Here is a 56729-nt window from a genome sequence, read left to right as displayed (position 1 = left end):
GCAGCCATTGAAACGGATCACGATGTCAGCCGCGTCGATCGTCGCAGCCAGCCCCTGCGGGATGGCGCCATTGCCGACAATGACGATCCTGCGTGACACCGCCGCTCCTCAGTTTTCCTGCTCGTAGAACGTCTTGAGCTCCGCCGTCCGCTTGCGTGTGAGATCCGCAAGGCAGCTGGAAACCAGCAAAGGCTCCAGGGAGCCGCCGCGTGCCTCGAAGCCTGCAAGATCGCACTGGCCGTCGCGATAGCCGATCCACGAGCGCTGGGCTCGTTTCAGCGCGTCGACCGCACCGACATACTGGTCGCCCATATCCTTGAAGCCTTCATCGGTCTCCACGGCAGCCGCCAGGGCCTTCTTGTAGACGGCATTCAATTCTTCGTCGGCCGCCTTGTAGTCGCGTCCGGCGCAGATGTTCATGTCCATCTGCGTCTCCGCGTTGTCGCAGTCGACTTCGGGCTCCTGCGCCATGGTGACCGTGGCCGAAACGATGAGCGAGGCGGCGGCGAGGAGAAGTGAATGTCGCAAAGTCATGTCAGAGTTTTCCCATAACGGCCTGCCGGAAGCCGTAAATTTCCCGCTTGCCGGCAAACGGCACGAGCCTCACGCTGCGCGTCTGGCCCGGCTCGAAACGCACGGCGGTTCCGGCGGGGATATCGAGCCTGAGCCCCCGCGTCTGCTCACGCTCGAACGACAGGCCGGGATTGGTTTCGTAGAAATGATAATGACTGCCGACCTGGATCGGGCGGTCGCCCGTGTTGGAAACGTCCAGCACGGTGACAGGCAGTCCGACATTGAGTTCGATATCGCCGTCGGCGGCGATGATTTCGCCCGGGATCATGGATTTCCTCTCGCAGCTTCCGCCGGGCCACAGCCCTCGGCTTTCAGGATACGTTTTGTCGATGCCGGATATTTTGCAAGCATCGCGGCCGGCCGCACCGGACGGTGCATGAACCCGCCGCCGCAGTTCGGGCACGCGCCGTGCAGAACCGTGCTCACGCACTGCGCACAGAAGGTGCATTCGAACGTGCAGATCATCGCCTCGCCGCTTTCGGGCGGCAGGTCGCGGTCGCAGCATTCGCAATTGGGCCTGAGCGCCAGCATGGATCTACCGGATCGGCTCGTGCACGGTCACGAGCTTGGTACCGTCGGGGAAGGTCGCCTCCACCTGAATGTCGTGGATCATCTCGGGGATGCCATCCATCACCTGGTCCCGGGTGAGCACATGTGCGCCCGCCTCCATCAGGTCGGCAACCGCCCGGCCGTCGCGCGCACCCTCCACCACGAAATCGGTGATGAGCGCGATCGCCTCGGGATGATTGAGCTTCACTCCGCGCTCCAGACGCTTGCGCGCCACGATCGCGGCCATGGCGATCAGCAGTTTGTCTTTTTCGCGGGGGGTCAGGTTCATGTGTGGTCCGTTGCTCGTTCCGTCGCGCGAGAATAGGCGGCTGTTTGCGCGCGCGATATACGCAAAACAGGAAGCCGGCGGCGACCACGGATCGGACCGGACCAGCCGATTTCAGAGTGACCAGAGTTTCGGCACGCCCGCGCCCTTGCGCAAGTGCGAAATGATCGGGATGAGCATTTTTCGCAGGGAGAACCCGTCATCCGCCACGACACGCGCGACGAGCTTGTCCTGCCAGTGGCTGACGCCGGCCGCCGCGCCCGCGCCGATCAGCCGGCGCAACGGTTCGACATGCCCTTCGGCGTCGGGGCCGCATAACAGCACGGTTGCGAAGGCGCGTGCACCGCGCAGCGTCGCCAACTCGCCCGTAAGGGCGGCAACATCGCCCTCGATCCGCGTTTCCTCGGCATGGATCAGCTTGCCTGCGCGGCGAACACGCCAGCGGTCGTGGAAGAACCCCGTCTTCACCGTCTCGCCCATCGCCTTGCGGCCGAGGATCACGGCCTCCACGGCGAGGAAGACGGCATCGGCAGCCAGGTCCACCTCCAGCCGGCGGTTCAGCGACGACCGATCGAACAGGATCGTTTCCTGCGGCAGCCAATCGACACGCGCGCCGTCGGCCACGGTGATGCGTGTTTCCAGCCGTGCGGTCGAGGCGCTCGCTTTGTACACACGCTCGCAGGCCTGCGTGGTCACGGTCAGGCGCGTTTCGGCGCCGGCTGCAAGCGACCATTCCACATGATCGCCGCCCGTCAGGCCACCGGCCGTGTTGATAAGGACGGCCTCCATCGCACCATCGAACGTGGCGGGTAGCCGGATCTTGGCGCAGCCTTCCTGATAGAGCACGTCGAGCCGCGTGCTCTGCGCCGACCGCTTCGCCACCAGGCGTCCGACGCCGCGCGCCCGCTGCTGGCGGCCGATGGGCTCATCCCGGACAAGCGCTGCATCCATGCTGCCATTCCTTTCGTCTTCACCCTGCCGATGCGTCTGGCCCAGGCACCTGCGCCAGCCTTCACGAAAAAGCCCGGCGCAAGGCCGGGCTTGAAGTCGACACGGCCGGGCGGCATGCGTGCGCCGCCCGTTCCATGAAACGATTATTCGTTTTCGACGTAGGTGTACTTGCCGTCTTCACCCTTCTTCCAGGTGTACATGACGTAGTCCGGACGGGTGATGTCGCCCTTCTCGTCGAAGGAGAGCTCACCGATGGCCGTGTTGAACGGGCCCTTTGCCTTGATCGCTTCTGCAACGGCCTGCGGGTCGTTGCCGCCGGCAGCCTTGGCGGCTTCGGCGATGACCTGAAGAGCGGCGTAGGAGTAGAGCGTGTAGGCTTCCGGCTCGAAACCGGCAGCGCGGAACTTCTCGACGAGCTCCTTGGCGGCGGGGTTCTTGCGCGGATCGGGCGCGAAGGTCATCAGCGTGCCGTCGACGGCGTCGCCGGCGATCGAAGCCAGTTCGTTCGAAACGATACCGTCGCCCGAGATGAAGGTTGCCTTCAGGCCCTGGTCGGCAGCCTGGCGTTCCATCAGGCCGAACTCGGTGTGCAGGCCGCCCCAGTAGACGACGGAGACGCCGGCTTCCTTCATCTTCGCGATAAGGGCCGAGAAGTCCTTGTCGCCGATGTTGACGCCTTCGTAGATGACTTCCTTGACGCCGGCTTCGTTGGCCGACTTCTTGGTTTCGTCAGCGAGTCCCTGGCCATACGGGGTCTTGTCGTGGAGAACGGCGAGCTTCGCATCCTTGAAGTTGGCGGCGATGAACGCGCCGGCTACGGCGCCCTGCTGGTCGTCACGGCCGCAGGTACGGAACGTGTTCCACAGGCCGCGCTCGGTGTAGGTCGGGTTCGTGGACGCCGGCGAAACCTGCAGGATGCCGTTTTCGGCGTAGATTTCCGACGTCGGGATGGAAACGCCCGAGTTGAAGTGACCGACAACGAACTTCACGCCATCGGCAACGAACTTGTTGGCGACGGAAACGCCCTGCTTCGGGTCGGAAACGTCATCGCCCAGAACGATCTTGATCTGCTCGCCGTTGATGCCGCCGGCCGCATTGATGTCGGCAGCAGCCTGCTCGACGCCCTTCTGGATCTGCGCGCCGAAAGCGGCGTTCGGACCGGTCAGCGGGCCGCCGACGCCGACCAGGATGTCGGCCCAAGCGCTGCCGCTGAAAGCGACCATTGCAGCCAAAGCAACAGCCGACATGAGAGACTTCTTCATTTGGTTACTCCCAGATTTATAGCGGGCTGGTTTCAACCGGGCGCAACACCCGCATTCATTGCGCCGGTATCGTTTGCCCCGTCCGGGCGGACGGGTGTTCCCTTGATTATTTCGACTTCCAGGAAAAGGGCGAGACCTTCTCATAAAGCCAGTAGTAATTGTTGGTCATCTGCCGCGTCCGGTAGTAGCGGTAACCGAGCGTAGCAAACAACAAAAGCACGGCGGTGTCCACGACATAGTACTGCGGCGTGAGCATGGTCCCGTTGAACAGGGCGTGATGGATGAACCGGATGGCGACGCCCAGAAGCAGGATGTAGATGACGAGGGTTCGGTAGGGTTGCCAGCCCTCTGCGACGCTCTTTCCGGTCCGCCACGCGGTCCAGCCGCCCATGATGACGGTGATGAACAGGAACTGCCAGACAGACGGCTCCTCGTAGAGAATTCCCTGCATTGTCCGTCTCCTTGTCCTAGTGCCTGCCGCCTTCGAGATAGGCCGCGCGCACTTCCGGATTGGCCAGAAGCTCCTTGCCCGAGCCGCTCATCGTCACCTTGCCGTTGACCATCACATAGGCTCGGTCCGACAGCTTGAGCGCGGCAAAGGCGTTCTGCTCCACGAGGAACACGGTCAGGCCCTCTTCCTTATTCAGCACCTTGATGGCGTCGAAGATGCCCTTGACGATCAGCGGCGCCAGGCCCAGCGACGGCTCGTCGAGAAGCAGGAGCTTGGGACGCGCCATCAGCGCGCGGCCGATGGACAACATCTGCTGTTCGCCGCCCGAGAGCGTGCCGCCGCGCTGCGACTGGCGCTCCTTGAGGCGCGGGAAGAGCGTAAAGATTTTCTCCACGTCCTCGTCGAAATACTTCAGGTTGTCGAGGCTCGCGCCCATCTGGAGGTTTTCGTAGACGGTCATGCGCGGGAAGATGCGACGTCCTTCCGGCGACTGCGCGATGCGGCGGCGCGCGATGAGATGCGTCGGCAGGCGGGTGATGTCCTCGCCGTCGAAGGTAATGGTGCCGTTGCGCGCCTGGGGGCTGCCGCAGATCGTCATCATCAGGGTCGACTTGCCAGCACCGTTGGCGCCGATGAGGCTGACGATCTCGCCCTTCTGCACCGTGACATCGACGCCGGCCAGGGCGCGGATGTTGCCGTAATAGGTTTCAACGCCCTGGACGCTGAGAAGCGTATCGCTCATCAGTGCGACCCTCCCGCCGTGCCCTCGATCTCCTCGATTTCCTCGATCACCTCTTCGACCTCATCATCTTCCACACCGAGATAGGCCGCGATAACCTTCGGATCGTTCTTCACATGGTCCGGCGTGCCATCGGAGATCTTCTGCCCGTATTCGAGCACGACCACATGGTCGGAGATCTCCATGACCACGGACATGTCGTGCTCGATGAGCAGGATCGACGTGCCGCTGTCCTTGCGGATGGAGCGCAGGAGTTCGTTCAGCGCGAGCGATTCACGCGGGTTGAGGCCCGCCGCCGGCTCGTCGAGGCACAGGACCTCGGGTCCCGTGCACATGGCGCGGGCGATCTCCAGGCGCCGCTGGGCGCCGTAGGGCAGATCGCCGGCCGGGTCGTCGGCACGCGCGATGAGGTCGGCCTTCTCCAGCCAGTGCCGGGCGACCTCGATGGATTCGGCCGCGGCCTTCTTGTATCCGGGCAGGCCCAGAAGGCCGAGGACGGTATAGCCCGACGCCTTCATCAGCGTGTTGTGCTGGGCCACCAGCAGGTTCTCCAGAACGGTGAGGCCCGAGAAGAGCCGGATGTTCTGGAAGGTGCGCGCCACCTTGGCATCGCGGGTGATCTCGAAGTCGTTCAGGCGCTCCAGCAGGAACTCCCGGCCGCCCTTCTGGCGCATGGTGATCATGCCCATGGTCGGCTTGTAGAAGCCGGTCACGCAGTTGAAGACCGTGGTCTTGCCCGCGCCGTTGGGGCCGATCAGCGCGGTGATCTCGCCGCGCTGCGCCTCGAAGGAGAAGTCGTTGATGGCCATGAGGCCGCCGAAGCGCATCGAGAGATGCTCGACCTTGAGAATGGGGTCAGCCGTCATCGTGTTCGTTGTCATGGTTGCGGACACCATCAGCCGTGTCCTTCCTTGGTGAAGCTGCCGGAGACCGCCTTGCGTTCCTTCAGGAAGGCGGTCGGTTCACGGCTGCCGACGAAGCCACGCGGTTTCCAGACCATCACGATGACCATGGCGAGGCCGAAGATCAGCATGCGGTAGAGTTCCGGCGTGAAGTCGGGACCGAAAATGGCCTTGAGGAAGGTCATCTCGCGCAGCAGTTCCGTGCCGCCGACCATCACGACGGCCGCAACCGCGATGCCGACGAGCGAGCCCATGCCACCGAGGACCACGATGGCCAGGATGATCGCCGATTCCAGGAAGACGAAGCTTTCCGGCGACACGAAGCCCTGGCGCACGGCGAAGAAGGAGCCGGCGAAGCCGCCGAACATCGCGCCGATGGAAAACGCCGTCAGCTTGGTCGTGACCGTGTTGATGCCGAGCGAGCGGCAGGCGATCTCGTCCTCACGCAGGGCTTCCCAGGCGCGGCCGATCGGCATGCGGCGCAGGCGGATCGTCACATAGGCGGTGAGCAGCGCCAGCGCCAGGATGAGATAGAACAGGAAGATCTTGTAGTAGGCCGACGACATCGGCAGGCTAAAGGCCTTGGCGAAGTTGTTCGGCGCGCTGACGTCGAACGACCAGATGCCGAAGACGGAGGCCTTGGGAATGCCCGAGACGCCGAACGTGCCGCGCGTCACTTCCGTCCAGTTGATCAGCACGAGGCGGATGATCTCACCGAAGGCGAGCGTGACGATGGCGAGATAGTCGCCCTTCAGGCGCAGCACCGGAAAGCCGAGGATCATGCCCCAGAAGGCGGCCAGGATGCCGGCGAGCGGCAGCAGGATCCAGAAGGACAGCCCGAAATACTGCGACAGCAGTGCATAGGAATAGGCGCCCACCGCATAGAAGGCGACGTAGCCGAGGTCGAGCAGGCCGGCCAAGCCTACCACGATGTTGAGGCCCCAGGCGAGCATCACGTAGATGAGGATCTGGATGCCGAAATTGTCGACCCACTTCAGCGAGCCCTGCACACCGAACAGCATGACCATCAGCGGTGGATAGATCAGGAGCGCGACGATGGCGATCTTGCTGAAGTTGCGCTTGAAGAAGCTTTCGTCCGCCTCGACCGGCGCCTTGGCGGCGGCCTTGCGGGCGTCCATCCAAGGGCGGATATAGGCGACCGTGAGGAAGCGCCCGACGGCGGCGACGGCAACGAAGATGGCAAGCAGGCCCCAGCGCTGGTTCAGCACCAGCTCGTTGCGGATGTTCTGCGTGGTCTCCAGACCGACGAAGAGCACGAACAGGCCAAGCGCCACGATACCGGCAAAAATGCCCTCGCGCAGAGCCCGCGCCGTCAGGTTACCGCCGGCGCTCTCGGGAGAGTGGGAAATGTTGGACATGGATCAAACCTTCTCGACTTCCGGTCGTCCGAGAATGCCGGACGGCTTGAAGATCAGGACGATGGCGAGGATGGAGAACGTCGCGACGTCCTTGTAGTCGATGGTGAAATAGGCCGACCACAGGCTCTCGATGAGACCGATGAGCATGCCGCCGAGAACCGCGCCCGGAAGCGAGCCGATGCCGCCGAGAACCGCGGCCGTGAAGGCCTTGACGCCCGGAATGAAGCCGTCGGTGAAGACGGTCACGCCGTAATACATCAGGTACATGGTGCCGGCCACCGCCGCCAGCGATGCGCCCATGACGAAGGTCACGGAGATCGTGCGGTCGACGTCGATGCCCAGCAGCGCCGCCATCTTGCGGTCCTGTTCGGTTGCACGCTGCGCGCGGCCCAGCGCGGTCTTGTTGACGATGTACCAGAAGGTCGTCAGCAGGATCGCCGTCAGGAGCATGATGATGATCTGCTTGAGCGAGATCGCGATGCCGAAGACATTGTAGACCGACGACACCAGCGGCGGGATCGGCTTGTTGCGCGGGCCCTGCGTGACCTGGATGAAGTTCGACAGCGCAATCGACATGCCGATCGCCGTGATCAGCGGCGCAAGGCGGAACGAACCGCGCAGCGGCCGGTACGCCATCTTCTCGATCGTCCAGTTCCACAGCGACGCCGTCAGCATCGCGGCAACCATCATGACCAGGAGCAGAATGACGACCGGCAGGCCGACGAACACGCTGGTCAGGACGAGAAAGGTGATGAGAGCGGCAAATCCGCCGAGCATGAAGATATCGCCATGGGCGAAGTTGATCATGCCGATGATGCCGTAAACCATGGTGTAGCCAATGGCTATCAGACCATAAATCGAGCCAAGAGTCAGCCCGTTGACGAGCTGCTGGACGAAATACTCCATATATAATCCCCCGGATGCAGTCCGCTTTGGCCACATCTCTTGTTCTTGCGCTCATTTTTTGAGCTTGTGTAGACAAATGAATTCCATACCGCTTTCGATACAAAAGGGAAGCCAAAAAAAATCGGATCGACAATTTCTTTGGGCGAAAGCGGTAAATGACGTTATTAACGCCACGATATCCAAAAAAGCGGCAGGAAAATCAGCCCGCCGGTGCAAAATGAAGCACCGCGGCGGCATGACGGGTGGTTCATGACGAAACACCGTCGCGACGCCGCGGCAGGTCTCATTTTCGCATCGTCGCGCTCGTGGGGTCGAAGAGCGGCTCCCGCTGCAGGCGGGCGGGCAGCATCTCCCCGAGGAGCTCGACCGACCAGTCCCCGGTCACGTCGGCGATGTCCTTCGGCACATATCCCACCGCGACCGACACGCCGGCCGCATGCGCATATCCACCCGATGTCACCCAGCCGCGCACGACGCCGTCGAGATAGATCGGTTCGTCGCCGATGACATCGGCATCCTTCGCCTCGAGGATAAAGGTGCACAGCCGCAATGTGCCGCCGTTCTCGCGCTCTAATCTGGCGGCGGCCTTGCCGATGAAGTCCGCCGCCTTGTCCAGCGCGACGAAGCGATCCAGCCGCGCTTCCAGCGGGCCGTAGAGCGGGCGATATTCCCGCGACCAGCTGCCATAGGATTTTTCGAGCCGCAGCGCGTTGAGCGCGCGCAGCCCGAACAGGCGAATGCCGAATTCCTCACCGGCTTCGAGGATCAGGTCATAGAGGTAGCGCTGGTATTGCGGCTTCATCCAGATCTCGTAGCCGAGATCGCCGGTATAGCTGACGCGGCCGACGATGGCGGGCGCCATGCCCAGATCCATGCGCCGCACCGCCATGAACGGGAAGGCCGCCGTCGACAGGTCCTGGTGGGTCAGCTTGCGCAAGACCTCGCGCGCATTCGGGCCGGCGATCGCGAGGCCGACCAGGCCGAGATTGAGGGCCTCGAGCGTGACGGACCCATCCTTCGGCAGATGCGCTTCGAACCAGCGCATGTGATAGTCCTCGGCGATGCCGGAGCCGATGAGCAGGAAATCCCCCTCGCCGAGCTTGGCCAGCGTGAAATCGCCGATCAGCTTGCCATCCGCCTTCAGCATGGGGGCGAGCGTCATGCGGCCGGTCGCGGGCATGCGGCAGGCGAGCAGTCGGTCGAGGAAGGCTTCCGCCCCTCTGCCCTTCACGGCATATTTGGCAAAACCCGACGTTTCCATCAGGCCGACGCTCTCGCGCACCGCCCTGGCCTCCGCGCCGACCGTCTCGAAATCCGTCGATCGCCGCCAGGAGAAATGGTCCTCGACACCTGCGGGCGCAAACCACAGCGGCTGCTCCAGGCCATAGGACGCGCCGAAGACGGCACCGGCAGCCTTCAGCCTGTCATAGACCGGGGTCGTCAGAAGCGGGCGCCCGGCCGGCAGCTCCTCGTTCGGATAGCGGATGGAAAAACGCCGCGAGTAGTTTTCGCGCACTTTGGCATTGGTATAGCCGAGTGTGGCGAAATCGCCGTAGCGCGCCACGTCCATGGCGAAGACGTCGAAACCGGGATCGCCGTGGATCATCCAGTTGGCGAGCGCCAGTCCCACACCGCCGCCCTGGCTGAAGCCGGCCATGACCGCGCAGGCCGACCAGAAATTCGTCATGCCGCGCACCGGCCCGACAAGCGGATTGCCGTCGGGCGAAAAGGTGAAGGGGCCATTGATGATCTTCTTGATGCCCGCCTTGTTGAAGGCCGGAAAATGACGGAAGCCCACTTCCAGCTCCGGCGTGATGCGCTCGATATCCTCTTCCAGCAACTCGTGCCCGAAATCCCACGGCGTGTTGAGCGGCGACCACGGGCGGCAGGCCTTTTCATACGTGCCCATCAGCATGCCGTTGCGTTCCTGGCGGAGGTAGATTTCCCCGTCGAAATCCACGCAATGCATCAGCTCCTTGCCGCGCGTCCGGTTGAACTCGATCACCTCCGGCATGTCCTCGGTGATGAGATACATGTGCTCCATGGCCAGGACCGGCAGTTCGAGACCGACCATGCGGCCGACCTCGCGCGCCCAGAGGCCACCGCAGTTGACCACGTGTTCGGAGATGATCTCGCCCTTGTTGGTGATGACGCGCCAGCCGCCGTCCTCGCGCTGCGCGAGGTCCTCGACCTTGGTGTGAAGGTAGATTTCCGCACCGTTCTTCTTGGCCGATTTCGCATAGGCATGGGTGGTGCCGTAGGGGTCGAGATGACCTTCCACCGGATCGAACACCGCACCGACGAACTGGTCGGGATCGATGAGCGGCATGAGGTCATGCGCCTCCCTGGGCGTCAGCAGTTCCGCCTCCAGCCCCATATAACGGCCCTTGGCGAGGATCGACTTCATCCAGTCGAAGCGTTCCTTCGTCGCCGCAAGCATCATGCCCGACGTCATGTGCAGGCCGATATCCTGGCCGGAATAGTCCTCAATCTCCTTGTAGAGCTCCACCGTGTATTTCTGGAGCTTGGCGACGTTCGGATCGCCGTTGATCGTGTGCATGCCGCCAGCGGCATGCCAGGTCGAGCCGGAGGTCAGTTCGGACCGTTCCACGAGCACGACATCGGTCCAGCCGAACTTGGTGAGATGATAGAGGACGGAGCAGCCGACGACGCCGCCCCCGATGACCACGACCCTGGCATGGCTCTTCATGAAAATCTCCGGCTTGTGACGGTTGAAGGAACGAGAGGCAGTGCGTGAAGGCAGCCTATTTTGTCCCTCGCCGGCCCGACAAGCCCGGGTTGCGAAACCTCATGTCGCTTTATCGATTTCCAATGTCGGGGAGCGGCGCGCAAGCCTGTCAGCGTGTCGCGAAATCGACCGACAGATCGTGGCTGCGCGCCATGACCTTGATGTTGTCCACCAGCGCCTCGGCGAAACTGCGCATGACGACGAGATCGAAGCTTTGCGCACTGGTGCGGGCCAGATTGACCGAAATGTGATGGCACAGAACGTTCGCCGCCCGGCCGACGGGGAAGCTGTCGGCATGAAGATCGACCGCGACGCCGTTTGCCAGGATGCGCGCGGCATCCGGCCCGGTCAGGGTCAGAGCGACCCGGCCATGGCTCTGGTCGATGACGAAAGCCGCATCGCCGAGCCGCACGCCGAGTTCGGCGGCAAGCGTTTCGGGTGCATGGACCTCCGACAGGACCAGCCACTCGCCGGGACCGGAAAACCGGACCTCGAAGTCGCCGTTCGCGACCAGAATGCCGGCCGCCTCGGGCACCCGGCCCGGCGAGGCCAACACCATGGCCATCGCCGTCGCACGGTGGACGGCCAGGTGGTTGGCCCGCCGCTCGGCAATCGCCCCGATCGTCCCGTCCAGAGCATGAACCGCGTGATAGTCGTAAGCCATGCCTGCCCCCCTATGCCGTGAGCTTGCTGTTATCAGGATCGACGAAGACCGGATGGCAGACCTCCGCCATGGTCTCGACACCGCGCAGCCGGTCCCACACCACGATCTTCTCGCCGTAGCGCTCGCGGCCGGACTTGAGGAAGGCAAGCGCGATGGGCATGCGGAGCGTCGGCGAGAAACAGGCGGAACTCACCCAGCCCTGGTCGTTGATCGTCGAGGGCTTGGCGCCGTCCTTCAGCAGATGCGCACCGGCCCGCATCTCCTGGTCCGCCTCCAGCGCCTTGAGGCCGACGAGCTGCGCCCGGTCCGCCGCCGTCAGGCCGAAGCGATTGGAGAGCCGCTTGCCGATGAAATCCGCCTTGCCGGTCCCCATCATGTGGCCGAGCCCGGCATCGTCCGGCGTCACGCGGCCGTCGAGTTCCGCGTGCGTGACATGGCCCTTCTCGATACGCAGCACGTTGAGCGCTTCCACACCATAGGCGCACATGCCGTGCGGCAGACCTGCGCGCATCAGCGCGTCGGCCACCGCCTCGCCGTAGCCGGCCGGCACCGCAAGCTCATAGGCGAGTTCGCCGGAAAAGGAGATCCGGAAGAGCCGCCCCTTGAGATTGCCCTTGAGACGGACCTCGCGGGCGGCCAGGAACGGAAAGGCCGCATGGGAGATGTCGTCCTCCACGATGGACTGAAGGATGACCCGCGCCTTCGGCCCGGCAATCGACATCTGCGCCCATTGGTCAGAGACGGAGAGGAAACGCACGCGCAACTGCGGCCACAGCACCTGCGCCGCGAACTCCATATGCGAGAGCACGCCCCCCGCCATGGCGGTCGTGGTCGTGATGAGAAAATGCGCTTCGCCCAGCCTGCTGACCGTGCCGTCATCGAAAACCATGCCGTCTTCACGCAGCATCAGCCCATAGCGGGCCTTGCCGACAGGCAGTTTGAGCAGCGGATTGCAATAGAGCCGGTTGAGGAATTCGGCCGCATCGGGCCCGAACACCTCGATCTTGCCGAGCGTCGAGACATCGCAGAGACCGGCATTCTCGCGAACGCTACGCACCTCACGGTCGACGCTCTCCCGCCATGTCTTCTCCTCGCCTTTGGCAAACCACGACGAGCGATACCAGAGGCCCGCCTCGATGAAGGCAGCGCCGTTGCGCGCCGCCCAGCCATGCAGCGGCGAGCGGCGAACGGGCATGGCGTGTTCGCCCACCGACGTGCCGGCGAGCGCGCCGAAGGAGACCGGCGTATAGAACGGGCGGAACGTCGTCGTGCCGACCTCCGCGGGACTTACGCCGCGCATGGCGGCGAGAATGCCGATGGCATTGATGTTGCCAAGCTTGCCCTGGTCCGTCGCCATGCCGCCCGTCGTGTAGCGCTTGGCATGTTCGACATGGCCGAAGCCCTCGCGCACGGCAAGCCCGAGATCGCCGAGATGCACGTCGTTCTGGAAATCCACGAAGGCCTTCGACTTCGCGCCCGGCACATGCCAGAGCGCCGTGAACGACGGATCGGGTTCCTCGCCGACCACCGGCGCCTGGAAGCCGGCAGCCTGCCGTCCGAGCGCTTCGACGATATCAGCCGCCTTGCGCGCACCGTCCTCGAGACAGGCCGACAGGCGGTACTGCCCCGCCGCCGCACCGGCGGGCACGAGACCGGCACCGACATCGGGCGCCAGAAAGGCCTGCAAGGCATCCGACCAGACGGGCTTGCCGCCGCGCTGGCAGGCAAGATGGATGACCGGGCTCCAGCCGCCGGACATCGCGACGGCATCGCAGGCGATCAGGTCCTCGAAACCGCCGCGGTCCGCGACGATGCCGCGAAGGCGCGCGCCACCTCTCGTGTCGATGATGGAACCGCCGCGGATGAGACGAACGCCGGCCGGCGCCGCTTCGGCGGCATCCGTCCGGCTGTCGATGAGCGCGGCGATCCCGATGCCTTGCGCGGCGAGGTCGCGTGCGGTGCGATAGCCCGAGGCACCGTTGGTGAAGATCGCGACGGCCTTGCCGGCGGCCACGCCGAAGCGGTTGGCATAGGTGGCGGCAGCACTGGCCGTCATCACGCCCGGCCGGTCATTGCCGCCGAAGACCAGCGGCCGTTCCTCCGCGCCCGAGGCCAGGATGGCGTGCTTCGCCACGATGCGCCACAGGCGTTCGACGGGCTTCACCGCATCCACCGCCGCACCGTGTTTCTGCACCCGTTCGAGGGCGCCGAACACATTGTCGTCGTACCAGCCGAAAACCGTCGTGCGCGGTAGCAAGGTGACATTCGGGCTGTTCTGCAATTCGTCCAGCACGCGGCGGGCGAAGATATAGGGCGCCTCGCCGTCGAGCCGCGTCGTCTCGGAAAGCAGCGTGCCGCCGAGAGCGAAATCCTGCTCGGCGAGGATGACACGCAGGCCGGATCGCGCCGCGACCAGAGCGGCGGCAAGACCGGCCGGCCCGGAGCCGACCACCAGCAGATCGCAATGCGCCCAGCTCTTCTCGTAGGAATCGGGATCGGGTGAAAGATCGGTTCTGCCAAGCCCGGCGGCGCGCCGGATAAGCGGCTCGTAGACCTTTTCCCAGAAGGCCGCCGGCCACATGAAGGTCTTGTAGTAGAAGCCGGCCGACAGGAAGCGCGCCATCAGGCCGTTGACCGCGCCGATATCGAAGGCGAGGCTCGGCCAGCGGTTCTGGCTGGTGGCGACGAGGCCGTCATAGAGTTCGGCAACCGTCGCCTTGGTGTTGGGATCCCGGCGCACGCCGCTGCCGACCGTGACCAGCGCATTCGGCTCGGAGGGGCCGGCCGTCACGATGCCGCGCGGGCGGTGATACTTGAAGCTGCGGCCGACGAGCAGCCGGTCGTTGGCCAGAAGCGCCGAGGCGAGCGTATCGCCGGCATGGCCGGACAGGCTCTTGCCGTCGAAGGAGAAGGCAAGCGTGTGGCTGCGGTCGATCAGGCCGCCGGCCGGAAGGCGATACGCGGTCATCGGTCAACCTCCGTCGCGGCATCGGTCACGGAAAAGACGGCATGGCTGAGATTGTCGCGCTCCACGACGAGCCAGCGCCGGCATCCGGCGACGTGCTGCCAGTGTTCCCGCACGCGGCCGCGCGGGTTGGTCCGCAAATGCACATAGTCGTGCCATGCTTCGTCGGATGCCATGGACGACGGGCGGAGGGGCGTGGCGTCGCCTCGGATCGCGAATTCTTCCTTGGGGCGCGTGCCGCAGTGCGGGCAGGAAATCAGGCTGGCCATGGCGCGCTCAATGCAGGTTGGGCTGGGTGCCGGCACCCGCCTCGTCGATGGGGAAGCCGCGCTCGAAGCGATCGAGCCGCAACGCGCGCGCCACATGGTGGCTCTCGCCCTTGGCGATCAGGTGCGCGAAGCAGAAGCCCGAGGCCGGCGTCGCCTTGAAGCCGCCGTAACACCAGCCGCAGTTGAGATAGAGGTTGTCGATCGACGTACGGTCGGTGATCGGCGAGCCGTCCATCGACATGTCCATGACGCCGCCCCAGGAGCGCAGCACCCGCACGCGCGAAAGGCCGGGGATCATCGTCACCCCTTCCTCCATCACATGCTCGGCCGTCGCGAGATTGCCGCGCTGCGCATAGGAGGAGTAACCGTCGATTTCCGCGCCGAACACCAGCCCGCCCTTGTCGGACTGCGAAATGTAGAAATGCCCCGCGCCATAGGTGATGACATGGTCGATGCAGGGCTTCAGCCCCTCCGTCACGAAGGCCTGCAGCACATGGCTTTCCAGCGGCAGCTTCAGCCCCGCCATGTCGGCGACGCGCGACGAATTGCCGGCAGCCGCCAGCGCCAGCTTGTTGCAGCCGATGAAGCCCTTCGTCGTCTCGACGCCCGTGACCACCCCGTTTTCCCGACGGATCCCCGTCACCTCGCAGTTCTGGATGAGATCGACGCCGTGCCGGTCGGCACCGCGCGCAAAGCCCCAGGCGACCGCGTCATGCCGCGCCGTGCCGGCGCGCCGCTGAAGGAGGCCACCCATGATGGGAAAGCGCGCATGATCGAAGTTGAGGAAGGGCAGCATCTTCTTCAGCGTGTCGCGGTCGAGAAGCTCGGCCGCCACGCCTTCCATCATCATGGCATTGCCGCGGCGGATGTACTGATCGCGCTGGCCGTCATTGTGATAGAGGTTGATGATGCCGCGCTGCGAGAACATCACATTGTAGTTGAGGTCCTGCTCCAGACCTTCCCACAGTTTCAGCGAGAACTCGTAGAACGGCTCGTTGCCGGGAAGCATGTAGTTGGAGCGAACGATCGTCGTGTTACGCCCGACATTGCCCGAGCCGAGATAGCCCTTCTCGATGACGGCGACGTTGCGCAGGCCGAATTCCTTGGCGAGGTAGTAGGCCGTCGCAAGGCCGTGGCCGCCGCCGCCCACGATGATCACGTCATAATGCGGCTTCGGGTCCGGCTCCCGCCAGGCGGGTTTCCAGCCGAGATTGCCGGCGAAGGCTTGCTTGAAGATCGAGAGGGCGGAGTAGCGCATGCGATGTCCCATATGAGATGCGCCACCTTCGCACATGGCGCGCAAACGGCAAGACGGGAGATCGCCGCACCCTGCCCGCAGCGCCGATCTTTCCACACCCGCAGCCGGCCATGTCTTGGCATTTGCTTTCGGAGCGCGCCGGGATTAAGCCATTCCATCATGCACACGGACCTTGCAGAGCTGAAACAGGTGCTGGAGACCGCGGCGCTCGCCGCCGGCCGCGCCATCATGGTTGTCCACGATGCGGGCGCCCATATCCGGCACAAGCCCGACAGTTCCCCCGTGACGGAAGCGGACGAAGAGGCCGAGCAGGTGATCCTTGCGGCGCTCCGCCGGCATTTCCCCGCCATACCCGTCGTCGCCGAAGAGGCCGTCGCCGCGGGAATCGTGCCGGACATTTCAGGCGGCCGGTTCTTCCTTGTCGATCCGCTCGACGGAACCAAGGAATTCGTGGCGGGCCGCAGCGAATTCACCGTCAACATCGCTCTCATCGAAAACGGCGCGCCGATTGCCGGCATCGTCTTCGCGCCAGCGCTTTCCTCCGGCTTCGTGGCGGTGGATAACCGGGCGGAACGCTTCACGGTGACGGACGGCCGGACGATCGCCGAACGACAGGCCATCGGCTGTCGCAAGCATGGCGCGGCAATCACCGCCGTCGCCAGCCGATCGCATGACACGCCGCAGACCGCCCGCTTTCTCGACGATCACGGCATCGATGCCTGCACGGCCATCGGCTCTTCGCTGAAGTTCTGCCTGGTAGCGGAGGGCGTGGCGGACGTCTATCCGCGCTTCAGCCGCACCATGGAATGGGATACGGCGGCGGGCGACGCCGTGCTGCGCGCCGCCGGCGGCGGCACGCGCACGCTGGACGGCGAGCCGCTTGTCTATGGCAAGCGCAACCAGAAGCACGACAGCGACTTCGCCAATCCGGACTTCATCGCCGCGCGAGCCGACTGGAACACGGCCCCGTCACCCGAAACGAAATGACCTCGCTTTCGGCGAGGTCATTTGCAGGTTGCGTCAGGCGGCGGCGACGGGTTCGGGCTCCGGTCCCGGCGTCGCCTCGTCCTTGTCTTCCGGCTTGATGCGGAACCAGGCGATATAAAGCGCCGGCAGGAAGAGCAGCGTCAGCACCGTACCGACGATGATGCCGCCCATCATGGCGTAAGCCATCGGCCCCCAGAACACCTCCCGCGAGATCGGAATGAGCGCAAGACTGGCGGCCGCCGCCGTCAGCATGATCGGACGCATACGGTGTTCCGTCGCCTCCCGCACCGCGTCCCAGGCATGTTTGCCCTCCAGCCGCAGATGCTCGATCTGCACCACGAGGATCACCGAGTTGCGGATGAGGATGCCGATCAGCGCCAGCACGCCGAGGATGGCGACGAAGCCGAGAGGCGCCCCGCTGCCGAGCAGCGCGATGACCACGCCGATAAGCGCCAGCGGCGCCACCGCGAAGACCAGGAACAGCCGCGAGAAGCTCTGCAACTGCAGCATCAGGATCGTCGCCATGGCAAAGAGCATCAGCGGGACGACGGCAACGATGGGCGCCTGGCTGTTGGCGCTTTCTTCAACGGCGCCGCCGACGGCGATGTCATAGCCGGAGGGCAGCTCGGCGCGGAAGGCATCGACCTGCTTTTCCATCTGGGAGACGATGGTGGCAGGCTGCACGCCGCCGGTCACGCTGGCCTTGACCGTGATGGTGGGCTGGCGAGAGCGGCGCCACACCACCGGCTGCTCCATCTCGTAGCGGAAGTTGGCGACGGCGGCGAGCGGCACCGAGGTTCCGTTGGCCGTCGGCAGCTGCAACTGGCGCAGCGTTTCGATCGACTGGCGCTCGCCGGCCTTCGCCCGGCCGATGACGTCGATCAGGTAGGTGTCGTCACGGATCTGCGTGACAGTGGTGCCGCCGACGACGCCGTTGAGCGCAGACGCGATATCCTGTGAGGTCACGCCGAGCTGGCGGGCCTTGTCCTGGAGGACATCGACCTTCACGACGCGGGCGGGCTCGTTCCAGTCATAGACGATATCGCCCAGCCGGTCGTTACGGCCGAGAATCTCGCCGAAGGCCAGCGCCTGCTTGCGCACTTCCTGGATGTCGGGACCGCTGACACGGTACTGGACCGGACGGCCGACCGGCGGGCCGATGTCGAGCAGCTTCACGAGCGCATCCGTGCCGACAAAGGTCGTGCGCAGATAGGCATCGAGATCCGCCTTGACCCTGTCGCGCGCTTCGAGGTCCTTGGTGACGATGACCGTCTGGCCGAAGGCCGGCGACGGGGGCTGCACGTCGAAGGACAGCAGAAAGCGCACCGCGCCCTCGCCCACATAGGAAGACCAGCGCTCGATATCGGGATTGCCCTTGAGCTTTTCCTCTTCGAGCTTGGCGATCTGTGCGTTCGTTTCGGCAATCGAGGCGTTCTGCGGCAGCGCCCAGTCGATGACGAGTTCCGGGCGGTCGGACGACGGGAAGAACTGTTGCTGCACGAAGCCCATGCCGAAGACGGAGACGGCGAAGACCGCGATGGTCGCGACGATCGTGGTCCATTTCCAGCGCATGCAGACATCGAGGATACGGGCGAAGATGCGTCCGAACCAGCCCTTCTGGTCGTGGTGCTGCTTCATGCTCTTGGGCAGGATCGTCACGCCGAGCAGCGGCGTGAACACGACCGCCACGACCCATGACACGACAAGCGAGATCGCGATGACGACGAACAGCGAGAAGGTGAATTCGCCGGCAGCACTGTTGTTGAGGCCGATCGGGATGAAGCCCGCCACGGTCACCAGCGTGCCTGTTAGCATCGGGAAGGCGGTGGATGTATAGACATAGGTCGCCGCCTTGCGCAGCGTATCCCCCGCCTCCAGCCGGGCCACCATCATTTCCACCGCGATCATGGCATCGTCGACGAGAAGCCCGAGCGCGATGATGAGTGCGCCGAGCGAAACGCGCTGGAGCGATATGCCGTCATAATACATGAAGACGAAGGTGATGCCGAGCGTCAGCGGTATGGAGAGCGCCACGACGAGCCCCGCCCGCAGGCCGAGGCTCACGAAACTGACGATGAGCACGATGGCCACCGCCTCGAACAGCGCACGCGTGAAGCCCGACACCGCTTCCTCGACGACCTTCGGCTGGTCGGAGACGAGATGCACGTCGACGCCGATGGGCAGTTCCTCAGACAGCGTTTCGATCTTTTTCTCGACCGCCGCGCCGAATTCCAGCAGGTTCGAGCCCTGCTTCATGCCGATCGCCAGACCGATCGCCGGCTGGCCGTTGAACCGGAACAATGCCGACGGCGGGTCTTCGTAACCCCGCGTGATGGTGGCGATGTCGCTCAGCCGGAAGAAGCGGTTGTTGACACGCAGATTGACCTCGCGCAGGCTTTCCTCCGAGCTGAACTGCCCGCCGACGCGCACGCTGACACGTTCCCCGCCGCCCTGCACCACGCCGGATGGTGCGATTGCGTTCTGCGCCTGCAGCGTCGAGACGACCTGCTGGGTGGAAATGCCGAGCGCGGCAAGCTGGCGCGTGGAGAATTCGAGATAGATGACCTCGTCCTGCGCGCCGATCAGATCGACCTTGCCGATATTCGGCACCGTCAGCACGCGCCTGCGGGCATCCTCGACATAATCGCGCAGCTGGCGCTGGGTCAGGCCGTCGGCGGTAAAGGCATAGATATTGCCGAACACATCGCCGAAGCGGTCGTTGAAGGCGGGGCCGACGACACCGGAGGGAAATTCCCCCCTGATATCGTTGATCATGTTGCGGACGGTCTGCCACGTCGGCGCCACGTCGCGGGCGCGCGTCGTCGGCTTCAGGTTGACGAAGACCAGCGTCTGTCCGGGCGTCGTCACGCTGCGTGTGAAATCGAGCGACTCCAGCTCCTCGAGCTTGCGCTCGATGCGCTCCGTCACCTGCCGTGTCGTCTCCTCGACGGAGGCGCCGGGCCAGGCGGCGCTGACCGTCATGGTCTTGATGACGAAGGACGGATCCTCCTCACGCCCGAGATTCTGGTAGGTGAAGAAGCCGAGCAGCGCGAAGACGATCATGAAATACCAGACAAGCGACGCATGATCGAGCGCCCAGTCCGAAAGGTTGAACTTCTTCATAGGCTTGCCTCGTCTTCGATCTTCACTTTCTGGCCGTCCTCCAGGCTGTTCACCCCGGCGGTGACCACGCGGTCGCCCTCTTTGAGCCCGCTTGAGACGGAGAGATACCGGCCGGCGGCAGCCCCCGTCTCGACGGCGGCGAGATGCACTTCACCCTTCTGCGTATCGACGATCCAGACATGCGGCTTGCCGTCCTTCACGAGGATGGCCGTCTCCGGCACCATGATCGTCGTGAGGTCCGGACCCTCCAGTTCGGCCGTAATCGTCGTGCCGAGCCGCACCGTGTCCGGCGGGTTTTCCAGGGCGATCTTCACACGCCGCGTGCGGGTGACCGCGTCGGCGGACGGCGCGACCTCGCGCACGGCACCCATGACGGTGATGGCAGGATTGATCTGGAGCGAGACGCGGAACCGGCTGCCAACCGCAATGGCGACCGCGGTCTCGGGGATATCCACCACCGCATCGCGCTCGTCCGGGCGGGCAATGGTCACGATGGCCTCGCCCGGCGACACGGTCTGCCCGACTTCCGCCCCCGTGGCGACGACGACGCCATCGAACTCGGCCTGGATTCTCGTATAGGAAAGCTGCTCCTCGGCCTTCTTGAGTGCCGTGCGCGCCCGGGTCAGACCGGCTTCCGCCGCGGCGCGCGATTGCTCGGCGCTCTCGACGGCCGCCCTTGCGGCAGCGTTGGACTGAAGCAGCGTCCGTTGCCGCTCATCGGCCGCCACCACGCTCGCAAGCGTCGCCTCGGCGCTGGACAGCTCGGCCCGTGCGGAGCGAACCGCCAGTTCATAAGCCGTCGCATCGAGCACGGCGAGTTCGTCGCCCTTCGCCACGAGATCGCCGACGTGGACGCTGCGCGAAACCAGACGCCCGGCGACACGGGAACCGAGTGCGGACTGCACCTTCGCCTGCACCGTGCCGGCAAAGCGGGTGCCCGGTAGCGCGACCGGCTTTACCACGGAATACAGCACGGGCCGCGGCGGCGCGGCGGCCTCTTCTTCCTTCTTGCAGCCGGCAAGCGCCGTCGCGGCGATGAGAGCCGCGCTCAGGACAAGGAACCGTCTCATTGGGCTTTCTCCTCGGTCACGGTGATCGTCTGGCCGGGCCGCAGCAGTTTCGTTCCGTCGGTGACGTAGGTCTCGCCTTCCTCGACACCGCCGGAAACCAGTGCCGAGCCCGTTTCGAAGGAGAAGATTTCGACGGGGCGCAGTTTTACGGTGTTGTCCGCCTTGTCGACGATCCAGAGGGCCGGCTTGCCACCGGATTCGGCGAGTGCCTGCCACGGGACGACGACGACACGGCGCGGCGCAAGCGTACCCACACCGAGGACAGAAGCGCCCAGCGTCATCTCCGGCGGCGTGCGGTCCATCGCGACCTTCACGCGCACCGTGCCGGTCTGCGTATCGATGGTCGGCGAGACTTCCCGGACATTGCCCGTGGTCTGCACCTTGTCGTCGCTGAGCAGCGTCACCTGCACGGAATGCTTGGACGGCTGTTCGAAGAACAGGGATTCGTAGACGTTGAACACCGCATCGCGCGGCCCGTTATCGGCGACGGAAAACATGGTCTGCGCCGCCTGCACCACCTGGCCCGCTTCGGCCAGGCGTGCCGTCACGATGCCATCGGCCGGCGCGCGAAGTTCCGTATAGGAGAGCACATCCTTCGCCGTATCACGCTGGGCGATGGCGGTTTCGCGCGCGCCCTCGGCGGTGCGCAGCGCCGCCTCGGCATCGTCGAAATCGCGCTGTGTGCTGATGCCGTCATCGAGCAACGATTTCTGGCGGTCGAAATTGGCGCGGGCGAGCTTGAGCTGCGCTTCCGCCGCCTGCACGCCGGCTTCGGCCGCCTCGACATCCGCCTTCTGTTCCTCGGGATCGATCCGCGCAAGGACCTGGCCGGCGCGAACGGCATCGCCGACATCCACGAACCAGCCCGTAATACGGCCGCCGACGCGGAAGGAGAGATCGCTTTCCACCCGCGCGGTGACCTCCCCCGTGATGGAGACCGTCTGCTCCCGCTCCTCGAAATGAATAGGCGCAACATGAACCGGATGCGCCAGACCATCCGCGCGGGCAGGCAGGCAGACCAAGGACAGCGCCAGCACAGTCAACATCATCATGCCGGATCGGGTCATCGTCATCTCCAACTGCGGAACACCCACTTAATGTGGGTCCTCATTATATCGAGAAGAACAATCTGGCAAGCGACGGCACAACTGGACGACGCGTTCCATGTTGATGAATTCTGACGCAGTCTTGAGGAAAGTCCAACCACGAAACGCTGAGGCTGGAAATTTGGAAGACGGGCGTTTCGTACCCATCCCCAAAGGGCCATGCGGCCATCGCTTAAAACAATAAAGCCGCCGGCAATCCCGGAACCTTGCTGGTTCCTTCAGGCTGCGCGGCGGCTTGATCGGAGCACCGTTTTTCGGACGCTTCTATCTCGGTCCCCTCTGGACCTGAAACCAAGGAAGCAGGAAGCGTGCCAGCTTCGTTATAACCAATAAAATATAAATAATTCAATGTTGTAAATGAGACCCTAAAATAGAACCTCTATGCCTTCGCACCAAAACAGACCAAAATTCATGCAGCGCACAAAACTTAAGCACGCTTTTCGATGCAGTTGCGAAAGGCGGCTCTCCGTGGCCGCCCTCCTGACGTCTGACGGCAAATCTCAGAATTCTTCCCAATCCTGCGCGGCGGCCTGCCCGCCGCGCATCGCCGCGACGAGCTTGTTGCCGAGCGCACGGGCGCCGGATGCGACGGGACGGTGTTCGCCCGCCGATGCGATCGTCGGGCGCGCAGCAATGTCGCCGCCCGTGCCCAGACGGAACTGCGCGACCAGTTCGTTGAGTGCGGCGGCCTCGCTTGCCAGCGCGTGGCTTGCGGCGGTCTGCTCTTCCACCATGGCCGCGTTCTTCTGCGTCCCCTGGTCGATGGAGTTGACGGCGGCGTTGATCTCGTGAAGGCCCGTCGACTGCTCGCGTGCCGAACGCACGATGGCCGCAACGTTCTCGTCGATCTCCTGCACCTGGTTGACGATCTGCGCCAGCGCCGAGCCGGTCTCGCCGACAAGCGCCACGCCGAGATTGACCTGCTCGCCGGACTTGGTGATCAGCGCCTTGATCTCCTTGGCCGCATTGGCCGAGCGCTGGGCAAGTTCGCGGACCTCCTGCGCGACGACCGCAAAACCCTTGCCGGCCTCACCGGCGCGCGCGGCTTCCACACCGGCATTGAGCGCCAGCAGGTTGGTCTGGAAGGCGATCTCGTCGATCACGCCGATGATGTTGGAAATCTCCCGCGACGAGGTCTCGATGCCGCTCATCGCGCCCACGGCCCGGCGAACCACGTCGCCGGACTTTTCCGCGCCGATGCGGGTGCGCTCGACCAGTTGCCCGGCATCCTCCGCACGCTTTGTCGCATCCTTGAGCGACGTGGTGATCTGCTCGAGCGCCGCCGCGGTCTCCTCGACGGAGGCGGCCTGCTGTTCGGTGCGCTGGGCAAGATCGTTGGAGGCCGTGCGGATTTCCGCGGATCCGGCCTGGATCGCATTAGCGTTGCCGCCCACCGACCGCAGCACGGCCTGCAGCTTTTCGACGGAGGCGTTGAAATCGTGGCGCACCTGATCGAGCGAACCGGCAAAGCTCTTCTCGATCCGACAGGTCATGTCACCGTCCGCCAGCTTCTGCAGGCCGTCGGCAAGGGCCTCGACGGCCACGCGGGTCTGACGCTCGCGCTCGGCGGCCTCTTCGGCGCGCTGCCGGCGCTCCTCTTCGGAAAGGGCGCGGCTCTGTTCCGCCTCCCCTTCCAGGCGAACCTTGGCGAGCGCGGCATCGCGCAGCACGGCAAGCGAGCGCGCCATTTCACCGATCTCGTCCTGACGCGTCGATTCGGAAAGGTCCGCGTCCATGCGACCCGCGGCGATCGCGCTCGTCGCGTTGATCACCTTGGCGAGGCGCTTGCGGAAGCGTGCGGCGAGAGCCCAGCCGATCGCCGCCATGAAGCCCGCCGCGATGGCGATCACGACGATGGACGTGGTAGCAAGCGACGAGACGCTTGCGAAAAGCACCGATTTGGGAACGGCGACCACGGCAAACCATGTCGTATCCGGCGTCAGCGGAATTGGCACGGCCACCGCCTCGAGCGCCACGCCGGCAGGATCCGCGATCTCCTTCACCGCCCTTGGATTGGCGATCAGGTCCTGCCACGCGGCGGTGTCGAGCCCCGAATCGGCCAGCGACTTCCCGAGGAGAGCGGTATCCGGATGGCTGACGATGCCGCCGTTCTGGCTGAGCAGGGCAACGTAACCGGCACCCAGCGGCTTCAGCTGCATGACGTCGCCGGCCAGTGCATCCAGCGCGATATCCACGCCGGTCTCGCCGAGGAACTTGCCGTCGAACAGCAGCGGCACCATGAAGGACGTCATCAGCACGTTCTTGCCGCCGACGGCATAGCTGTAGGGCTCGGTCAGGAAGTCCTTACCCGTGGCCTTCGGCACCTGGTAATAATCCCCGGGACCGGGCTTGTCGTAATCGACCAGCGCTTCCAGGCCGACCTTGCCTTCGCTGCGCGCGAAATAGGGAACGTAGCGGCCCGTGGCGTCATGGCCGGGCTTGCCCTTGTAGGCATCGTCCTTGCCATCGAAGGCATTCGGCTCCCAGCCGGTGCTGACGCCGAGGGCGAAGGCATTGTCGGCCATCAGCCGCTCGAAGATCAGGTTCATCGTCTCGCGGCTCGGCGCGCCCGTCTCCTTCATCGCATAGAGGGTGGAGCGCATGTTCCAGCTCAACGCCTTGACCTGCGCGAAATAGGTCTCGACCTTGCCGGCACTGGCCTCGGCGGCATTGACCATTTCGGAAATCGACCGTTCCTCAACCGCCCGATAGGAAAGCCAGACCAGGACACTTGCGGTGGCCACCGTCGTGGCGACACCGGCTGCCACGATGGCGAGCATGTTTCTGGCAGTCGCAGTTTTGGGCAGCATACATCGTCTCCTGAATTGGGCGCATCGGCGATCGGTGGGAAGGCTCGGACATGCCGCCGCGAGCGGCCCGGAGAGACGAAATTCATTTCGCAACGATAAACGTAAGCATGTGCTGGTTTACGAAACGATAAAATTTAACGGAACGATTTGCGTCGCACCAAAAACATGCCCCTTGCACGGGAACGCAACGACCGGATTTCCCCTTAACCAACGATACGGCAGAAATGGCCGTTCAATAAAAGTGAACAATCCGTTCGTCCCGCCCGGGCTTTCGGGAAATGCGGCGACAAACGATATTCGGACCAACGACAGGCCTCGCCCCGAGGCCGCCCGATGTGCCGGAGTTCCGGAGAGGAGTTCAACATGACCATGCAACTGACAGGCATCCATCACCTGACCGCCATCACCGCGAATGCGCGCGAAAACCTGCGCTTCTATACGAAGGTTCTGGGCTTGCGCCTCGTCAAGAAGACGGTCAACCAGGACGATACCAGCGCCTACCACCTATTCTACGCCGACGGCCTTGCCTCGCCGGGCTCCGACCTCACCTTCTTCGACTGGCCGGTCGGCCATGAGCGGCGCGGGACGCACAGCGTCTCCCGCACAGGCCTGCGCGTCGCCAGCCTGACGTCGCTCGAATGGTGGAAGGCACGCCTTGCCGAACACAAGGTCAAGGCCGGCGACATCCGCGACGTCGCGGGCCGCGCCTCGCTCGACTTCGAGGATGGCGAAGGCCAGCGCTTCCGCCTGACCGTGGACGATGCCGGCGCGCCGTCCAATCCCTGGGACAGGAGCCCGGTCCCGGCAGAACACCAGATCAAGGGTCTTGGCCCGATCACGCTCAGCGTGCCTGACATCCGCAACACGCAGGCCGTGCTCGTGCAGGTGATGAACATGCGGGAAACCTCGACCTATCCCAACCCGGATGGCGAGGGCGATGTTCATGTCTTCTCGATGGGTGACGGCGGCCCGGCAGCCGAACTCCACGTGGCCGTCGAACCGAACCTGCCGGCAGCCCACCAGGGTGCGGGCGCCGTGCATCACGTCGCGTTCCGCGCGCCTGATGTCGAGGCCTTGCATGCCTGGACGGAGCGGCTGCGCGGCTTCCGCCTGCCTTCCAGCGGCGAGGTCGAGCGCTTCTACTTCCGCTCGCTCTACTTCCGCGAGCCGAACGGCATCCTGTTCGAGATCGCGACGGACGGCCCCGGCTTCGCCGTGGACGAACCGCTCGAGACACTGGGCGAAAGCCTCTCGCTGCCGCCCTTCCTCGAACCGCGCCGCGCGCAGATCGAGGCCCGGCTGAAGCCGCTTGCCTGACTTGACCGAGACCCCGGCGCGACGAACAATCCGCCGGGGTTTTTTTATCCATGAACGGAGACACGAGATGACAAAACTGGTCGCTATTTCCGGTAGCCTGCGCAAGGGATCCTTCAACACCGCGCTGCTGCGCGCTGCCCTCGGCATGGCGCCGGAGGGTGTCACCATCACGGCGGGCTCCATCCATGGCATCCCGCTTTACGACGGCGATGCGGAAGCCGCCGATGGCATTCCCGAAGCCGTCGTTCGCCTTAAAGACCAGATCGCCGAGGCCGACGGCGTGCTGCTGTTCACCCCCGAATACAACAACGGCATTCCCGGCGTCTTCAAGAACGCCATCGACTGGCTGAGCCGCCCCTCCTCCGACATCCCGCGCGTGTTCGGCGGCAAACCCTTCGCCATCACCGGCGCCTCCCCCGGCAATTTCGGCACGCTCCTGTCGCAGGAAGCGTGGCTGCCCGTGATGCGCACGCTCGGCACGGTGCCGTGGTTCGGCGCGAAGCTCATGGTCTCGCGCGCCGGCACCGTCATCCAGGATGGCGCCATCGCCGACGAAGCGACAGAGAAGAAGCTGCGTGATTTCGTGGCGGGTTTTGCCGCCTTCGTGCGCGATTACAAAAGCTGACGTCTCCATTCCACCGAATCGAAAAGGGGCGTGTCCTGCGACACGCCCCTTTCCGTTTCTACGTCCGGTATCAGCCGATGACGCGTTCCTTGTAGGCCTTCGCCAGTTCGAGATCGGCGGCGCCGATATCATGGCCGGCGCCAAGCAAGGTGTTTTCCACCGTTGCGCCTGCGGCCTTCAAATGCGCCTCCAGGTCCCCCGCATAGCGGCCGTAGGGATCCGACTGGCCGGTAATCATCAGGACGTTGGCGCCCGATAGATCGGCCTTCGGCACGGTTTCCAGCACATTCATGCCACGCAGCAGCACCGCGTTGCGGATGAGGCCCGGATGCAGGAGCATCACGGCGCCGATCATGTTGGCACCATTCGAATAGCCTACGAACAGCGTCTTGTCCGGGTTCAGCCCATAGGCGGCATTCGCCCCCTCCATGAAGGCCGCGAAGGCTTCCGCCTCCTGAACGATGTCCTTCTGGTCGAAGGTGACGGCGGTCAGGCGGCGGAAGAACCGCGGATAGCCCTCATCGGCGCTGCGGCCGCGGGGGCTCAGCAGCACGGCGCCCGGTGCGAGCCGCGCACCGAAGGGCAGAAGGCTCGTTTCGTTGCCGCCCGTGCCGTGCAGCAGCACGACGGCGGTGCCATCGGGATTTTCCGGATTGTGTACCCGATGGGCGAAGGGAAGGTCTCTTTCACGCATTCTTTCTTCTCCCGGCAGTGAAAATTGCGGAAGCCGAGCCCGGACATCCTCCGGGTCGGCGCGGAAATGCCTCGGCACGAACAGTCGTGTGCCGAGTGTCTCAAGCGGTTCATCCACCGTCATGCCCGGACCATCGGTCGCGTATTCGAGGAGCGAACCGCCCGGCTCGCGGACATAGAGCGAATAGAAGTAGGTGCGGTCGTGCATGTTGGTGTCGCCCGCATCTTCGTTCGCCAGCCGGCCGGCCACGGCTTCCACCGCGGCGCGATCGGGTGCGCGCAGCGCGATATGGTCGATGGTCCCCGTGCCTGGCGCCGACGTCCAGAAACCGCTCGCATCGCGGATATCCAGGATATCGCCGGCGTCACCGGCCAGCCGCAGGATGCCGTTCGCGTCGGCGACCTTGCGGAAACCGAAATGGCGCTGAATGAAGTCGGCCGTCGCCGCCGGCGCCTCCGACAGGATGGTTGCACCCCTGACACGCTGGATCGCGTCCGCCGCTGCGATGTCTTTCAAGACATGCGGGGCCGGCCCCTCGACATCCGCCTCGCCGACAAGCTTGACGATGATGCCGTCGGGATCCTTCAGGCGCAGCACGGCTTCGCCGAATTCCTGCACGGGACCGGTCATCGCCACATTGTAGCGAAGCGCGCGCGTCAGCCAGAAGCCGATGGCCTCCGGCTTGATCGAAAACGCGATCTCCGAAGGCTGGCCGAGCCCGACCCGGCCGGGAGAACCGTCCTCCCACGCCAGGAACGTGATCAGCGAGCCGGGGCTTGCGGCCGCGTCGCCATAGAAGAGATGAAGCTGGTCGGCGTCCTCGTAACCGGCCGTCCGCTTGACGAGCCTGAGGCCGAGAAACCCCGCATAAAAATCGACGTTCTCCTGGATTTTCCGGGTGATCGCCGTGATGTGATGGATGCCGCTGGTCATGGGGCACCTCCTTTCACGGTGAGAAAATCAGGATTTGCCGGGTCGCGCCAGCCGAGTGACGGTGAATGCATTGTTCACAAAAAGAGACCGGCCTCGCGATAAACGAGGCCGGTCGTCAACCGACACAAGACAGTGCCGGTCCATCCGATATGGATCGCTCAGGCAGCCGCGATTCGTTCCGGCGGCAGTGCCCGGGTGGCGGCAGATGGATTGCTGAGGAGGCGGCGGATCGCCGCTCGCACTTCTTCTGCCGAGGAAAAACGCTGGGAATCCAGATCCCAGACGGAATACTTGACGGCAACGAACTTCAGCCGATCCTCATCCGGAACGACGACGCCGACGGCTTCACCACCGATTTCGATAACCTGCTTTTGCATAACAACTCCTGCCGTACCGGAGGCACAGCCAATTCTCTTTGCGATGAATTCGAAGAGGGTACTCGGATCACATTCGGCAGAACGCCGTATGCACTTTCCCTGTAATCGTTTCACGACAGGAGCTCGCCACGCGCACGGAGGCGATGCATTCGATATCGTACATGACACACTCCCTTTGGTTGGCGCCGACACCCAAACCGGATGTCAGAGGCGGACCGGATCAAAACAGCATGCGGCCCTCATGCGATGCTGCGATAGTTAATCGTCGGTGTGGCTCCTGTCAAGGAAATTCGCAGCATTTTGAAAAAAAATACCATCGAATCCACGAGACAACGCGAAACACAAAATAATGTTCGCGCTCGCAGCATTATGCAGAAAAATATGTCACAAAGACGAAAATTGGCGGGCATATCGATGACGCAACCCAGCGGCGTCACGCGGCTTGTCAACTTTCGCGAGGCGCGTATAAAATCCTCCTTAGTCGTTGCAGGGCGGACACACAGCCCTTGCGAAGCGGGGGAAAAACGCTGTGGGACCATTCTTTTTTTGAAAGGAGGCTCGATCTTCGAGCCAATTATAAATAAAGGATGAATCAGCAATCCGTTCCGTTAAGATAAGCCGAGATGGCCGGCAGGGTAGTGTGGCAATGAATTTCACCAGAGCGTTTTTTCCGCTGAGCATGATTCTCTTGTCCGGCTGTGTCGTCGGTCCGGATTACCAGAAGCCGGATGCCGTGCTGCCGGCCAAATTCTCCGAGAGCAAGGCAGCCAGCGCCGAAAACGTCACGCTGAACCCCTGGTGGGAATCCTTCCGTGACCGGCGCCTGAACGACCTCGTGCACCAGGGCCTCGCCGAGAACCTTTCGGTCCGCCAGGCGCTCGAGCGAATCACGGCCGCCGAAGCGAACGTCGTCATCGCGGGCGCCGGCGCCCTGCCGAGCCTCGGCGCGTCGGCCGAAGGCAACGTAGGCGGTCAGGACGGCAGCTATCTGCGCCGCACCACCGGCAACGACCATTCGGAAACGAAGTCCATCAGCGGGGGCCTGAGCGCATCCTGGCTGCTCGACTTCTTCGGCCAGTATCGCCGCTCGAAGGAAGCCGCGACCGCCTCGCTCGATGCGGCCTATGACGACGTGAACGTCGCGCGCCTCGCCTATCTCTCCGATCTCGTGTCGAGCTATGTGAACGCGCGCTATTATCAGGAGGCGCTGGCGCTCAACCGCAAGAACCTTGAGTCGCGCCGCGAGACGCTCAAGCTGACCAACGAAATCAAGGAAGCGGGTGCGGCTTCCAGCCTCGACGTGCTGCAGACCGAAGGCCTCGTCAACCAGACGCTCGCCGAGTTGCCCGGCCTCGAAACCGGCTTCCATCAGTCCGCCAACCATATCGCGACCCTTCTCGGCGTTCCCGCCAGCACGATCACGGCCAGCCTGATCAAGGGCTCCGCCCAGCCGATGCCGCGTTATTCGACCCGCGTCGGCATTCCGGCCGACCTGATCCGCAACCGCCCGGACATTCGTGCCGCCGAACGCCGCCTGCAGGCCGCGACGGCCGAAATCGGCGTGGCCGAAGCGCAGCTTTACCCGAGCATCGAGCTCGGCGGCTCGATCGGCGCGTCCCGCAACTTCAACCTCGTGACCGGCAGCGTTTCGAACTGGTCGTTCGGCCCCTCGCTGAGCCTGCCGATCCTGAACGGCGGCGCGCTCAAGGCGCAGGTGAAGGCCGCGCGCTCGAATGCGGAACAGCAGTACCTGACCTGGAAGTCCACGGTGCTGAACGCGGTCGAAGAAGTCGAGAACGCCCAGACCGCGCTCATTCGCGACGGCCAGACGGTCGCCGCCCTGCGCAAGGTGGTCAATTCCTACGAGCAGACGCTGAACCTCGCCCGCGAAAGCTATCGCGGCGGCGCCAGCACCATCCTCGATGTGCTCGATGCCGAACGCAACGTGGCCTCGGCCCGTCTGTCGCTTGCATCCGCAATCCGCCAGCTGGCCCGCGACTACGTCGCCCTCAACGTGGCGATCGGCGGCGGCGCGGAGATCGGCGCAGCACCAGCAACGGTCGCAAGCAAGTAGGCGATCAGGGCTCGAAGAAATTCGCGAGCATCGCGGCGGTTCTGCCGTAATGCTCGCGAAGCGCTTCCGCGGCACCGTCCGTATCCCGCGCAAGCGCGCGCTCCAGCAACTCGCGATGCTCTCCCAGCACATCCCGCGCCGCGCCCGACACGCTGACGGACATGCGGCGGTAGCGGTCGGCCTGTAACGACAGTTTCCCGCAGATTTCCAGCAAGGTCGGCGAACCGCAGGCCGAGATCAGCGCGGCGTGGAACGCACCATGCCGCGCCTCCCAGTCCTCGCGCATGACCGAGGGCATGCCCTCCCGACCCTGCGGAATGCGCGCCAGAAGATGGTGCGCGGCCACGACACGCGCTTCCCAGTCCGCATCGCCCTTCATCACCGCAAGCCGCAACGCCTCGCCCTCGCACAATTGCCTGGTCGCCGTGATGTCGCGCAGCTCGGCAAGCGACAGACGCGCGACGCTGTAGCCGCGATGATCGTCCAGCACGGTGAAGCCTTCCGCCGTCAACCGCGCCAGGGCCTCGCGGACCGGCGTCACGCTCATGCCGCACAAGGCCTGGAGCGACGAGAACCGCAGGCGTTCGCCGGGACCGAAATGCCCGGTGCGGATCGCCTGCCGAATGGCATCATAGGCATCGCCGGCGCGCGTACCCGCCCCGTCCCGATTCTGCGTCATCGACACCTCCTGTGCAAAATCCGAAGGATTTTCGAAAATCGTTGACTTGATGTACGGCAGCGGGGATGGTGTCCGCAATCGAAATCGGCAGGGCCGGCAATCAAGGGAGATCGTCATGAAACTGGTGCGCTTTGGCGCGGCGGGCGCGGAAAAGCCCGGCATCATCGATGCGGACGGCAAGATCCGCGACCTTTCGGGCGTCGTTCCCGATCTCGCCGGCGCGGTCCTCGGCCGCGAAAGCCTTGCGCGTCTGCGTGCAATCGATCCTGCAAGCCTTCCGCTCGCGCCGGAAGGAAGCCGCTTCGGACCCTGCGTGGGCCGCGTCGGCAATTTCGTCGCCGTCGGCCTCAACTATGCCGACCACGCCGCCGAAAGCGGCATGGCCGTGCCAAGCGAACCCGTGCTTTTCAACAAGGCCCCCTCCTGCATCGTCGGCCCCGACGACACGGTCCTCATTCCGCGCGGCTCGGAAAAGACCGATTGGGAGGTCGAGCTTGCCGTCGTCATCGGAGAGCGCGCCTCCTACGTGTCGGAAGCGGACGCGCTGAACTATGTGGCAGGCTACTGCATCTGCAACGATGTTTCGGAACGCGCCTTCCAGACCGAGCGCGGCGGCCAGTGGACCAAGGGGAAGGGCTGCCCGACCTTCGGGCCGATCGGCCCATGGCTGGTGACGACCGACGAGGTGGACACGAGCGATCTTGCCATGGCGCTGAGCGTCAACGGCGAACGGGTGCAGGACGGTTCTTCAAGCACCATGGTCTTCAAGGTGCCGTTCCTCGTCCATTACATTTCGCAGTTCATGATCCTGGAGCCCGGCGACATCATCACGACGGGCACCCCTCCGGGCGTCGGCATGGGCATGAAGCCGCCGCGTTATCTCAAGCCCGGCGATACGATGGAAGTTGCCATTGCGGGCCTCGGCGTGCAGCGCCAGAACGTCGCCGCCAGCTAATGTCGTCGAGATGATTCGGAAGGGGCCTGCGGGCCCCTTTTTCGTGCCGGCGGTCAGTGCACCGTTGCGGGCGAGATTTCGTCCTCGAGGATCCGGAAGGCCTCGCTGAGCGCGGCCACCAGAATATCCGTCAATTCATCGGCCTCGTTTTCGAGGAGGAAGAGCGCGACCGCCGTATTGTCCGGATCGCTGTAGTGTTCGAGGTCGTTCGACATATCATTTGTCCCCATTCCAGCCGGCACCATCCCGGTTAACGGAAAGTATAGGAACGCAGGCTTGCGCATGGCTTGTGCCGGAAAGGCACAGGAGAGGCAAGGCAAAAAGCCCTCAGCCGCACCAGGATTGGTGCTGTCCGTTCCATGGCCTTGCCAGCCCCTCGCTGACAAGCCGGTGGCCGACCGACTGGCCGCCGCGCAGCACGAGATGCGGTGCAGCCCCGGTTTTTCCCGCGCCCGCGCCGCGGGCGGCGACGAGCGTCACGTTGCCCTCGTTGAGGATTTCCCGCAGGCGCAGCTTGGCGTCCCCGCCTCGCAAACGCTCGGCCTCGCAGCGTGCCTTGTCGATGGCCGGCACATCGATATCGGCAAGCCGCACCTTGCGGCCGGCATAGAGGATGGTGCTGCCGTCCAGCACGCAGTAATCGGTCTGCGTGGTGCAGATGAACCATTTGCCGGAGAATGCCGGAAGCGCCTCCGGCATCGGCACGGCTTCCGCTTTTTTCTCTCCGACGGCCAGCTTGGGGCGCGGCAAGGCAGCTTCGCGGTGCTCGACCTTGCGGCTATCCTTGTCCTTGCGCTCGATGGAAGCGGTGCGAACCGCCGAAGACCCCTTCTCGGGGCCCGGAGGCATGTTGTCCATGTAGAGCATGCCGCCGACGATTGCCGCGCCGAGCACATACCACGGCGCCATGCCGCCCTTGCGCGCGCCTGCACTTCGCCGCGTACTTGTCCGCTTCTTTCTTTTCGTCGTCTTTGCCATGGCCTTCTCCTGGCCGAGACAGTGCGACGATCTCTTGAAGATATGGTTACCGGAAAATGCAAAGGCACAGCATAGGACGGAAAGCATGCGAGAGGCGCAGAGGGCGCTGAAAAGCGGGCGCCTCGCCATACACGCCACTTCAACGCGCGCGGGAATCCCCGATTTTCCGGGGCTTCCCGGCCCCGGGCTTCACCGCAAATTAGTAATAACAAGGGAACGCGCTTGCACCCCCATGCCCTGCCGTGCCAGTGCTTTCGCAGACGTTGCAATGTCAGAGGTGTGCCTAATGGAGACGGACGGGCTCGGAGGAGAGCGGCAGGATCGGGTCGACCAGACCACGATCATTGGCGGTCTGCCGATCACGCTTCTCGATCTGGAGGAATCCGCGCGCCTGTTCGTCGAGGTCGCGCTTTCGGCGCGCGCCGGCAACAAGCGTCCCTACTATTCCACCTCTGCGAACGGTCAGGTCATCGCGCTCGCGCGCAGCGATGCGCCATTCAAGGCCCTGCTGCTTGGCGCCGACCAGATCCATGCAGACGGGATGCCGATGGTGCTGCTCTCGCGCTTCTTTTCCCGCAAGGCGCTGAAGGAACGCGTGGCGACCACGGACCTCGTGCACAGCGTCGCCGCGCAGGCCGAACAGGCCGGGCTCAGCTTCTATTTCCTCGGCGGCACGCCCGACGTCAACCGCACGGCCGTCGCGCGCCTTCAGGAGGCCTATCCGAAACTGCGCTTCGCGGGTGCCCGTGACGGCTACTTCACCGCCGACAAGGAACCGGCCATCGTCGCCGAGATCGCCGCGCTGAAGCCCGATATCCTGTGGATCGGGCTTGGCGTGCCGCTGGAGCAGCAGTTCGTCGCCCGCAACATCGACAAGCTCACCGGCGTCGGCGTCATCAAGACCTCGGGCGGCCTGTTCGACTTCATCTCCGGCAAGAACAGCCGCGCACCGGCCTGGATGCAGAATGTCGGTCTCGAATGGCTCTACCGCACCATTCTGGAACCGCGCCGGCTCTTGTCGCGATACCTGAAGACGAACCCCATCGCGCTGTGGCAGATCATGTTCAACTCGCGGTGAGGCAGATCGCGGGTGAGGCACACGCATCCCCGCGTGCCCGAATTTTGCAACCGAATACAAATGCAGCGTGTGTATTTACAGCATGGTAACCCGGCGATGCGAATGCTCGATGAGCCACGGTTACGGAGCAAGGCCTTGACGTCCGTCTCGATTGTCATCCCGGTTCGCAACGGCGAGCGCTACATCGAAGAAGCGCTCGAGAGCGTGCTGCGGCAGGGCCCGCTCGTCCGCGAGATCCTCGTCATCAACGACCGCTCCACCGACGGCACCGCTGCGAAGGTGGCGGCGATGAGGGATCCCCGAATCCGGCTGCTCGACCATTCTTCAGGGCGGCAAGGCGTTTCGGCCGTGCGCAATGACGGGCTTTTGCAGGCGACCGGCGAATGGACCATGTTCCTCGACGCCGACGACCGCCTGCGCGACGGCGCGATTGCCGCCCTGCACAAGGGTGCGGGCGACGCGGGCACGGTGGCCGTCTATGGCGACTACGAGCGCATCAGCGAAACCGGTGCCAAGATCGGCCGCCGCAACCTGATCCGGGCGCGGCGCAAGAGCGACGGGCATGTCTTGGAGACGCTGCTTGGCCGCAACTTCATCGTCAATGGCGGCATCATGCTGGTGCGAACGGAAGCGTTCCGGTCGATCGGCGGTTTTGACGAGACCCTGCGCTATGCAGAGGACTGGCACGGCTGGTGCCGGCTGGCCGCGCTCGGGACCTTCGTCTACCTGCCCGGCTGCTATGTGCTCGATTACCGGGTGCACACCGCAAGCGTCATGATGAAGAAGCTTCTGACCTATGCCGATTGCAGCCCCGCGATCGATGCGGTCTTTACGGACCCGGCCATCGTTGCGGCCGTCGCACCCGATCGCTTGACGGAGTTGCGCCGCAAGGCAGAGGCCCACATGAACGCCTATGTCGTGGCACAGGCGTTTCGCGCGCACCGCTATCGCGATGCCTTCCTTTCGCTTGCCGACACGATGCTGAACCGCCCGCGACAGAGCCCGCGCGCAATGTTGCTGTCGGCGGCCGCGCTGGCGGGAATCTGAGGCGCCGGGCCTTCTTTTTACGTGAAGACCACCGCCAGTGCTTGCAACGGTCGGTCGACTCGCGCGAGTTTCGCATCTCGCTTTCCGCCGGGCCCGATGCGGCCTTGCCCAAGAACGATTGGATCGACCGTGACGCCGACAGCCCAGCAGCCTTCCGCCATCCTGCGCGCCCTCGGCGCGCCCGCATTCTGGCTCTGGCTGACCGTCGCGCTGCTGGCCGCACTGCTCTGCATCCGGCTCGTGCTGCCCATCGGCCCGATGTACTGGGACACGTTCCTGTATATCGATGCGGCGCAACGCATTGCCGTCGGCCAGATGCCGAGCGTCGATTTTGCCGCGCCGGTCGGGCCCCTCGGCTACTACCTGTTCGCATGGGGGCTGAAGCTTTTTCCGGCGGCGCAGCCGCTCCTCTTGGCACAGTGGTCGCTCCTCGTCGTCATCGCCCCCCTGATGGCGGTGGTCGTAGCGGAGGTGTCGAAGACCAGTCGCGGCCTTGCCTTCGCGCTCCTCATCCCCGCACTGGCCTTTGCCGCCTTCCCCGCCAATGCGCAGTTCTACCATCCCCTGCCCGGCGTGGACGGCTTCGGCATCTATAACCGGCAGGGCGTCATCCTGCTTTACGTGCTGACCTGCGGGCTGCTCTTCCTGCCTGACGGGCGCCGGCTCGCCCTGTTCTGCGCTGTTGCCGGCCTCGCCCTGTTCACCATCAAGATCACCGGCTTTCTCGTCGGCGGCATGCTCGGTGTCGTCGCCATGCTGTCCGGCAGGCTTTCCGTGCGGACCGCCCTTGTTGCGGCCGTTGCCTTTGCAGTGCCGCTCGCAGCGCTTGAGCTCGCCACCGGAATGGTTTCCGCCTATATCCGCGATATCCTGCAACTCGCCGCGCTCAACGAAGGCACCTTCCTGCCGCGCTTCCGCACGGTGGTTTCGGCTAAATTCGATGTCATCGTGCCGGCGGCTGCCCTTGCCGTGCTTCTCGCCTGGCTCGATCTGCGTCATCGTGACCGCTCCGTACGCCTCCTCGACAGCAGCACGGTATGGTTCTGCGCTGCGATGGCCGGCGGCGTGATCTACGAGACGCAGAACACCGGTAGCCAGGAGTTCATCTTCATCTGGCCGGTCCTGCTGATGATCTATCGCCGCGTCGCACCGCTGCAAAAGCGGACACGCGTCATCTTCGTCGCGCTCGCCGCCTTCTGCACCATCCCGACGGCATCGGCCATCGGCGCCAAGACGCTCAGGGCCGTCGCGGTGATGCCGCTTTACGAGCAGCCCGACCTGTCACGCCTGCGCAATGTCGGCCAGGTCTCGGCCCGCCATGACATCCTGGCGCGCGCCGAGATGCTCGATGACCACTTTGCCAGCTTCGAACCGGCCTACGAGGACCTTGCCAGGCACGAGCAGATGCCCGGCTGGCAATACTACGCCGAACCGGACAACCAGCTGCAATGGCTGCTCTCGGCAAACAGGATGCTGGCGGCGCTGGAAACGTTCGAGACATCGAACAACATCCGGCTCGACAGCGTCATGACGCTCGACTTCACCGACCCCTTCCCCTGGATCCTGAACCGCACGCCGACCCGCCATGTCCAGATCGGCCGCGACCCGTCGAGAACCGTCGGCGAGATGACACCGCAGACCCGGCAGGCCATTGAGGCGACGGCGGGCGTGCTGAAGCCGAATTGCCCCTATACCTGGGCGCGACGGGATCTGCAGGCCACCTATGCCCAGGCGCTCCAGGGCCGCAAGGTCATCGCGCTCACGCCCTGCTGGGATCTGCTGCTGCGGCCCGACCTGCAGGCGCAATAAAAAAGGCCGGGTTTCCCCGGCCTTCTCTTCCCCTCAATATTGCCGATTATTTCATCTGCGCCGTCACGAAATCGCGGACGATCTTGACGATGCCGCGCGACAGGACCTCGTCCAGCGCGGTGATGAAATCGTCCACATGGCTGCGCTCGCAGATGAGCGGCGGCTCCAGCCGGATGACGTTGCGGTTGTACTCCGTGAAGGCCACCAGCACGCCGTGATCGCGCAGCAGGTGGCTGCCGATGAAGCCAGGCAGCGAGCCCTTGAGCTTTTCGTCCAGCACGGAAAGCAGCGGACGCAGGACCATCGGCATGGCCTGGGAGAAATCGTGGAACTCCAGGCCCACCATCATGCCCTTGCCGCGCACCTCCTTGAGGAGCGTCGGATAACGCGCCTGCAAGGCCCGCAGCCGCTCGAGCAGATAGTCGCCGACCTCTGCCGAGTTGTCGATCAGGCCCTCGTCGTAAAGCACATTCAGCGCTTCGATGGACGTGATGCAGGCCTCGCCGATGCCGCCGAAGGTGGCCATGGCATGGATCATCGCCGTCTTCGGCGTGCCATAGGCCTTCATATAGACTTCGCGGCGGGCGATCATCGCGCCCACGGCCGCCTTGCCGCCGCCGAGCGACTTGGCGAGCGCCGTGACGTCGGGCACGACGCCGTAGTGTTCGAAGGCGTAGAACTTGCCCGTGCGGCCGAAACCGCACTGGACCTCGTCGGCCACCCACAGTACGCCGTACTGGTCGCAGAGCTGGCGCAGCTTCTTCCAGAAGGCCTCGTCTGCCTGGATGATGCCGCCGCCGCCCTGCACGGTTTCCAGCACGATCACGCCGATCTGCGGATCGGAGCGGAAGGCGTTCTCGATGGCTTCGATATCGCCGAAGGGCACGCGCACATTGTTTTCGACGAGCTTGAATTCGCCGCGGTAAAGCTGGCCGTCCGTGATGGACAAAACACCCTTGGTCTTGCCGTGGAAGGAGTTCGTCGCATAGACGATCTTCGGCCTGGCGGGGCCGGCGGCGCGCTCGGCCACCTTGATGGCGGCCTCCATGGCCTCCGAACCGGACGAGCCGAGGAACACCATGTCGAGATCGCCCGGCGAGCAGGCGGCAAGGTTATGGGCGAGTGCGGTCGCATATTGCGACATGAAGGCGATCGCGATCTCGTGGCGCTTCTCGTTCTGGAAGGCCTGGCGCGCGGCGACGATGCGCGGATGGTTGTGGCCGAAGGCCAGCGATCCGAAACCGCCGAAGAAGTCGAGGATCTTCCGGCCATTCTGATCGTAGTAGTACATGCCGTCGGCACGCTCGACCTTGATCTTGTGGAAACCGAGCAGCTTCATGAAATGCAGCTGGCCGGGGTTGAGATGGCTGGTGAAGATCTCCGTCATCTTCGCAAGCTCGAGCGCCTTGGCATCCTCGACGGAAAGAAGGGCGGGCTTCGGCGTGACCGGCGTGGAGACCTCGGTGTGGGCGAGGCGGACTTGACTGTTCATGGTGCTCTCCTCAGGCCGCTTTGGACTGGCCGACATGGGCTTCGACGCTGCCGCCGATTTTCTTGCGATATTCCGTATAGGCGGCGATCAGCATGTCCTCGTCGCGATACTGCGGCACCCAGCCGAGCTCGCGCTCGCCCTTGGACACATCGAGAACGCACATTTCGTCGGCGATGAGGTACTGCTCGGGATCCATCAGCGGCATGTTGACGAGATCCAGCATGTTGAGGACCTGCTTGACCGCCCAGGCCGGCGTCGGCAGCAGGATCGATTTCGAGCCGGCATGCTTGACCAGGTCGCCGAGCAGCTTGCGCACCGGCGGCGGGTTCAGCGAGCCGAGATTGTAGACCTCGTTCGGCACGCCGGCCTTGAAGGCCGCATGCGCGGCCGACGCGCAGTCGAACACCGAGATGAACTGGTAGGGATTCTTGCCCGAGCCGATCATCGGCACCGGAAGATTGTTGTCGATCAGCTTGAACAGCTTGGACAGGATGCCGAGGCGCCCGGGGCCGATGATGAGACGCGGACGGAAGAGCGAGATGTTCATGCCACGCTGGCGCCACGCGGCCGCCAGTTCCTCCGTCTTGAGCTTGGAGAGCCCGTATTCGCCCAGCGGCGCGCAGGGGTGATCCTCCGTCTGCGGCCAGGTATAGGTGTGGCCGTAGACCATATCGGTGGTGAAGTGCACGAGCGATTTTGCGCCCGCCGCATCCATCGCCTTGATGATGTTCTCGGTGCCGTAATAGTTGACCGGGAAGAAGAAATCGTGGCGCTTGGCGCGCACCTGGATGGGCGACAGCATCTTGGCGGACAGGTTGTAGACCATGTCGTCGGCGCCGATGCCGAGCCTGGCGATGGACGCCGGGTCCGTGACGTCGGTCTCCACGAAACGCACGTCGCGATAATGGGCGAGATCGCTCTTCACGATGTCGGCGACGACGACCTCATGGCCGTCGGCCACGAGGCGAGGTGCGAGGTAGCGCCCGACAAAACCGTCACCGCCGAAAATAATATGTTTCATGGTCCTATCCCTGTCTTATCTGATGGAGTTCTTGTTTGTGGATCGATGTCAGGTCTTGTTGAGCTTGTAGCTCGCCGCCGCGGTTTCGGCTTCGGCCGGCTTGCTGCCGCTCTGCGCAATCAGGATCGTGCCGACGCAGATGAAGGCGATGCCCGCGATCTTCAGCGTGCCCAGTTCCTCCTTGAACAGCAGCCATGCGCAAAGCGCGACGGCGACATAGGCAAGGCTGAGGAACGGATAGGCGAAGGAAAGGTCGACCTTCGACAGCACGTAGAGATGCGAGGCCATGGAGATCACGAACATCGCCAGCCCGGCGAAGACCCACGGATTGAACACGATCTGGAAAATCTTCTGGATCAGCGATTCCGAGGAGAAGCTGAGCGGGCCGAGCGTGATCATGCCGTATTTCAGGAGCAGCTGCGCGGCCGCATTGGTCATGACCGTGAACAGGATGAACGGAATGTACTTCATGGTGTCCTCATATGTCCTTGCAGCCGGCGGTATCATCGCGGCCCTTCAGCGTCAGCGCGGTGCGCCGCCAGAAATCCGAGCAGAAAGCGGGGTCGCGCATGTTTTCCAGCGCTTCCCATTCCGGGAAACCGGCCTGGAAGGTCTGGGCACGCATCCGCCCGTCCTTGTAGGGATTGACCCGTCCGCCGGCCGCGACCGTCATCCGGTCGAGGGTTTCGAGCAGGGCATGGGTCGCGGCACCGCGATTGGGAAAATCCATCGTCAGGGTGTAGCCGGGTCGCGGGAACGACATCAGGCCCGGCGACGGCACAGCCCCGAACCGCTTCAGCACGGTCAGGAACGAGGCATGACCGGCTGTACGGCTGGCTTCCAGCATCGCCGGAATGACCGCACGTGCCGCATCGAAGGGAATGACGCTCTGGTGCTGGTAGAGACCGGCCGGTCCATAGAGCCGGTTCCAGTCGCCGATCCCGTCGAGCGGGTAGAAGAATGCGCCGTAACCGCTGAGATGCGGCGCTTGCTTGCGCTTCTTGGCATGGAAATAGGCGCCGTTGAACAGCCGAAGGCTCAAGCCGTTGAGCATGGAAAACGGCAGGTCGAAGGGCACGCTCAGGCGCGCTACCCCATCGTCCGTCTTGAAGTTGCCGTTTCTCGCGTGATTGCCGGTGATCAGCACGCCACGGCCGGCCGAAGCACCGGCGGCAAGCTGATCCACCCAGGCGACCGCATATTCATTTTCGGCGTCGGCGGCCTCGGCCAGATCGAAATAGCCGTCGAGATTGGCGAAGGCGGTGATCCGTTCCTCGATGTCGAGCGAGCCGACGGGCATGAGGCGGAGCTTCGCGCTCAGCACCAGACCGGTCAGGCCCATTCCGCCGATGGTGGCGGCGAAGAGACCGGAATTCTCCGAAGACGAGCAATGATGCACGACACCATCGGAGCGCAGAAGCTCCAGGCTCTCGACATGGCAGCCGAAGGTGCCGCGGACATGGTGGTTCTTGCCATGCACGTCGTTGGCGATCGCGCCGCCCAGCGTCACGAAACGCGTGCCCGGTGTCACCGGCAGGAAATAGCCGAAGGGAGCCGCATGCGCGATGATTTCGGCAAGGCTCACGCCCGCCTCCGCCTTGATGAGGCCCGTCGCGGGATCGAAATCGATGATCGCGTGGCGCGCGCGCATCGCCACCAGCGCCCCCGCATCGTTGTGGCAGCTGTCACCATAGGAGCGGCCGTTGCCATAAGCGAGCAGGCTCGGAAGCGTGCCCGTCGGGCGACGTAAGGCGTTCAGCGCGAAATCGAGCGCGAGGCCCTGTCTTTCGTGCCGGTCCACGCGACCGAAACTGTCGAACGCTCCCCGCATCACATGAAACTCGCGACAAGGAGCAGGGAGGCGCCCAGCACGATAAAGGCCTGGCTGCGCCAGTCGGTGGCGATGAACACGACGGGATCGTCATGCATCTCGCGGCGATGCGCGAGGATCCACACACGCACATTGATGTAGAGGACGATGGGCACGATCGGCCAGATGAGCCACGGCTGCGCATAAAGCTCGGCGATTTCCCGCGACTGGATATAGAGCGACAGAACGAGCGCCGCCGCGAAGGCGGATGCCACGCCACTCTGGCCGACAACTTGGATATCCTCCGGGCGATAGCCGCGGCCGGCGATCCTGTCCCGCTCGTCGACCGTCGCGCCCTGCAATTCGACATAACGTTTGACGAGGGCGAGCGAGAGGAAGAAGAACAGTGCGAAAGCCACGAGCCAGAACGACAGCGGCAGCTCGGTCGCGGCCTTTCCGCCCAGCAGGCGAAGGCTGTAGAGGCCGGCGAGGCACAGAACGTCGATCAGAAGCATCCGCTTCACCGCCAGCGAATAGGCGGTCGTGGCGATGAGATAGATCACGATGACGAAAGCGAATCCCACCGGCAGCAGCAGGCACAGCGACGCCGCGGCAAGCAGCAGGCAGGCCGACATGGTCAGCCCGAACGGGATGGACAGCGCGCCGGAGGCAAACGGCCGGTTGCGCTTGGTGGGATGACGCCGGTCGAGCGGCAGGTCGATGATATCGTTCAGGATATAGATCGCCGAGGCCGAGAACGAAAACGCCAGGAAGGCGATGGAGGAGGCGATGATCGTTTCCGAATAGGCGATCGTATGGGCCAGCACGGCCGGGGCGAAGACGAGCAAGTTCTTCAGCCACTGATGCACCCGCAGCATCTTCACATAGGTCTTCAGGCTCGCCTTGTGGGAATCGAAGCGCTGGGTGCCGTGGCGTCGCTGATAGCGGTCGGCGGCAGGATCCGGCGCGACGATGATGGCGCTGCGCGCGACGTCGAACACCGGGATATCCGCACGATCGTTGCCGGCGAAGTCGAAGCCCTTTTCGCCATAGGCGGCGCAGAGCGCAGACGCCTTGCGTTTGGCGGACAGGTTGTTTCCCGCACTTGTCGAATAAACCGCGCTGAAAATCTTCAACTCATCCGCGACGGCCCGGGCGATCGGCTCGGCCGATGCGGTCGCCAGCACGATCTGCCGCCCTGCCGCATGCTCGCGGCGCAGGAAGGCGAGAAAGTCCCTGCGATAGGGCAGATGGCTGGCATCCACGGTAACGCGCCGTGCGATCTCCCATTTCAGCCGCGCCTTGCCGGAGCACAGCCAGACGGGAAGCAGGAAAAGATAAAGCGGGTTCTTCTTGAGGAGGAGGAAGACGGTTTCCCACAGCATATCCGTCGAGACGAGCGTCCCGTCCAGGTCGACCGCCAGCGGTAAATCCATTCTATGTTGTACAGGCGCGTTCATCGTCTCAATCAGCTCCCGGCCCCTCGCCCGCGCCCATGATGCGGGCCGCAGGACGGTTTGCCTCCGTGGAATTCGCCGAAACCCTAGATGGAAAGATCGGAAACTCCCGTTAATGGGATAGACCGCCACGACGTTAGAGGCCGGCAAACTGGGATTACAGTTAAGAAACCTTCAGTTTCAGTGCATCGGAACGCGACACTCCAGCGCGCAACGTCCCCCGGATTTGCGCGCACCAGAGTTCCCTTCGAAGTGGCATTTTAATCGGCTGTTAAGGTTGATTTGTTCTAAACGATCGTGGATTCGCTGCGAGCTCGACGATGTACACTGACCATCACCCGGACCGGGGACACAGGAAGCGGCTGCGTGCATCGCCGCCGGCTGTCGCCGCTCACACGTCAAAGCCGCGGGTGAGCGCACGCGACTATCTGAAACGCCGCGACACGAACGATTACAGCCTTGCCCAGCCTGGCTATTCCGCTGAACGCGATGTACCGGAGGAGGAAACGGCAGGCACGTCCGGCTGGCTGGACCTCTTCACCGTCTCCAATCTTTTCGGGTGGCTGCTTGCCTACAAGCTGATCATCCTCGCGGCCGTCATTGTCGGCGGCCTCGCGGCCGTCGCCTTCCTCAAGTTCACGCCGCCACGCTATACGACCTATGCCGAACTGCTGGTCGAGCCGACGGATCTGAACGTCGTGGCGGACGACATCTTTTCGCAGAGCGCACAGCGCGACTCGCAGCTGCTGGCGGTCGAAAGCAAGCTGCGCCTCATCACATCAGGCAATGTCCTCGAACGCGTCGTCACGAGCCTCGACCTCGCGAAGGACCCGGAATTCGGCGGAACCCGCGCATCTGACGCGGACCGGAACGCCCTTGCCGCGCTTGAAAAGCGCATCGATGCCCGGCGCGACACACGTTCCTTCCTCGTCAGCCTCAGTGTGTGGAGCGGTAATCCCGACAAGTCCGTCGAGATCGCCAACAAGTTGATCGAATCCTTCCAGGATGAACTCGGCAATGCCCAGGTGGAAGGCGCCGGTCGGGCCGCCAAGGCGCTTGTGGCCCGCATCGACGACCTGAAGGTCGAGGTGGAAAAGGCCGAAGCCAAGGTGGAGACCTTCAAGCGCGAAAACGGCCTGCGGTCGAGCGCCGGCGAACTGGCAAGCTCGACAAGCGCGACCCGCGTCAACAGCCAGGTCATCGATGCGCGCGCACGGCTCATTCTCGCACAGGCGCGCCACAAGGACCTGACCTCGAACGATCCCGAAAGCCGCCTCAACGCCGCAAGCGCGCAATCGGAAACGATGACCGCCCTGCTCACGCAGCAATCGCTGATCCAGCAGCAGATCCGCTCGCAGTCGGCGGTTCTCGGTCCCCGCCATCCGAGCCTTCTGGCGCTGAAACCGCGCGCCGACGCGATCCAGTCGCAGATCCAGGCCGAAATCCAGCGCGTCGTCCAGGCGAGCAAGGCCGAGCTTGAACAGGCACAGGGCGCCTACGACCGGCTGAATGCCGAGCTCGGCACCGCCCAGTCCGTCGTCTTCAAGGAATCCGAAGCGCAGCTCCAGCTGCGCCAGCTGGAGCGCGAGGCACAGGCAAAGGCGTCTGTTTACGAAAGCTACATGAACCGCGCGAGCGAAGCCGCGCAACGCCAGCGCATCGATGCGACCAATGTGCGTGTCGTGACCCAGCCGATGCCGCCGATCCACCGCAGCTATCCGCCGCGGGGCGTCATTATCCTCGCTGCCGGCTTGATGGCCGGGTTCATCGCCGGCGCAGGCCTTGCCATCCTCTTCGGCCTGTGGCGAAGCCTTTCGCCACGCCGGGCAGGGTAATGCCGGGGAGGACCGGCATGGCAACGACCGCCGTCATCAAGCCCTTCGAGCACGAGACCTCCGCAAGCCGCCGCTCGGTCAGGCCCATCCTCTTCATCGTGATGGCGTATTTCTGGATCACGCTTTCGCCGCTGCCCGACATGTCCGAACTGACATCGGACGCCGGATGGGGCGCGAACTCCAGTGCGCTCAATCAGGTCATCGTGCTGCTCATGGCCGGCGGTGTCCTCGCCAGCCTCGCGGCCACGAAGGCGTGGAAGCTCATCTTCCAGCAGCGCCTTCTCCTGGCGCTCATTCTCGTGTGGTTCACGGCCACGGCCCTGCTCGGCAACGACCCTTCCGCCGGCTTCCGGCGCATGATGTTCGTGGTCATCGTCTGTTTCTGCGCGAACGCCTTCCTGCTCGTGCCGCGCAGCCAGGCGGACTTCACCTTCACCCTCGCCTGCATCGTCAGCATCGTCGTCGGCCTCTCCTATATGGGCGTGATCGCGCTGCCGGTGCGCGCTATCCACCAGGCGACGGACGGGCTCGAAGCTTCGCTCGCCGGCAGTTGGCGCGGCATCTACAGCCACAAGAACATCACCGCCGCCGCCATGGCGATGGCCGTCTTCATCGGGCTCTACATCGCGTCCACCGGGTCGAAACGCCTGGGCTGGGCGCTGGCGGTCGGCGCGCTGCTTTTCGTCCTGTTTTCCGGCGGCAAGACCTCGACGATCATGGTGCCCTTCACCCTGGTCGTCGCCTGGGCCTTCGAGCGGTTCAGAAAGATCCGGGGGCTGATGGTGTGGGGCATCCTCATCGTCGCCAACACCATCCTCCTCGGCTCGGCATTGTCGCCCTCGGTTGCGGACACGCTGACGAGCCTCGGCGTCGATGCAACCTTCACGGACCGGAGTTCCATCTGGCGGCTCTCCATCGACGCCATCGAACAGCGGCCGCTGCTGGGCTACGGCTTCCAGTCCTTCTGGCAGACCCAGGCGCTGTTCGACAGCGACGCCGCCCTCGAAACCTGGGCCGTGACGGCGGCAAACGCCCACAATGCCTATGTGGAAGCGATGGTGAATGCCGGCGTTCCCGGCCTGATCCTGACATTGGTCTGGATGGTGTATTCGCCGCTGCGCAACGCCGCCGCAGCGCTGGAAAGCGAAAACGATATCCGCCTCACACGGCTCTTCCTGCGGATCTGGCTTTTCGGCCTTTTCCTGTCGTGCCTGGAAAGCGCTTTCTACGTGAACACCGGGCCGGTGTGGTTCACCATCCTGCTCAGCGTCTTCGGTCTGGGCCTGCAGGCCCGCTCGAAGCTTTCGAAGGGCGATGGTCCGGCCGTTGCCGGCAAACGCGCACGACGCGGATGAACCTCAGGCCTTCGCCTCATACGGCCGCGGCGTTAGCCCCAGAAGCGGCGCCATGCGGCCAACCGACATCAGCAGCGGATGCGTCGCCGGAACGATCTCGCCCGTCCGCAACAGGATCCCCAGCGAGCGCACGACGCCGAGACTGAGGCTGACGAGGTTCTTCGCAAAGACCTTCACGCCGGCAAAGGCGCCCATATGCAGCCGGTCAATCACGAAATTGATGCTGCCTATACGGATCGACCGCTTCATGAGCCACTTCGGATTGGACCGGTCGGACGGAACCGTCTCGTGGATGATCGCCTCGGCGCACCACCACGTCTTGTATCCGGCGAGCCGGCAGCGGGTGAAGAACTCCATGTCGCCGCCGCCCAGAAAATTGAAACGCAGGTCGAAGAACGGTGCTCCGAAGCGTTCGAAGACGTGCCGCGCGATCAGGCAGTTTCCCGATCCGTGGATCATATTGACCTGACGGGTCGCGCCCTCGATGGAACCAAAGATCGCATGGTTGCGGATGGACGCAGGCACATCCGCATCGAATGTCCGCGTGACGGGCCCGCCGACGATATCGGCAGCGGTGCGTCGCGCCGTCTCCACCATATGTTGCAGCCAGCCGGCTTCGGCGATCTCGTCGTCATCGATCATCAGAAACCAGCGCGCCGACGGATAGGTGTCGAGCGCGGAGGAAAAGGCGCGGTTGATCGCATGACAATTGCCCTGCGACGGCTCGATCTCCAATGTGGAGGGTATATCGGTCGTATTGAGCATCGCCTTCGCCACGGCGTGGCCGGCGGGATTGGCCGCGTCGTTGTCAACGACCACGATGGCGAAGGGAAAGTCGGTTTTCTGCGAGAGCACGGATTCGAGCGTCTGGCGCAGCCAGTCCGGGCGGCGGAAGGTCGGGATGCAGACCACGGCGTCCACGTTGCTGTCGAGAGGGGTGCTGTTCATTACATTTTCCGCGAAATCGAGCCGCGCGCGACCGGTGCAGGGATCGCGACGATGGTTCCGACTTTAGATTTGCCGTCTGAAGAACGCGTTAAGGACTACTCTTAACGTTGCAATTACCCGTCGGCCCTATGATCGCGGGAACAAGCCAGCCCCGCTGGCGCAGCCTTGCGCGCATGAAGCGCCGCGGGTCGAACGGAAAGTGTGGCTTGAATGCGCAGACGAGATTTCGTCACGGCGGCCGGCGCCGCCGGTCTTGCACTGTGGACCCGCGGGCTCTTCGAGGGCGCCGCCGCCGCATCGCATTCGGCCATTCCCTTCGGGGCCGCCGTCAGCGACGGGCCGCTCCAGACGGACGCCGCCTACCAGAAGGCCCTCATCGAGCACTGCCAGCTCCTCGTGGGCGAAGGCGGGTTGAAATGGGCGGATCTGCGCCCCTCCCCCTCGCAATATGTCTATGACCAGCCCGACCGCCTCATCGCCTTTGCAGAAGCCAACGGCATGAAGATGCGCGGCCATACGCTTGCCTGGTATGCCGCCATGCCGGACTGGGCGCTGCAACTGAAGGGCGAGACCGAGACGAGCCGGGAGCTGATGACGCATATCGAAACCGTCGTCGGGCGCTACAAGGGACGCATCCCGAGCTGGGACGTCGTCAACGAGGCGCTTTCCGATGATGGACCGCGTGTGGGCCTGCGCGACTCCGTCTGGTCGGCCAATCTCGGCGAATATTACATCGACCTCGCGTTCCACACCGCCCGCGCCGCCGACCCGGCTGCCCAGCTCGTTATCAACGACTACGGGCTCGAGGCAGCGACGGCGAAATCCAGCGCGCGCCGCCGGGCGATGCTCGATCTGTTGCACCGCTTGCGCGACCGTGATGTGCCCGTTCAGGCGCTCGGCTTCCAGGCCCACCTTCCCGGCAACGAAGAGATCGACAAGGACGAGGTTTCGCGTTTCGTGTCGGACGTCAAGGATATGGGTCTCGACGTCCTGGTGACGGAACTCGATGTGATCGACGACCAGCTTCCCGCCGACATCAAGGAGAGAGACGCGATCGCCGCCAAGCGCGTCGGCGCCCTCCTGGGCGCAATCCTTGACGTCACGCGGCCGACCGCCGTCGTCACATGGGGCATAACGGACCGCTATACCTGGGTTCCCATCTGGTACAAGCGCGCGGACGGACAGGTCAACCGACCACTGCCACTGGACGAGGACTACAGGGAAAAGCCGATGATGCGGACGATCAAACAGGCCATCGCGGGGGCCTGAGGCATGTTGCGGCAGGCTTCCACATATCTTGCGGCGCATATGGTGTCGGCGATCCTCGGCTTCTTGTCCATCGTCGTCTTCACGCATCTCTTGACGCCCGATCAATACGGCCTCTACGTCGTCGTCATGGGGCTTGCCGGCGTGATCTCGGCAATCGCCTTCTCCTGGATCCGGCTTTCCGTCGTCCGCTTCAATCACGGCGGACCGGAAACGGATATGCGCGGCACCGCCCTCGTCTGCTATCTCGGCCTGCTGCTGCTCGCCCCAGTTACGGCCGGCATCGCATCCGTCCTCGCGAATGTGCCGTTCTGGCAGGGCGCGTTCGCCGTCCTCGTCGCTTTCCTCCTCGCCTTCTTCGAATTCGGCCAGGATATCTTCCGGGTCAGGCAGGAGGCGGGCTCCTATGCGCGCGCCGTCATCCTGCGTTCGGTCGCTTCCTTCGCCCTTTCCATGGTTTTCGTGCTTGCGGGTTACGGAGGGGAAGGCTTCCTGATCGGCATCTGTCTGGGCTATGCGCTGGCGGCACTGGTTTCCGCGCCCAGCGTCTGGCGGGCGCCCCGCCGCGGCTTCGACCAGGCGATCCTGCGCAATCTCGTGCAGTTCGGCGTGCCGATGACCATTTCGGGCGGCGCCTTTGCGCTGCACGCCCTGCTGGACCGCCTCATCATCCTCGCCTATCTCGGCGAGGCCGGTGCCGGAACCTACGGCGCCGTCGCCGATCTCGTGCGGCAGATCATTCTCTTCCCGTCCATCGCCATCGGCTCGGCCATCATTCCCGTCGCGGCGAGGCTGTTGGCGAACGACGAGCCTGTGGCCGCCCGCCATCATCTGGAGCGCAGCGCCGAGTTGCTGCTGGCCGTCGTGCTGCCGGCGGTCGTAGGATTGGCGCTTGTCGCGCGCCCGCTCTCGCAGCTGATGCTGGGCGCAGAATTTCGCGAGGCGGGCGAAACGGTCATGCCGATCCTCGCCTTCTCCTGGCTGTTCCAGGCGATCACCCAGCAATATGTGCATGCAAGCTTCCATCTCGGCCGGAAGCCGTCGATGATGCTCTATCAGGGGCTGGCGATGCTCGCGGTCAATCTGGGCGCGATGTTCCTGCTCGTACCGTCCTATGGCCTCGTCGGCGCGGCCTGGGCGCTCGTCTTCACCGAATTCTGCGGCATGGTCCTCGGTTACGTGCTGTCGTTCCGGGCCCAGCCGCTATCCTTCCGGCTGACGGATATCGGCAAGGTGACCCTCGCCACGGCGATCATGGCCGGATCGACATTCGCCGTGCTGGCCATGAGCCCCTTCGGACCGGCCCTGTCGCTGCTGCTCGCCGTCAGCGTCGGCATCGCCGCCTACGGCCTTTCGGCCATCCTGCTCGACGTGCTCTCGCTGCGCGCGACGGCCTGGACGATGTTGGTCCGACTGCGCGCCAGGCTGGCCTGATTCCCGAACGACGTCAGCCCGCTTTCCACCGCGCGAAATAATCGATCAGGTCCTGATCGATCTCGTGCACGGCGGGATCGAAGGCGTCGCGATCGAGGCGATCGTACTTCCAGTTGCTGGTGATCTCGCGGAAGTGCCGATAGCAGAAATCCGTACTTACCCGCATTGCCGGCAGCCAGCTTAGAATGCGATGCACGCCCCACTGGGCCTTTTCCGGGCAGCGCCGCGGCACGGCCGTCCACTTCGGAGGACAAGCAACGCTATCATAGGCAAGCAGGCCCAGCCGGCGTGCCATTCGGCGGCGTAAAACGGTATCGTACTGCGCATGCCGCCGGAGCGTACCATCCAGGACCTTCGTCCTGTCTGTCCCGACGATCCAGCGGCCGCGATAACGCACGACGCCGAACGGATCCTTTTCGGCGGCAGCGAACACGCTCCTGCCCGACGTCGACAACAGCAGTTCATCGACATCGCCGGTCTGCACCGAACGCGCCTCTGCAAGCAGGCGCCAACGGGCATGCTCCAATGCACCCAGTTCACAGAAATCCGAATCCCAGAACCGGCGGGCATCGAGCCCCTGCGGTCCGAACTTGAAGGGCCACGACAACACCTCGACGGCTTCAAGCCCCCCGAGCCTGCGAAGCTCCTCCTTCACGGCCTGGGTCACGTCAGTATCCGAAAGGTTGTCATAGAGCAGCAACGCATCTGCACCATGGAACCGTTGGTTGAAGCTTACCCAGTCGCGGATCCAAACCGGATCGTTGTTCTTGGTTTTCGTCAGCAGCACGCGACGCCCGGCAAAGCGTTCGGACAGATTGGCCCCGACGACCACCTCGGCGCGGTGCCCCCCGAGGGTCAGCGAGAGGGCCGTGCAATCGGTCGGCGCCTCCACGATGATCTGCATATGGCGGTCGAGCTTGCGGTAACGAAACGCACAGACGCCGTTGCCGGGCAGCGCACGGATGCTGTCAGGCCGCAGCAGCGGCTCGAGATTGAAAAGCGGCGGCCCGAGCAGCACGACCTTGCCATCCAGCCGGCGAAACGCATCGTAGATCAGGACATCGCTATCGAACTTGCGATCGAAATCATCCGTCCTGAATTCCGCCGGCCGCTGCGGCTCCCGCTGGAACGGCGAAAAATCCGAAAGCCGGACGATCGACAGAAGAGATGAGGACGGCGTTTCAGTCATAATGCATTTCGCACGTTGCAAGCCACCTGCGCGGTGACGCGCAACGGGCGGGAATAAACTGGCAGCATCCTATACGGGAGAGCTTCCCCGTTCGTTAAACAACGGACGGTGTCGACGTATGCCGTCCTTCGAACGCGCATTCTCGATATGATTTCCCGGGAAAATTCGATGGTAGCGGAGGAGGGATTCGAACCCCCGACACAAGGATTATGATTCCTCTGCTCTAACCTACTGAGCTACTCCGCCGCCCGAAGGGACGATCGACAACGATGTGCGTTCGCGTCCGGTGCGCGGCTTATAAGGCGCTGTTCCCGCGGGTGTCAAGCGACCTTCGCAGGAAAAATCGCTTTGTCCGCAAGGGCCTTGGCAAGGGCTTGGCGCTAGGCGGCGACCGGGGTCGACAGGATGCGCTTCAACGCCTCTTCGGCCGCGGGCTCCCGCTCGGAGCGCTGGATGAAACCGCCGCCATAGATGCGGGCATCCTCGCCTTCGCCGGAGTAAAGTGCACAGGCCTGCCCCGGAGCGACACCGGCCTCGCCTTCTTCAAGCTCGACATAGATGCCGCCTTCGTTCGCCTGAAGGCGCGCCGGGCGCGGCGGACGGGTGGAACGGACCTTGGCGTAGCAATCGAAGCCGGCGGCGGCGACGGCATCGAGATCGCCGTCTCCGAGCCAGTTGATGTCACGCAGATAAAGGCGGCGCGTTTCGAGCGCTTCCTTCGGGCCGACGATCACGCGCCGCGAGCGCGCATCGAGATAGACCACATAAAGCGGTTCCCCCGTCGCCACGCCGATGCCGCGGCGCTGGCCGATCGTGTAGTGCAGGATACCGTCATGCTGTCCCAGATGGCGGCCATCGATATGCACGATGTCACCGGCCAGTGCGGCGTTGGGCTTCAGCTTGTTGACGATATCGGAATACTTGCCCTGCGGAACGAAACAGATGTCCTGGCTATCCGCCTTCTTGGCGACGACAAGGCCCATGTCTTCGGCCAGCGCGCGGGTTTCAGCCTTGGAAAGATGGCCGAGCGGAAAGCGCAGGTAGTCGATCTGTTCCTGGGTGGTGGCGAAAAGGAAATAGCTCTGGTCGCGTTCCGCATCGACGGGGCGATAGAGCGCGCGGCGCTCCGGCGCGCCCGGCACCGGGTTGGGTCGCGAGCGGATATAATGCCCCGTCGCCAGTGCGTCCGCGCCGAGATCCTTGGCGGTCGCCAGAAGATCGGCGAACTTGACGGTCTGGTTGCAGGCGACGCAGGGGATCGGCGTTTCGCCGGCGACGTAGCTTTCGGCGAAGGGATTGATCACCGTTTCGCGGAAACGCTTCTCGTAGTCGAGCACGTAATGGGGAATGCCCAGCGTTTCGCACACACGGCGCGCATCATCGATGTCCTGGCCGGCACAGCAGGAGCCGGCGCGGTGCACGGCCGCACCATGGTCATAGAGCTGCAGCGTGATGCCGAGAACGTCGTAGCCCTCGCGTTTCAGAATGCCGGCCACGACGGAACTATCGACGCCGCCGGACATGGCGACGACGACGCGGGTATCTTCCGGCTTGCGATCGAAATCGAGACTGTTCACGCGAGGTCCGTTCCGGTGCGCGGGACCCTTGTCACCGGACACCTTGTCCTGGGGCCGAAATCGGCCGTTGCGGCGCCCCGTCAAACCGGAGCGCCTTTCGGGCGACATATAGAAACTTGCCGCTCCAAGGGCAAGAGAAGGCCTGAAACCGCCTCGTTCGGACCACCAGCGCGTCCGACGCCCTCAGATGAGGCGCAGGCGCATGGCGATGGCGATGGCCTGCATGCGATTGACCGCTTTCAGCTTGCGGGTCACGCTCTTGAAGTAGCTGCTGACCGTATAGACGGAAATGCCGAGGATGACGGCGATCTCGTCGCTGCTCTTGCCGGCGGCAGCCCAGCGCAGGCACTCGACCTCGCGGCTGGAGAGCTTTTCGCGTCCGGCGGTGGCCGCCGTGAAGGTCTTCTCGAGACATTCGAAAAGCTGCAACGCGGCGAAATGCAGCTCCGCGAGCTCCGGGCGCGACAACGGTTTGCGGATGCCGGAAAACATCATGAGATAGGGGTCCGACGTCGTGGAGTGCAAAAGGAACGCCGTCGAGGTGGAAAGCCCATGGCTTTCGGCAAGCGCGACCGCCTCGCCGGCCTGGGTGTTCTCCCAGTCGGCGGGCGCGAGAAGCGAGCTGTCGCCCTGCACCGGCAGCTTGGTCGCACCCGTGTCGAGCGCAAGCCGGCTGATGTGGAAGAGGTTCATCGCATCGTACTTGCGCACGAGATCGGCCGGCCAGTTGCTGACCATCAAGCGCTCGGCAAAACGCTGCTGGGCATTCGCCGGAAAGCGCGTCACGAGAAAGTGCGTGAAGGAGAAATGATTGGCGCACTGACGCATGAGGTGAAGCACCTCGTATTCGGTCTGCACGGTCTCGATGTTTGCCGCGACCAGAAATTCGGGCAACCAGCCCTGCCGCACGAGCATGTTGTCTTGGTCTTTCATTTTCCGTTTCCAACGCCGGCGCTTGCGCACCGGGCTCGGGTGTATTCTCGTCCGGAAAATTTCAGGGGCACCCGGCGTTCAAATGGCGGCGAAAAACGCCGCTTAAAGCCATCTCCCGAGGGGAAACAGCTTGCGGATGGTATGCGATTGGGTGCTTCCTGGAGGCTTCCGGTGCCATCGATCCGATAGCCGCCTCCGAATTTTGGCGCGTATTAGCAGTATTTGAATAAAATAGAAATGAAATATTTGCATGGCTCCCATGCGGGCCATGCGGCGGGCAATCCGCCCGACGTTGCGGAAAGTAAAGCGTTTCCAAGCGGAGCTTTGCCTGCGAAGCCGCTCAAAAGATTAGAAAATTGTTAGCATGCGCTTAGGCAAATCTTAAATGTGGCGGGCTACAGTTCGCTCATATGGTCTTGCGTTTATGTAGAGAGTACAATGACCGATCTGATACGACCCCGCGTTAAATACGTCATCGGCCCCGATGGCAGCCCACTGACGATCGCCGATCTGCCGCCGGCCAATACACGGCGCTGGGTGATTCGCCGGAAGGCCGAAGTCGTCGCCGCCGTGCGTGGCGGGCTGCTCAGCCTCGAGGAAGCCTGTGAACGCTACACGCTGACGGTCGAAGAATTCCTGTCCTGGCAATCCTCCATCAACGACCATGGCCTCGCCGGCCTGCGCACCACGCGCATCCAGCAGTACCGCCACTAGGCAAGTCCACCATTCGTCAAGACCGACAGCGGCCGCTCAATGCGGCCGCAATGTCGTTTGCAGAAGGCCCGTCATGATGGCCGAGGCTGCATAGAACCACAGGCCCGGCTGCGTGAACGCCGAGGCCATGCCGCTCGTCTTCGCCGCGACGATGACCAGCGCCACCAGCATGACATCCATCATCGACCATTTTCCGAGCACCGGCAGCAATCGCGCAAGCCAGGTCTTCTGGCTGCCGGCCGACGCGGGCGCTGTCGCCTCCAGCGTGATGGCGAACAGTTTCACCACCGGAAAGACGATGGAAAACAGCGCGATCAGCACCGCCAGGCCGCCACTCCCCTGCCCCCAGAGCGAAACGACGATATCGATCAGCGACGGTGTTTCGCTGAAAAAGTAGAGCTTCTTGAAATGCACAAGCGGCAGGACGAGGCCGAGCGCCAGCGACATCGCTGAGAGAACCAGGAGAACGGGCACGACGAGAATCATGGGCGGTTTCACGTTTCGAATTGCCTTCGATACCACCCGCCGCATCCGGATGCAGCACGAACTGTTCACCGCAGCGGAGCTTGCCGTCTGTCCCGGAAGAGGAAAATATGGCGTCAACGCAAAGGAGCGAGGACATCATCATGGACATCCGGCACGAAGACACCGGCTCGAAGGGCCGCTACTACACCGTCGTCGAGGGGCACGAAGCGGAAATGACCTATTCCCGCGCATCGGCGCAGCTCGTCATCATCGATCACACGGGTGTTCCCGATGCGCTGCGCGGCAAGGGCGTCGGGCAGGCGCTCGCGGCTCATGCCGTTGAAGAAGCGCGCAAAGGCGGCTGGAAGATCATGCCGCTCTGCCCGTTCTTCCGGGCTCAGGCGCTTCGCCACAAGGAGTGGGCGGACGTCGTCAACGCCTGAAAACACCAAGAACCCTCGTGAGCGGTCTTGCGGCCACTCGCGAGGGGTCTTCAGAGGTCTTGTCCTCAGGCGCGCAGACGCACCGCGTTGTCGCGCTCTTCCAGCGCCGCCGCCTTGGCGAACTCCGCTTCCGCCTCTTCCAGCGAAAGTTCGGCCGCGTCCTGCTGTACCTTCAGTTCCCGAATGGAGACCTGCAGGTTGTCGGACCGCTGCCGTGCTGCCTTGGCAAACGTGGGATAGGCGAAGTGGGTGGGATCTGTGATCCCGGACTTCTTCTCTTCGATGGCGATCTGGGTTTCCAGTTCCTTCGACATCCGTTCGAATTCGGACATCATCAACTGAAGCTGGGCCAGCTGCCGTCTCTTGTCTTTGACCTGAAATTCCTTCAGGCGAACTAGGCTCTCACGCGACTTCATACGCAATACTCCCGTGGATAGCGAGACCCCGGCATTGAAGTGAACGATCGCCGAAAAACACATCCGACCGCTCACCGGCACTCCAAATCGGCACACGGACCATGGTGAATCACCACGCGCCGCGCACCGTCATTTTCGCCCGCAGACCGGCCAGAGTGCCGGACCTTAAAAAAAATTCAGCGAGATTAATGAAATCCTACCGCTGGTAACCTTTCGTTTACGGGCATCGTTAATCATAGGGACCATGGTTTAAGGCCCGGTAAATGCGGTTCGCAAAAAACGACATGTTCCGCATTGACGAGTCTAAAGAGTCGGTTAGCTGTGTTTCTTCACTTTGTATGTTAAGAGTCACAATTCTGATTCATATGAAAAATCAGGGGACTGCCCGAAATAATTAACAGATCGATACACCTTGCCAAAGTGAATCAGGATTTGTTAACCATTTCGTGGCAGCCTCCAAATCAGGCAACGACTGGATCCGTATCGCGTAGGGGGCCAGGATACCTTGAGCGGCGGAAAAGGGGACAGATATGCGGGTTCTACTCATCGAGGACGATAGCGCGACAGCGCAGAGCATCGAACTGATGCTGAAGTCCGAAAGCTTTAATGTCTACACCACCGACCTCGGCGAGGAAGGCGTGGATCTGGGCAAGCTGTATGATTACGACATCATCCTGCTCGACCTGAACCTGCCCGACATGTCGGGTTACGAAGTTCTTCGCACGTTGCGCCTGTCCAAGGTCAAGACGCCGATCCTCATCCTCTCCGGCATGGCCGGCATCGAGGATAAGGTGCGCGGCCTGGGCTTC

52 protein-coding genes and 1 tRNA gene (2 of these 53 only partly in view) are annotated in these 56729 nt (G+C 63.7%); 15 read left to right on the top strand and 38 right to left on the bottom strand.

The features are described 5' to 3' along the window. The 17 genes from GR158_RS15145 to GR158_RS15065 form a co-directional block, all read right to left on the bottom strand. A protein-coding gene (locus GR158_RS15145) for a glycosyltransferase family 29 protein (protein ID WP_160871633.1) crosses the window boundary here: on the bottom strand, positions 1-99 show its start. 537 nt of this gene lie to the left of the window's left edge; the window shows 99 of its 636 coding nt (coding positions 1-99); it begins with the start codon at positions 97-99; the stop codon falls past the left edge of the window. 9 nt (positions 100-108) lie between these two features. Continuing rightward, positions 109-534 carry a lysozyme inhibitor LprI family protein gene (locus GR158_RS15140; protein WP_160871632.1) on the bottom strand — a complete coding sequence of 142 codons (426 nt, stop codon included), beginning with the start codon at positions 532-534 and terminating at the stop codon, positions 109-111. 1 nt (position 535) lies between these two features. Next, complete coding sequence (locus tag GR158_RS15135) at positions 536-841, bottom strand: urease subunit beta (RefSeq protein WP_134650635.1); 306 nt, start codon at positions 839-841, stop codon at positions 536-538. Then, a complete protein-coding gene (locus tag GR158_RS15130; RefSeq protein ID WP_134650634.1) occupies positions 838-1104 on the bottom strand; it encodes a DUF1272 domain-containing protein in 267 nt (88 codons plus the stop codon). The genes GR158_RS15135 and GR158_RS15130 overlap by 4 nt, the downstream gene beginning before the upstream one ends. A 4-nt stretch (positions 1105-1108) precedes the next feature. Continuing rightward, complete coding sequence (locus GR158_RS15125) at positions 1109-1411, bottom strand: urease subunit gamma (protein WP_134650633.1); 303 nt, start codon at positions 1409-1411, stop codon at positions 1109-1111. A gap of 111 nt (positions 1412-1522) precedes the next feature. Then, positions 1523-2359: an urease accessory protein UreD gene (locus tag GR158_RS15120; protein ID WP_160871631.1), complete on the bottom strand. Its 837-nt coding sequence runs from the start codon at positions 2357-2359 to the stop codon at positions 1523-1525. Positions 2360-2502: 143 nt separating this feature from the next. Further along, positions 2503-3621, bottom strand: a complete 1119-nt coding sequence (locus GR158_RS15115) for a branched-chain amino acid ABC transporter substrate-binding protein (RefSeq protein WP_134650631.1) — start codon at positions 3619-3621, stop codon at positions 2503-2505. A 106-nt stretch (positions 3622-3727) separates the two neighbouring features. After that, on the bottom strand, positions 3728-4072 hold the full coding sequence (locus GR158_RS15110; protein WP_160871630.1) for a DUF6867 family protein: 345 nt from the start codon (positions 4070-4072) through the stop codon (positions 3728-3730). Between the two features lie 16 nt (positions 4073-4088). Then, complete coding sequence (locus tag GR158_RS15105) at positions 4089-4814, bottom strand: ABC transporter ATP-binding protein (RefSeq protein WP_370340505.1); 726 nt, start codon at positions 4812-4814, stop codon at positions 4089-4091. Further along, the gene (locus tag GR158_RS15100) at positions 4814-5707 is read right to left on the bottom strand and encodes an ABC transporter ATP-binding protein (RefSeq protein WP_246665662.1); all 894 of its coding nucleotides are present in this window, start codon (positions 5705-5707) and stop codon (positions 4814-4816) included. The genes GR158_RS15105 and GR158_RS15100 overlap by 1 nt, the downstream gene beginning before the upstream one ends. Continuing rightward, a complete protein-coding gene (gene livM, locus GR158_RS15095) occupies positions 5707-7092 on the bottom strand; it encodes a high-affinity branched-chain amino acid ABC transporter permease LivM (protein ID WP_160871629.1) in 1386 nt (461 codons plus the stop codon). The genes GR158_RS15100 and livM overlap by 1 nt, the downstream gene beginning before the upstream one ends. A gap of 3 nt (positions 7093-7095) precedes the next feature. After that, entirely contained in the window at positions 7096-7998 is a 903-nt protein-coding gene (locus tag GR158_RS15090) for a branched-chain amino acid ABC transporter permease (protein ID WP_160871628.1), read from the bottom strand. Between the two features lie 283 nt (positions 7999-8281). After that, a complete protein-coding gene (locus GR158_RS15085) occupies positions 8282-10708 on the bottom strand; it encodes an FAD-dependent oxidoreductase (RefSeq protein WP_160871627.1) in 2427 nt (808 codons plus the stop codon). A 148-nt stretch (positions 10709-10856) separates the two neighbouring features. Continuing rightward, the gene (locus tag GR158_RS15080; protein ID WP_160871626.1) at positions 10857-11411 is read right to left on the bottom strand and encodes a sarcosine oxidase subunit gamma; all 555 of its coding nucleotides are present in this window, start codon (positions 11409-11411) and stop codon (positions 10857-10859) included. A gap of 10 nt (positions 11412-11421) precedes the next feature. After that, positions 11422-14379 (bottom strand): sarcosine oxidase subunit alpha family protein, encoded by a 2958-nt coding sequence (locus tag GR158_RS15075; RefSeq protein WP_160871625.1) that lies wholly within the window; start codon positions 14377-14379, stop codon positions 11422-11424. Next, positions 14376-14645: a sarcosine oxidase subunit delta gene (locus GR158_RS15070; protein WP_134650623.1), complete on the bottom strand. Its 270-nt coding sequence runs from the start codon at positions 14643-14645 to the stop codon at positions 14376-14378. The genes GR158_RS15075 and GR158_RS15070 overlap by 4 nt, the downstream gene beginning before the upstream one ends. A 7-nt stretch (positions 14646-14652) precedes the next feature. Then, positions 14653-15903 carry a sarcosine oxidase subunit beta family protein gene (locus tag GR158_RS15065; RefSeq protein ID WP_160871624.1) on the bottom strand — a complete coding sequence of 417 codons (1251 nt, stop codon included), beginning with the start codon at positions 15901-15903 and terminating at the stop codon, positions 14653-14655. A gap of 159 nt (positions 15904-16062) precedes the next feature. Between GR158_RS15065 and cysQ the strand changes: the two genes are divergently transcribed. Continuing rightward, positions 16063-16890, top strand: a complete 828-nt coding sequence (gene cysQ / locus GR158_RS15060; RefSeq protein WP_371731656.1) for a 3'(2'),5'-bisphosphate nucleotidase CysQ — start codon at positions 16063-16065, stop codon at positions 16888-16890. A 33-nt stretch (positions 16891-16923) separates the two neighbouring features. On the opposite strand, the gene GR158_RS15055 is transcribed toward cysQ, so the two are convergent. From GR158_RS15055 to GR158_RS15040, 4 genes are all read right to left on the bottom strand, one after another. Next, on the bottom strand, positions 16924-20013 hold the full coding sequence (locus tag GR158_RS15055) for an efflux RND transporter permease subunit (protein ID WP_160871623.1): 3090 nt from the start codon (positions 20011-20013) through the stop codon (positions 16924-16926). Further along, positions 20010-21083: an efflux RND transporter periplasmic adaptor subunit gene (locus tag GR158_RS15050; protein ID WP_160871622.1), complete on the bottom strand. Its 1074-nt coding sequence runs from the start codon at positions 21081-21083 to the stop codon at positions 20010-20012. Before GR158_RS15050 ends, GR158_RS15055 begins: the two co-directional genes overlap by 4 nt. Next, positions 21080-22150 (bottom strand): efflux RND transporter periplasmic adaptor subunit, encoded by a 1071-nt coding sequence (locus GR158_RS15045; protein WP_160871621.1) that lies wholly within the window; start codon positions 22148-22150, stop codon positions 21080-21082. The genes GR158_RS15050 and GR158_RS15045 overlap by 4 nt, the downstream gene beginning before the upstream one ends. 539 nt (positions 22151-22689) lie before the next feature. Next, positions 22690-24999, bottom strand: coding sequence for a methyl-accepting chemotaxis protein (locus GR158_RS15040; RefSeq protein ID WP_160871620.1), 2310 nt, complete (start codon positions 24997-24999; stop codon positions 22690-22692). 363 nt (positions 25000-25362) lie between these two features. Between GR158_RS15040 and GR158_RS15035 the strand changes: the two genes are divergently transcribed. Both GR158_RS15035 and GR158_RS15030 read left to right on the top strand, forming a co-directional pair. Next, complete coding sequence (locus tag GR158_RS15035) at positions 25363-26316, top strand: ring-cleaving dioxygenase (RefSeq protein WP_160871619.1); 954 nt, start codon at positions 25363-25365, stop codon at positions 26314-26316. A gap of 67 nt (positions 26317-26383) precedes the next feature. After that, positions 26384-26941, top strand: a complete 558-nt coding sequence (locus GR158_RS15030; protein ID WP_160871618.1) for an NADPH-dependent FMN reductase — start codon at positions 26384-26386, stop codon at positions 26939-26941. 70 nt (positions 26942-27011) lie between these two features. Here the strand turns inward: GR158_RS15030 and GR158_RS15025 are convergent, their stop codons facing one another. Together GR158_RS15025 and GR158_RS15020 are read right to left on the bottom strand one after the other, a co-directional pair. Beyond that, positions 27012-28568, bottom strand: coding sequence for a VOC family protein (locus GR158_RS15025; RefSeq protein ID WP_160871617.1), 1557 nt, complete (start codon positions 28566-28568; stop codon positions 27012-27014). 158 nt (positions 28569-28726) lie between these two features. Then, a complete protein-coding gene (locus tag GR158_RS15020) occupies positions 28727-28945 on the bottom strand; it encodes a hypothetical protein (RefSeq protein WP_134650613.1) in 219 nt (72 codons plus the stop codon). A gap of 646 nt (positions 28946-29591) precedes the next feature. Between GR158_RS15020 and GR158_RS15015 the strand changes: the two genes are divergently transcribed. Then, on the top strand, positions 29592-31019 hold the full coding sequence (locus GR158_RS15015) for an efflux transporter outer membrane subunit (protein ID WP_134650612.1): 1428 nt from the start codon (positions 29592-29594) through the stop codon (positions 31017-31019). A gap of 4 nt (positions 31020-31023) precedes the next feature. Here the strand turns inward: GR158_RS15015 and GR158_RS15010 are convergent, their stop codons facing one another. Then, positions 31024-31698, bottom strand: a complete 675-nt coding sequence (locus GR158_RS15010; protein ID WP_160871616.1) for a GntR family transcriptional regulator — start codon at positions 31696-31698, stop codon at positions 31024-31026. A 115-nt stretch (positions 31699-31813) separates the two neighbouring features. Between GR158_RS15010 and GR158_RS15005 the strand changes: the two genes are divergently transcribed. After that, the gene (locus tag GR158_RS15005; RefSeq protein ID WP_160871615.1) at positions 31814-32653 is read left to right on the top strand and encodes a fumarylacetoacetate hydrolase family protein; all 840 of its coding nucleotides are present in this window, start codon (positions 31814-31816) and stop codon (positions 32651-32653) included. 53 nt (positions 32654-32706) lie between these two features. On the opposite strand, the gene GR158_RS25160 is transcribed toward GR158_RS15005, so the two are convergent. Together GR158_RS25160 and GR158_RS15000 are read right to left on the bottom strand one after the other, a co-directional pair. Next, on the bottom strand, positions 32707-32868 hold the full coding sequence (locus GR158_RS25160) for a hypothetical protein (protein ID WP_202402287.1): 162 nt from the start codon (positions 32866-32868) through the stop codon (positions 32707-32709). A 112-nt stretch (positions 32869-32980) separates the two neighbouring features. Continuing rightward, a complete protein-coding gene (locus tag GR158_RS15000; RefSeq protein ID WP_134650609.1) occupies positions 32981-33631 on the bottom strand; it encodes a hypothetical protein in 651 nt (216 codons plus the stop codon). A gap of 286 nt (positions 33632-33917) precedes the next feature. Here GR158_RS15000 and GR158_RS14995 point away from each other — a divergent pair, with 286 nt between their 5' ends. The 3 genes from GR158_RS14995 (at position 33918) to GR158_RS14985 (ending at position 37565) form a co-directional block, all read left to right on the top strand. Then, positions 33918-34709 (top strand): WecB/TagA/CpsF family glycosyltransferase, encoded by a 792-nt coding sequence (locus GR158_RS14995; RefSeq protein WP_160871614.1) that lies wholly within the window; start codon positions 33918-33920, stop codon positions 34707-34709. Positions 34710-34811: 102 nt separating this feature from the next. Beyond that, positions 34812-35756 (top strand): glycosyltransferase, encoded by a 945-nt coding sequence (locus tag GR158_RS14990; RefSeq protein ID WP_160871613.1) that lies wholly within the window; start codon positions 34812-34814, stop codon positions 35754-35756. A 129-nt stretch (positions 35757-35885) separates the two neighbouring features. Further along, on the top strand, positions 35886-37565 hold the full coding sequence (locus tag GR158_RS14985; protein ID WP_371731654.1) for a hypothetical protein: 1680 nt from the start codon (positions 35886-35888) through the stop codon (positions 37563-37565). 46 nt (positions 37566-37611) lie between these two features. Here the strand turns inward: GR158_RS14985 and GR158_RS14980 are convergent, their stop codons facing one another. The 5 genes from GR158_RS14980 to GR158_RS14960 are packed head-to-tail and all read right to left on the bottom strand — an operon-like array spanning position 37612 to position 43348. Next, positions 37612-39057, bottom strand: a complete 1446-nt coding sequence (locus GR158_RS14980) for an aspartate aminotransferase family protein (protein WP_134650606.1) — start codon at positions 39055-39057, stop codon at positions 37612-37614. A 10-nt stretch (positions 39058-39067) separates the two neighbouring features. After that, positions 39068-40078, bottom strand: coding sequence for an NAD(P)-dependent oxidoreductase (locus GR158_RS14975; protein ID WP_134650605.1), 1011 nt, complete (start codon positions 40076-40078; stop codon positions 39068-39070). Positions 40079-40126: 48 nt separating this feature from the next. Next, positions 40127-40549, bottom strand: coding sequence for an EamA family transporter (locus tag GR158_RS14970; protein WP_134650604.1), 423 nt, complete (start codon positions 40547-40549; stop codon positions 40127-40129). A gap of 7 nt (positions 40550-40556) precedes the next feature. Beyond that, positions 40557-41909: an FAD-binding oxidoreductase gene (locus tag GR158_RS14965; protein ID WP_160871611.1), complete on the bottom strand. Its 1353-nt coding sequence runs from the start codon at positions 41907-41909 to the stop codon at positions 40557-40559. Beyond that, positions 41909-43348 (bottom strand): UbiA family prenyltransferase, encoded by a 1440-nt coding sequence (locus GR158_RS14960; protein WP_160871610.1) that lies wholly within the window; start codon positions 43346-43348, stop codon positions 41909-41911. Before GR158_RS14960 ends, GR158_RS14965 begins: the two co-directional genes overlap by 1 nt. 317 nt (positions 43349-43665) lie before the next feature. Here GR158_RS14960 and GR158_RS14955 point away from each other — a divergent pair, with 317 nt between their 5' ends. Next, positions 43666-45180, top strand: coding sequence for a GumC family protein (locus tag GR158_RS14955; RefSeq protein WP_160871609.1), 1515 nt, complete (start codon positions 43666-43668; stop codon positions 45178-45180). A 17-nt stretch (positions 45181-45197) separates the two neighbouring features. After that, entirely contained in the window at positions 45198-46535 is a 1338-nt protein-coding gene (locus tag GR158_RS14950) for an O-antigen ligase (RefSeq protein WP_160871608.1), read from the top strand. Positions 46536-46538: 3 nt separating this feature from the next. Here the strand turns inward: GR158_RS14950 and GR158_RS14945 are convergent, their stop codons facing one another. Further along, positions 46539-47483, bottom strand: a complete 945-nt coding sequence (locus GR158_RS14945) for a glycosyltransferase family 2 protein (RefSeq protein WP_160871607.1) — start codon at positions 47481-47483, stop codon at positions 46539-46541. A 210-nt stretch (positions 47484-47693) separates the two neighbouring features. Here GR158_RS14945 and GR158_RS14940 point away from each other — a divergent pair, with 210 nt between their 5' ends. Together GR158_RS14940 and GR158_RS14935 are read left to right on the top strand one after the other, a co-directional pair. After that, positions 47694-48752 carry an endo-1,4-beta-xylanase gene (locus tag GR158_RS14940; protein WP_160871606.1) on the top strand — a complete coding sequence of 353 codons (1059 nt, stop codon included), beginning with the start codon at positions 47694-47696 and terminating at the stop codon, positions 48750-48752. Between the two features lie 3 nt (positions 48753-48755). After that, positions 48756-50183 (top strand): polysaccharide biosynthesis C-terminal domain-containing protein, encoded by a 1428-nt coding sequence (locus GR158_RS14935; RefSeq protein ID WP_134650597.1) that lies wholly within the window; start codon positions 48756-48758, stop codon positions 50181-50183. Between the two features lie 13 nt (positions 50184-50196). Here GR158_RS14935 and GR158_RS14930 read toward each other — a convergent pair whose 3' ends face one another. The 4 genes from GR158_RS14930 to GR158_RS14915 all read right to left on the bottom strand — a co-directional run bounded on the left by GR158_RS14930 (position 50197) and on the right by GR158_RS14915 (position 53882). Continuing rightward, the gene (locus GR158_RS14930) at positions 50197-51372 is read right to left on the bottom strand and encodes a hypothetical protein (RefSeq protein WP_160871605.1); all 1176 of its coding nucleotides are present in this window, start codon (positions 51370-51372) and stop codon (positions 50197-50199) included. Between the two features lie 169 nt (positions 51373-51541). Then, positions 51542-51618 (bottom strand) — tRNA-Met (locus GR158_RS14925). A 134-nt stretch (positions 51619-51752) separates the two neighbouring features. Next, on the bottom strand, positions 51753-52949 hold the full coding sequence (gene mnmA / locus GR158_RS14920; RefSeq protein WP_134650595.1) for a tRNA 2-thiouridine(34) synthase MnmA: 1197 nt from the start codon (positions 52947-52949) through the stop codon (positions 51753-51755). Between the two features lie 183 nt (positions 52950-53132). Then, positions 53133-53882 carry a LuxR family transcriptional regulator gene (locus GR158_RS14915; RefSeq protein ID WP_134650594.1) on the bottom strand — a complete coding sequence of 250 codons (750 nt, stop codon included), beginning with the start codon at positions 53880-53882 and terminating at the stop codon, positions 53133-53135. A gap of 438 nt (positions 53883-54320) precedes the next feature. Here GR158_RS14915 and GR158_RS14910 point away from each other — a divergent pair, with 438 nt between their 5' ends. Continuing rightward, entirely contained in the window at positions 54321-54596 is a 276-nt protein-coding gene (locus tag GR158_RS14910) for a DUF1153 domain-containing protein (RefSeq protein ID WP_023515011.1), read from the top strand. A 36-nt stretch (positions 54597-54632) separates the two neighbouring features. Here the strand turns inward: GR158_RS14910 and GR158_RS14905 are convergent, their stop codons facing one another. Beyond that, on the bottom strand, positions 54633-55127 hold the full coding sequence (locus tag GR158_RS14905; RefSeq protein ID WP_160871604.1) for a paraquat-inducible protein A: 495 nt from the start codon (positions 55125-55127) through the stop codon (positions 54633-54635). 95 nt (positions 55128-55222) lie between these two features. Between GR158_RS14905 and GR158_RS14900 the strand changes: the two genes are divergently transcribed. Beyond that, positions 55223-55504, top strand: a complete 282-nt coding sequence (locus tag GR158_RS14900; protein WP_134650662.1) for a GNAT family N-acetyltransferase — start codon at positions 55223-55225, stop codon at positions 55502-55504. Positions 55505-55569: 65 nt separating this feature from the next. On the opposite strand, the gene GR158_RS14895 is transcribed toward GR158_RS14900, so the two are convergent. Further along, complete coding sequence (locus tag GR158_RS14895) at positions 55570-55920, bottom strand: flagellar export protein FliJ (protein ID WP_134650592.1); 351 nt, start codon at positions 55918-55920, stop codon at positions 55570-55572. Positions 55921-56450: 530 nt separating this feature from the next. Between GR158_RS14895 and ctrA the strand changes: the two genes are divergently transcribed. After that, positions 56451-56729: the 5' portion of a response regulator transcription factor CtrA gene (gene ctrA / locus GR158_RS14890; protein ID WP_018327818.1), read on the top strand. Its footprint extends 420 nt past the window's final position; only the first 279 of its 699 coding nucleotides appear in the window; the start codon lies at positions 56451-56453; its stop codon lies beyond the right edge, outside the window.

This window comes from Shinella sp. AETb1-6 (assembly GCF_009826875.1).
Taxonomy (GTDB): Bacteria; Pseudomonadota; Alphaproteobacteria; order Rhizobiales; family Rhizobiaceae; genus Shinella; species Shinella sumterensis.
Note: the sequence above shows the minus strand (reverse complement) of the source record. Positions and strands in the feature narration are given on the sequence as shown.

Coding starts and splice junctions, on each gene's coding strand:
- GR158_RS15140 (WP_160871632.1), bottom strand. CDS start 534: ATGACTTTGCGACATTCACTTCTCCTCGCCGCCGCCTCGCTCATCGTT.
- GR158_RS15135 (WP_134650635.1), bottom strand. CDS start 841: ATGATCCCGGGCGAAATCATCGCCGCCGACGGCGATATCGAACTCAAT.
- GR158_RS15130 (WP_134650634.1), bottom strand. CDS start 1,104: ATGCTGGCGCTCAGGCCCAATTGCGAATGCTGCGACCGCGACCTGCCG.
- GR158_RS15125 (WP_134650633.1), bottom strand. CDS start 1,411: ATGAACCTGACCCCCCGCGAAAAAGACAAACTGCTGATCGCCATGGCC.
- GR158_RS15120 (WP_160871631.1), bottom strand. CDS start 2,359: ATGGATGCAGCGCTTGTCCGGGATGAGCCCATCGGCCGCCAGCAGCGG.
- GR158_RS15115 (WP_134650631.1), bottom strand. CDS start 3,621: ATGAAGAAGTCTCTCATGTCGGCTGTTGCTTTGGCTGCAATGGTCGCT.
- GR158_RS15110 (WP_160871630.1), bottom strand. CDS start 4,072: ATGCAGGGAATTCTCTACGAGGAGCCGTCTGTCTGGCAGTTCCTGTTC.
- GR158_RS15105 (WP_370340505.1), bottom strand. CDS start 4,814: ATGAGCGATACGCTTCTCAGCGTCCAGGGCGTTGAAACCTATTACGGC.
- GR158_RS15100 (WP_246665662.1), bottom strand. CDS start 5,707: ATGGTGTCCGCAACCATGACAACGAACACGATGACGGCTGACCCCATT.
- livM (WP_160871629.1), bottom strand. CDS start 7,092: ATGTCCAACATTTCCCACTCTCCCGAGAGCGCCGGCGGTAACCTGACG.
- GR158_RS15090 (WP_160871628.1), bottom strand. CDS start 7,998: ATGGAGTATTTCGTCCAGCAGCTCGTCAACGGGCTGACTCTTGGCTCG.
- GR158_RS15085 (WP_160871627.1), bottom strand. CDS start 10,708: ATGAAGAGCCATGCCAGGGTCGTGGTCATCGGGGGCGGCGTCGTCGGC.
- GR158_RS15080 (WP_160871626.1), bottom strand. CDS start 11,411: ATGGCTTACGACTATCACGCGGTTCATGCTCTGGACGGGACGATCGGG.
- GR158_RS15075 (WP_160871625.1), bottom strand. CDS start 14,379: ATGACCGCGTATCGCCTTCCGGCCGGCGGCCTGATCGACCGCAGCCAC.
- GR158_RS15070 (WP_134650623.1), bottom strand. CDS start 14,645: ATGGCCAGCCTGATTTCCTGCCCGCACTGCGGCACGCGCCCCAAGGAA.
- GR158_RS15065 (WP_160871624.1), bottom strand. CDS start 15,903: ATGCGCTACTCCGCCCTCTCGATCTTCAAGCAAGCCTTCGCCGGCAAT.
- cysQ (WP_371731656.1), top strand. CDS start 16,063: ATGCACACGGACCTTGCAGAGCTGAAACAGGTGCTGGAGACCGCGGCG.
- GR158_RS15055 (WP_160871623.1), bottom strand. CDS start 20,013: ATGAAGAAGTTCAACCTTTCGGACTGGGCGCTCGATCATGCGTCGCTT.
- GR158_RS15050 (WP_160871622.1), bottom strand. CDS start 21,083: ATGAGACGGTTCCTTGTCCTGAGCGCGGCTCTCATCGCCGCGACGGCG.
- GR158_RS15045 (WP_160871621.1), bottom strand. CDS start 22,150: ATGACCCGATCCGGCATGATGATGTTGACTGTGCTGGCGCTGTCCTTG.
- GR158_RS15040 (WP_160871620.1), bottom strand. CDS start 24,999: ATGCTGCCCAAAACTGCGACTGCCAGAAACATGCTCGCCATCGTGGCA.
- GR158_RS15035 (WP_160871619.1), top strand. CDS start 25,363: ATGACCATGCAACTGACAGGCATCCATCACCTGACCGCCATCACCGCG.
- GR158_RS15030 (WP_160871618.1), top strand. CDS start 26,384: ATGACAAAACTGGTCGCTATTTCCGGTAGCCTGCGCAAGGGATCCTTC.
- GR158_RS15025 (WP_160871617.1), bottom strand. CDS start 28,568: ATGACCAGCGGCATCCATCACATCACGGCGATCACCCGGAAAATCCAG.
- GR158_RS15020 (WP_134650613.1), bottom strand. CDS start 28,945: ATGCAAAAGCAGGTTATCGAAATCGGTGGTGAAGCCGTCGGCGTCGTC.
- GR158_RS15015 (WP_134650612.1), top strand. CDS start 29,592: ATGAATTTCACCAGAGCGTTTTTTCCGCTGAGCATGATTCTCTTGTCC.
- GR158_RS15010 (WP_160871616.1), bottom strand. CDS start 31,698: ATGACGCAGAATCGGGACGGGGCGGGTACGCGCGCCGGCGATGCCTAT.
- GR158_RS15005 (WP_160871615.1), top strand. CDS start 31,814: ATGAAACTGGTGCGCTTTGGCGCGGCGGGCGCGGAAAAGCCCGGCATC.
- GR158_RS25160 (WP_202402287.1), bottom strand. CDS start 32,868: ATGTCGAACGACCTCGAACACTACAGCGATCCGGACAATACGGCGGTC.
- GR158_RS15000 (WP_134650609.1), bottom strand. CDS start 33,631: ATGGCAAAGACGACGAAAAGAAAGAAGCGGACAAGTACGCGGCGAAGT.
- GR158_RS14995 (WP_160871614.1), top strand. CDS start 33,918: ATGGAGACGGACGGGCTCGGAGGAGAGCGGCAGGATCGGGTCGACCAG.
- GR158_RS14990 (WP_160871613.1), top strand. CDS start 34,812: ATGCTCGATGAGCCACGGTTACGGAGCAAGGCCTTGACGTCCGTCTCG.
- GR158_RS14980 (WP_134650606.1), bottom strand. CDS start 39,057: ATGAACAGTCAAGTCCGCCTCGCCCACACCGAGGTCTCCACGCCGGTC.
- GR158_RS14975 (WP_134650605.1), bottom strand. CDS start 40,078: ATGAAACATATTATTTTCGGCGGTGACGGTTTTGTCGGGCGCTACCTC.
- GR158_RS14970 (WP_134650604.1), bottom strand. CDS start 40,549: ATGAAGTACATTCCGTTCATCCTGTTCACGGTCATGACCAATGCGGCC.
- GR158_RS14965 (WP_160871611.1), bottom strand. CDS start 41,909: ATGCGGGGAGCGTTCGACAGTTTCGGTCGCGTGGACCGGCACGAAAGA.
- GR158_RS14960 (WP_160871610.1), bottom strand. CDS start 43,348: ATGAACGCGCCTGTACAACATAGAATGGATTTACCGCTGGCGGTCGAC.
- GR158_RS14955 (WP_160871609.1), top strand. CDS start 43,666: ATGTACACTGACCATCACCCGGACCGGGGACACAGGAAGCGGCTGCGT.
- GR158_RS14950 (WP_160871608.1), top strand. CDS start 45,198: ATGGCAACGACCGCCGTCATCAAGCCCTTCGAGCACGAGACCTCCGCA.
- GR158_RS14945 (WP_160871607.1), bottom strand. CDS start 47,483: ATGAACAGCACCCCTCTCGACAGCAACGTGGACGCCGTGGTCTGCATC.
- GR158_RS14940 (WP_160871606.1), top strand. CDS start 47,694: ATGCGCAGACGAGATTTCGTCACGGCGGCCGGCGCCGCCGGTCTTGCA.
- GR158_RS14935 (WP_134650597.1), top strand. CDS start 48,756: ATGTTGCGGCAGGCTTCCACATATCTTGCGGCGCATATGGTGTCGGCG.
- GR158_RS14930 (WP_160871605.1), bottom strand. CDS start 51,372: ATGACTGAAACGCCGTCCTCATCTCTTCTGTCGATCGTCCGGCTTTCG.
- GR158_RS14915 (WP_134650594.1), bottom strand. CDS start 53,882: ATGAAAGACCAAGACAACATGCTCGTGCGGCAGGGCTGGTTGCCCGAA.
- GR158_RS14910 (WP_023515011.1), top strand. CDS start 54,321: ATGACCGATCTGATACGACCCCGCGTTAAATACGTCATCGGCCCCGAT.
- GR158_RS14905 (WP_160871604.1), bottom strand. CDS start 55,127: ATGCGGCGGGTGGTATCGAAGGCAATTCGAAACGTGAAACCGCCCATG.
- GR158_RS14900 (WP_134650662.1), top strand. CDS start 55,223: ATGGACATCCGGCACGAAGACACCGGCTCGAAGGGCCGCTACTACACC.
- GR158_RS14895 (WP_134650592.1), bottom strand. CDS start 55,920: ATGAAGTCGCGTGAGAGCCTAGTTCGCCTGAAGGAATTTCAGGTCAAA.